This window comes from Acinetobacter sp. CFCC 10889, assembly GCF_003268395.1.
In the GTDB taxonomy this organism is placed as follows: domain Bacteria; phylum Pseudomonadota; class Gammaproteobacteria; order Pseudomonadales; family Moraxellaceae; genus Acinetobacter.
The window spans coordinates 1-45,786 of the sequence record NZ_LQXQ01000238.1 but is presented as its reverse complement, the minus strand read 5'-3'; the positions used below and the strand labels follow the sequence as shown (position 1 = coordinate 45,786).

Genomic DNA, 45,786 nt, shown 5'->3' with positions numbered 1-45,786 from the left:
ACAAGACAGGAGGCAATCCAAAGTATGAACGTGATCTGATTCGTCGCAGTGGTTTGCTTGGACTGTCTATTCCTAAGCAATATGGTGGGCAAGGGGCGGATTGGAAAACTATTTTCCAAACCATCCGAACTATTGCACAAGTCGATAGTTCATTGGCGCATGTCTATGGTTTTCACCACTTGTTGATTGCGACAGTGCAATTATTTTCCCAGCCTGAGCAATACGCAAAATGGTTTGAAGATACGGCTAAAAATAATCTGTTTTGGGGCAATACTTTAAATCCATTGGATCGACGGACTACAGCAACTCAAATCTCAGAGAATGAATATATTTTTCAGGGTGATAAAAGTTTTTGTTCAGGTTCGATCGATTCAAATATTTTGCTGTGTTCAGGTTTTAATGAAGCAGGGAAATTATTGATTGGGGTGATTCCCACTGCGCGTCAGGGCGTAAGTTTTTTAGGTGATTGGAACAATATGGGACAACGCCAAACTGATAGTGGTGCAAGCCATTTTGAACAGGTCAAAATTTCCAAAAATGAATTGTTACTCAATCCCGGTCCTTTAAGTACGCCATATTCGAGTGTACGTCCGTTGATTGCACAATTGATTTTTGTACATTTATTTTTAGGTGTGGCGGAGGGGGCTTTTGAAGTCGCTAAAGAAACGGTGCAAAGTCAGAAAGCATGGTCAAAGTCGTTGGCTGAAAATGCTGTGAATGACCCATTTACCCAAAAGCATTTTGCTGAATTTTATGTGCAGCTTGAAAGTGTACGTTTACTTGCCAATAAAGCCGTGGAAAGCTTACAGGAGGCATGGAATATAGGTGAAGATTTAACAGCAGAACAACGTGGGCAGGTATCTGTTGCGATTGCCACTGCAAAAATTGCAGCGACCAATACTTCGCTCTTTGTGACGCAGAATATTTTCCAAGTGATGGGTGCGAGAGCGACCACTGCAAAACTGAATTTAGATCGTTTTTGGCGGAATGTACGTACGCAGACTTTGCATGATCCAATTGATTATAAATATCAGGAAGTAGGCGAGTGGGTGCTGACAGGAAAAGTGCCTGATCCGAGTTTTTATTCTTAAATGCCCTATCTCAGTCGAAAAACCTCATTCAATGCAATGAGGTTTTTTTATTTAACATACTGAAAAATATAATTATATAGAGTAGATTGGGCAGTAAGTGTGAGAAGAACGAAAACTTGAGTGGAAACAGCATGGATTTGTACCAAGCAATTTTAGATTTTAGCCATCAGCATATTGATGATTTAAAGCAGAGTTATACGTGGGAAATTAATTTAGAACATCTTCCTGTTGATCTGAGTTTGAGTGGAAATAATGTCTACGAACAAAATATTTCGCTGCGTCATCAGCTTCATCACGCATTTTCAGTTGCGACTGATTTTGAAGAAAAATATAAAATAATCAGGTGGTACATTTATCATTGGGGTGGAGTGAAAGCCAACAGTGACAGCACATTGACTGAATATAGCCAAAGCTCACCTGAAACTTTGATTTTAAAAGGAGCGGATGGCATTGCGTCTTGGTCAAAAGCTTTGTCGGTGATCGACCCTATACGTTACGCAATTTATGATGCTCGTGTTGCAATGTCGTTGAATGCTTTGCAAGTGATATATGCTGTAGATTTACCACAATATTTTCCACCCTTGAAAGGGCGGAATACTTTAATTAATTTTTTCCAAGCTAAACTGCAAACGACTTTTTTACAGTGGAATAAAGCCAATACTCAAACCTTTTATCAAGAATATTTAGCTTTATTACAGCAAGTCGCTGATCAATTTGCAGAAAATGTGACTCGGCATGAAGTTGAAATGTTATTGTTTGCACATGCAGAGGAATTGAGCTTTCAGGCTGCGGCAAAGCTCACTCATTTTAAAACAATTTAAAAAAGCTTAAATTGAAAAAGGGTTAGAAAAAAATCCCTCAAGCCGAGCCCTGAGGGATAAAAACTGATGATGGAGTAAAATTATTTATTGTTATGGGTTAAGCACAACTTTTAAGCAGATTTCGCTGTGATTTGATTCTTTTGAGCCTCCTCTAATTCACGAACTAGAGGCAATACTTTTTTACCAAAATATTCGACTTCTTCAATAAAATGTAAGAAACCTGAAAGGACTAAATCCACACCAACACTTTTTAATTCAACAATACGTTCAGCAATCTGTTGTGGTGTACCGATCAAATTAGTTTTAAAACCATCGTTATATTGCACCAAATCTTCAAAAGTAGATTTTGCCCAGTTACCTTCACCTTCTTTGGAGGCTGCACCTGCTTCACGTGTGGCATCACCAAAGGCATTCACAGCTTCAACATTGGCTTTGGCAATGATTTCCTGCAGTACCGCTTGCGCTTCTTCCTCTGTATCACGTGCAATAACAAAGGCATTCACGCCGATTTTAACTTGATGATTATTGGCTTTGGCTTTTTCACGAATATCATCAATTTGCTTTTTCAACTCAGCAGGGGTGTTGCCATTGGTAAAGTACCAATCAGAAACACGGGAAGCCATGTCACGTGCAGCGCGTGAACTACCGCCTTGGAAAACTTCAATATGTGGTTTTTGCACAGGTTTTGGCTTTAAAGTGTAATCTTTAAATTGGTAATATTTACCCTCAAAACTATAGTTATCCGTTGTCCAGATGCCTTTTAAGGTACGGATAAATTCTTCAGAACGGACATAACGTTCATCATGTTCAGGCCAAGGCTCGCCAATGGCATCAAACTCGCCACGGAACCAACCACTGACCACATTAATTGCCACACGACCATTGGTTAGATAATCAATGGTTGCCAATTGCTTTGCTGCTAAAGCAGGTTTCCAAGGGCCGGGTAGAATTGCCGCAATGACTTTTAATTTTTCAGTCTTTGCCAACAGTGCATGACTGAAACTTACCGATTCATGTTGATTTTCAGCACCATAACCTGCGGTAAAACGAATCTGCGTCAGCGCATATTCAAAACCACTTTTTTCAGCAGCTTGCGCCAAACGCACATTGTAGTCATAGCTCCAGTCTGTGCGTTGTTCGATATGACTGACCACCAAGCCACCGCTGACATTGGGAACCCAATAAGCAAATTTAATATTTTTATTCTGTTGTGACATGAGCAAACCCTCGGAATAGCAAATGATTAAGCCACGTGTGTTTTCGGCTTTTTATGGTGAATACGAGCTTCTGCAGCATCCAGACTTGGTACGGCAGCAGATGGTAAAACTTCTTCTTGTTCAATTTGTTTGTTGATGCCTAAGCTTTGAGTTGCGTGTTGTGACTTCTCTTTGATGACATCAGCACGTTGACCTTTGGCAGGTGCCCATTCCAAAATTGGCAATGCACGAGCAACCGCAAGCGTGATTCGATCACGTAAAAATTCACTGTGAATGGTGTATTCAGGCGTGAAATCACGATCTGTCGCATAAACCCCGATTGGTAAAGTCTGCGCTTGGAAGAAACTGAACAATGGACGCAGTTGATGTTCAAGCACTAACGCATGGCGATCGGAACCACCCGATGCAGCAAGCAGTACAGGCACATCAACCAATGCAGTTTGTTCAACAAAGTCAAAGAAATGTTTGAATAGACCTGTAAATGAGGCACGATACACAGGGGTACCTACAATTAAAGCATCGGCTGCTTCTACGGCAGCTAAATCATCTTGTACACGTTGAGGCAATTGATTGCGATAAATTGCACCTCCGAGTAAATGTCCAATTTCACTGAATTTAATGAAATGTACATTGATTGGTGTTGCTTCACCCAGCTCATCCAAAATCGCCTGAACAAGTGCTTCGGTTTTTGAAGGATGATTTAAGCCCCCCGATACAGCAACGATGTTGAGTGGTTTTTGTTGAATAAATGTCATGTGAATAACCTAAAAGTCTTTAATCTCGGAATGACATTCATTAATCAACATTCGATATATTCTGTAAAATAAGCAAAAACAGATTGGTTATCAGATTTTTGAATATATGTGAAAAAATCATTTTTCCTGAGTTTTTACTTTTTTAACTGCTTGATATATCTGTTTAGTTTTAAAAATAATAAGTAATTCTTTTGTATCGCTAAAATTTATATTTAAAAACGATAAAGAAATATAAAAAAAGATAAATAACATAAAATGTGTAGGGATTTTATATTTAAAGCGACAAAATTATTAAAAATTCGTTATATTTAATTATCTTTAACAGCAATAGTACGGTTAGAATGAAAGACTGTGCTAAAGAGCTCTCACTTCGCTTATGAATATTTTAATCGTTGATGACCATCCACTGTTTCGCCATGCTTTAATTCAAGCGGTGCGTTATAGCTTACCCCAAGCTCAAATTCATGAAACTGCAGCAGTTAATGAATTTTATGAGCGTTTAGAGAATGGTCCTGAACCTGATTTAGTGCTGTTAGATTTAAATTTACCAGGCGCATCTGGGTTTTCTGCATTGGTGCATGTTCGTGCACAATATCCTGCATTGCCAATCATTGTGGTCTCGGCGCATGAGGAAGCTTCAATTATTCAACGTGCAATTGCGCATGGTGCAATGGGCTATATTCCTAAATCAGCGCATCCAAGTCATATTGGTGAGGCGATTCGTCAGGTGCTAGAAGGTGATATTTGGTTGCCACCAAACTTACCTGCAAATATGAGTTTCGACCCACGTGCTGCGGATGAAGCGGCATTGGCAGAGCGTATTCAGTCATTAACTCCGCAGCAGTTCCGTGTGTTAATGATGGTGGCAGAAGGTTTGCTCAACAAACAAATTGCTTATGAGCTTGAAGTATCTGAAGCAACGATTAAAGCGCATGTGACTGCGATTTTCCGTAAATTGGGCGTACAAAATCGTACCCAAGCTGTTTTAGCAATTAGTGCGCTTAATATTGAAGAGAAGAAAGTGTAATTGGTATTTTGTGATGTTAAAACCAGTCGCAATGACTGGTTTTTATTTGCGTAAATGCGATGGTGTATAACCAAAATATTGCTTAAATCGTGCACTGAAATGACTTGCTGAACTAAATCCACAACTGAGAGCAATGTCCGTGAGATCTTGTGGGCTATGCAAAACCAAGTCATGCGCACGTTTCAAACGTTGTTGCAAAACATATTGATGCGGTGAAATGTGCATAGACTGTTTGAACATGTGTGCAAAATGATATTCACTGAGCTCGACTTGTTTGGCAAGGTCAGCAATAGTTAAAGGCAAATGCAGTGATTGTTCAATCCAATCTTTCAAATGCTTTAATGCATATGGTGCGATTCCCCCTGTAATACGAGGCAAAGCCCATTGCACATTGCTATAATTTTGCAATAAATGATTGAGCAAAAGATTTGCAGTACTGCTTAGTTGTAGTTGATTACTACTTTCTTGCCAATCACAGCCCAATAAAAAATGTCGATAAGCAGCACTAATCATGGGATCAGTTGAAAAATTTTGTTCATTGAGCTGGATTTGTGCGGGTTCTTTGTCCCAAACTTTCAAGGCAATATCACGCAAATGTTGATCGGTATAATACAAATGCACGAAACTTAAATCACCTCGAATATCCCAGACAGATTCTTGTCCTTCAGGCATTAAACAAAAGCGATCAGGTGCGCCACCATTCTTCCAACCTGACGGTGTTTTCCGATAACTTTCATAACCTCCACGCACATACAAACTCAAAGTATGATGATTACTGCAGACGCTTACGGTGTCATGTTGATTACTCCAAGCCGCCATTTGCATACCTGAACCAAGCATGACTGTATCCAACAGTTGGGTTTTGTGTTGCTGTAGTTGCTCAATGGTTTTATATTTCATTTGACTGAACAATGGGAAAGGTTTGATTTGAGTGTAACCATGAATGTATTCTGCACAAAATTTTCCTGATAAAAAATCGCAAGAATATATAAGTCCCCCCAAGAATATGAATGTTCCGTAGTAGAAAAATTTGCATACTTACTACATGACTTTTGACAGAGCAATGGTTATGAATGGCTTACTTTATATGGCAGTGGTGCTGATTTGGGGAACGACATGGATCGCCATTACTGCACAGCATGGTCAGTTTAGCCCAGTCATTGGTGTATTTTGGCGTTTTGTAATTGCAGCAGGATTGCTGTTTTTATTTCTCATTGCCACTGGACGTTTAAAGAAGCTCAATCTGCAAGATCACCTGTTTTGTATTTTACAGGGATTCTGTATTTTTGGTTTTAACTTCATTTGTTTTTATACCGCAATCGAATATATCAACAGTGGTTTAGAATCGGTCATTTTTTCAATGGCAGTTTTATTTAATGCGATCAATAGCCGAATTTTCTTTTCCCAAAAAATTTCAGCCTATTTCATCCCTGCAGCAAGCCTTGGTTTTTTCGGCATTTTAGCGCTATTTTGGCACGATGTCGTCAGTACCCAAGTACAATGGCAAACCTTATTTGCCATCGGTTTATGTATGCTTGGAACCTATGGTTTTTCGTTGGGAAATATGATCAGCATTCGCCATCAAAAGAATAACTTGGATGTGTTTACCACCAATGCCTATGGCATGTTATATGGTGCGATCTTGATGGCTATCATTGGTTGGCTACGTGCAGATGTATTTTTGCCAAAGGTGATCACCACACAAGCATTCGTTGCATTGGGTTATCTGGCAGTCGTGGGATCAATCATTGGTTTTAGTGCATATTTTGTGTTGATTAAGCGCATCGGGGCAGGGCAAGCCGCTTATAGTACCTTGTTATTTCCATTGGTAGCATTAACCATTTCAACGATTTGGGAAAATTACCAATGGCATTTGGGTTCGTACTTGGGTGTGATTTTTATTTTACTGGGTAATTATATTTTATTTAAACAGCCCAAGTGGTTGCTGCAATTTTGCAATAAAAGCAAAGTTGCTTAACCATAAAAAAGCAGCCAATTCAGGCTGCTTTTATAGGTCATGAAATTCACAATTAACGTTTAACCACAATAGAATCAATACCACTGTGCTGTAAAGTTTGTTGGGCAATCACTGCTGCATTTTGTGAGTCATAAGGACCTGAGACTACACGATACCATGTTTGTCCACCTTCAGTTGCTTTAACTACATCTGCGGATAGACCATTTAAAATGATTTCAGCACGACGAGCATCTGCACTATCAGGGTCTGGATAGCTACGCACTTGCAAAATATATTCAGGTTGCATTGGAGGAGGTGCTTGCTCAGACGTATCTAAGCCAACATTAACTTCTTCACTGCTTGGCGCTTCAGGTGCTTCGACAATCACAGGTTGCGAGCGAGTTTGTGTTTCAGGTACAGCTTGATCAGGAATCGGTGTCACTTGTTGATTTGGTAAGAGGTCATAAAAACGGTAGTCTTTATTGGTATCTTCTTGATAATGATCAGAAGTGACTTCATTACTACGTGTTTTCACAGGTGCCCATGGTTTCCAGAGCATCAGTGCAACAGCAAAACTGAGGAGAATTAAAATAACGACAAGTATCCCTAACCACTTTGGAATCAATGGTTTTTTAGGTTTATTTGGTCGTTCAGACACGCCGCGTTGCGTTTTTCCAAACACGTGGAATTCCTCTTATTCTTTATTTTTAACATCAAGCTAAAGCATAATTTTGCTTTAGCTTGATGTAAAGTAATGATTTATTACTTTTGGACAGTTTTGCTTACATGCTCTCAGGTGCAGACACACCCAATAATTCAAGACCATTGCGCAATACTTGCTGTACGCTGACAGAAAGCAATAAACGTGCTTGAGAGAGTAAAACATTTTGCTCATCTAAAATACGACCATGAGTTTTATCATCGTACCAACCATGGAATAAAGCTGCTAGCTCTTTTAAGTAATTACCAATTTGATGTGGTTCATAAACATTAGCAGCACGAACAATAATTTCAGGATAAGCAGCAAGTTTTGCAAGTAATTCAGTTTCTGTCTCAGAGACTAAAAGCGTCTTATCGTAAGATGATAATTGTAAACGATTAAATGGGACACCTTTTTCAGATGCACGAGATAGCATTCGATTTACACGTGCATGAGCATATTGAATGTAATACACCGCATTATCCTTGCTTTGTGAAACTGCAAGGTCTAAGTCAAAGTCAATGTGCTGTTCTGACTTACGCATTACATAATAAAAACGTGCTGCATCATTGCCCACTTCTTTGCGAAGATCACGTAAAGTTACAAACTGACCTGAACGAGATGACATTTGTACCATCTCACCGCCACGCCATAAGCTCACAAACTGCACAAGTAATACAGTGAGTTTTTTAGAGTCATAACCCATCGCATCAATCGCAGCTTTTACACGAGCGATATAACCGTGGTGATCTGAACCCCAAATATCGATGATATCAGTATAGCCACGTTGCAATTTATTTAAGTGATATGCAATGTCAGATGCAAAATACGTAGTTTGACCATTACGGCGTTTTACAACACGATCTTTTTCATCGCCAAATTCAGTTGATTTAAACCAGATATTGCCATCTTTTTCGTATAAGAAACCACGTTGATCAAGCGTTTGTAATGCTTCATCAATTTTTTCAGTGAGTGATTCTTCACTAAACCATTGATTGAAAGTTACACCAAACTCGCCAAGGTCATCTTTGATGTCATCCAAAATAGCTTTTAAGGCAGCTTGTAGGAATACACGATAACCTGCACCAATTAAGGTTTGAGCATTAAAGATCAAACCATCAATATGCTTTTCTTTATCGCCTGACAGAACCACTTTGTTACCATCAGCATCAAGTTCCGCTGCATATTGCACATCTTCAGGTACGTCTTTATACACATCCGCAACAGGGCGTACATAAGCATCACCATCTTTGTCGATAATGCTTTGTGCGATTTCTTTAACATAATCGCCTTGATAGGCATTTTTAGGGAAAACTAAAGTTTGCCCAGTCAATTCTAAATAACGTAAATAAGTTGAAGTCGCGAGGATGTCCATTTGACGACCTGCGTCATTAACATAATACTCACGGTCAACCTTAGCACCTGTTGCTTCAAGTAAATTGGCAACAGTCATACCATACGCTGCACCACGACCATGACCCACATGCAGGCTTGAAGTCGGGTTTGCAGACACAAATTCAACTTGAATTTTCTTTGCAGCATTGGCTTGAGTTTTACCAAACTGATCTTTTTGTGCTTCGATGCGGTCAAGCACAGCGAAACGTTGGTCTGCATTTAAGAAGAAGTTAATAAAACCAGGACCTGCGATTTCAGCTTTGCTAATATCTGCAACTTCTGGCAAGTTTGCCAAGATTTTCTCAGCAAGATCACGTGGTTTCATCCCCGCAACTTTTGCACCCATCATGGCAATGTTAGATGCGAAATCGCCGTGGCTTCGGTCTTTAGTTCGCGTTAAAACACTGGTATTTTTCCAGTCAGATGGAAGAGTCCCTTCAGCTTGTAGGGATTGAACTGCATGATCAAGAGCTGCTTGGATGGCCGTATTCATAATCTATAGAGAAATAAATGTCGCAGAAAAACAGCAAATATAGCAAATTTTGAGCCTTTTAGGTGAATGCATTTGTATGCAAAGCACAAAAGAAGACAAATAGATTTGTTTAATTTTTGATAAATGCTGAAAAAGATTCAAAATCTCGATACTTTCAATTATTGTAGCAGGGTTGTAGAGGTTATAAAGTTCGCTATATGAGTCAGAAAAAAGCCATGATTATTGGTAATATTCCCAAGCTTCCTGCTAAATATGCGGCTTGGATTTTACCTTTATTATTGTCTGGATTGATGAGTGGTATCATTTCGTTTATAAATACTGTGAAGAACTTAGGCTGGATTGAAAATTTATTCTCCATTTTTCTTTCAGCGTGGATGATGTCATGGATGTTTGCTTATCCTATCGTCTTGATCGTATTGCCAATTGTGAGAAAATTAACAGCTTTATTTGTTGATATGACACCTAATTCACCGCATAAATAAGCTGATCTGTTGTTTTTAAAGCTGTATTACATGTCTAAATCTATCTAATATCATTATAAATTTAAGAAATACCCTAAACAGGTAAAAAAGGGCTAATCTATAGCCCGAGATAGATGAAACTCTACTATTTTTGTCTGGATTTACATCTAAATCTAAACATAATGAGATGGGACATGACCACAGAAAATTTGAAAGCGAAAAAACCGTTATACACCCCTTATGCAGGGAACACTTTACTTGAACTCCCACTTTTGAATAAAGGCTCAGCCTTTACCGAAGAAGAGCGTAGCCAATTTAATTTATATGGTTTGATCCCGCATGTGATCGAAACTATCGAAGAACAAAGCCAACGTTCATATAAACAATATTGCGATTTTAATGATGCAATCAATAAACATATTTACCTTAGAAATATTCAAGATACCAATGAAACCTTGTTCTATCACCTGATTGAAAACCATCTCAGTGAAATGATGCCGATTATCTACACACCAACAGTGGGTGAAGCATGTCAGCGTTTTTCAGATATTTATCGTCGTCACCGTGGGACATTTATTTCTTATCCTGATCGTGAACACATTGATGATATTTTGCATAATGTGAATAAGAAAAATGTCAAAGTCATCGTCATCACTGATGGTGAACGTATCTTAGGTTTGGGTGACCAAGGTATTGGCGGAATGGGTATTCCAATTGGGAAATTATCGCTATATACAGCATGTGGTGGTATCAGTCCTGCATATACCTTGCCAATTACGTTGGATGTGGGAACGAATAATCAACAATTATTAAATGATCCGATTTATCTCGGTTGGAATCAGCCACGAATTAGTGGTGAAGAATATTATCATTTTGTTGATGAAGTGATTGCTGCGATTAAGCGCCGTTGGCCAAAGGCATTAATTCAGTTTGAAGATTGCGCAAAAAATGCGATGCCAATATTGGAAAAATATCGCAATCAAATTTGTTGTTTCAATGATGATATTCAAGGTACAGCAGCCGTATCGGTGGGCAGTTTAATTGCCGCTAGTCGTGCCGCAGGCAAACAATTGAAAGATCAAAAAGTGGCATTTTTAGGTGCGGGTTCAGCAGGTTGTGGTATTGCAGAACAAATCGTGGCGCAAATGGTGGCTGAAGGTCTAAGTGATACCGAAGCCCGCGCACGTGTCTTTATGGTGGATCGTTTTGGTTTAATCACTGAAAATCAGCCGAACCTGTTGGACTTCCAGCGTAAATTGGCACAAAAAACTGAAGAAGTTGCACACTGGGGCAATGCTGAAGAAATCATTTCATTACTTGATGTGGTGAAAAATGCCAAGCCTACCGTTCTCATTGGTGTATCAGGACAACCGGGATTATTTACTGAAGAAATTATCCGAACTTTAGCAGCCAATTGTGAACATCCAATCGTCTTACCTTTGTCCAATCCAACTTCACGAGTAGAAGCTGTGCCAGCAGATATTATCGAATGGACAGAAGGTCGTGCATTGATTGCCACAGGTAGCCCATTTGCACCTGTGAATTATCATGGTCAAATTTTCAATATTTCACAGTGTAATAACTCGTACATTTTCCCAGGAATTGGTTTAGGGATTGTGGCTGTGCAGGCAACACGTGTGACTGATAACATGTTGATGGCATCAAGTAATGCCTTAGCAGATTGTTCACCAAAATTACAAGATATCAATGCAGACTTATTGCCTGATCTGAATGAGCTACAAAAAGTATCTAAAATTATTGCATTTAAAGTTGCAAAAGCAGCAATTGAAGATGGTGTTGCACCTGTGATCAGTGATGAGCAATTGCAAGAAAATATTGAAGCAAATTTCTGGAAACCTGAGTATCGTCGCTATAAACGCATACCATTTTAAGTTGAATTTACAATAAATTTACATAAGATGGAGTCTAAATAGGCTCCATTTTTTATGTTTAAAATTTATATTTTGAGTGATGTAGATATGAGAAAAATAGTTTTAGCACTCGTTGCATGTTTATCGATTTCAACAGCATATTCACAAGAAAATGCATGTGAAAAGCAGTGGCAAATCGAACAACAAAAAACCATTCAAATTAAAAAACTTAAGCAGCAACAATGTGCGTATCTTTGGGATGATGCTAAAGTCGTTGCACTATTGAAAAATATGAATTTAAAGTCAAAAAATGGGCAATGGATGAGCACTGATCAGTGTGATGTAATTCAAGTCGGACAACAAAAATATATGTTATATGCCGCTTATTATAAACATGATTTGAGCAATCTTTATGTGATTCGAGATTCAGCAAATAATCTGTATGGTTTTTTTAGAGATTTGGGCAAATATTCTTTTGTGGATGATAAATTTACGCCAACAGCGACAGCCAATCAACATGGTGTAGATTTGAAATGTGCTGCTTTGGGAAATAATCCGAAATTGCCAAATATTTTAATCCAAAATATTTTCCAACGAGGCATCGACTTGACCCGTTATTCTGTTGAGGATAGTAGTAAATAACACAGATAAAACAAGACGATGAAAAAACATGTAGTTCTGATTTTGCTGCTGAGTAGCGCACAGGTATTTGCAGAGAATATTTCGTGTGTACAGAGCAGCCGTGATCTGATTTCTGAGTTGTATCGAGATTATCCCGTGCAATCAGACAAAGATATCGCAGGCGAACCTCGACCTATTTTACGCAATTATTTTGATGCCAACATGGTGCAACTTTTGTTACGTGAGCAAAAGTGTGCAGCAAAAATACAAGGTCAATGCAACTTGGATTTTAATATTTTGAGTAATGCACAAGATGTAGAAGATGATGTGCAGATCCGTGTTTTAGATGCGACAGAGCATCGTGCAATGCTCAAAGTTGGTGGACAATTTATTGATTTTAAAATGCGTATGGAGCAAAACTGTATGCGAATTCAAGACATTGAATATGAAGAGACGGATAGTCTAAAGCAAAGGTTGAGTAAAAAATGAAAAAAACGCTATTCTTTTCACTATTCATCACATGTTGTCTGTCGATAACGCATGCTGAAAATACAGCTCAAGCTGAGTTTAAGCAAATTTTTGCTCATCAAAATATTTTACATGCGTATAGGGAGAAAAATGAGTATCAATTGATCTGTACTGAATATGTGGAGCAGGGGAAGAATAGACCAGCACCATTTTATTATGATGCAGATAAAAATAGTATTTCTTTTATTTATATGGAAAGAAATACATATCAGATTCAATCTATTAAAAAACAAAAGCATGATTTTATTGTGACTTTGGATAATGGTGCTTTGAAGTTTAAAGTACATCAAATAAGTGCCAATATTTATGCTTGGGATGCTTTTCCAAAAGCAGATGATGTCGATACTATGTATACTTTATTTTATAAAAATAGCTGGCAAGAATTAAAAACACAGCATGTGGTCAATGCCTGTCAAGATCATGGAACTTAAATGAAAAAATTCAATAAAATGCTCTACTTAAAAGTAGAGCATCGAGTTTGATACTTATTCAGTATCTAAAATTTCTTCAAGCAAATCTTCATTGGGCGCAAAGAAATAAGCACCATCTACTGCAGTGACAAAGTGCAATAAACGGTCATGAATGCCATCACCACTGGTACCAAACATACGTACAAGCATTTGATCAATACGGCTTAAGTCCTTGGTATAGGCAATAAAGAACAAGCCTTGTTCGCCTTGTCCATCACCATAAGGCAAAGAGTGACGTAAGATTTCCAGTTCTTCACCTTCATCATCCTCAATTACGGCACGGGCAATGTGAGCATTCTCAGGTTTTACATCATCATCCAATTCAATACTTTCAAGTTTGGTACGTCCAATCACATGTTCCTGTGCATCAACTTTTAAATGTTTCCATTTTGCAAGATCATGCACATAACGCTGAGCAAAGACAAAAGACCCATCCGCAAAAATACCTGCTTCATCACCCAGCAAAGCCACTTCGTCACGGTCATCAGGGAATTGTGGATTTTCAGTTCCATCAATAAAGCCTGTTAAATCACGACCATCCAAATAACGGAAGCATACTCGTTCATCCAAAACTTCGACTTGATCTTGAATACCATCAAAGAATGATTGACTCATGGCAAAACACAAATCTGCACGAGCAGATGCGATATGAATCAAGACATCCGCAGGCACTACAGGCATGTTAAAAGAACTTTGAATCGGTTCAAGTTGTTTAAATCCTGCTGGAGTTTGATCATGAAGTTTTGCCCACAGCTCAGGTCCAAAAGCCACTGAGGTTTTAATTTCTGCATCAGGATGCTGGGTGATTAAACGGTCACGGGTGCTGAACAAAGCATTGAGTTGTTCTTTTAAAGCATCAATCGAAAGATCTTTTAAATTTAAAACAATAAAACGTGCATGATTTGAGGGTAAAGGCAAAATTACAGATTGGGCTGTCATTGCGAGATGGCTCCATGATTTATTATTCATTCAATACAGCTATTGTGCATGATCAAGCACAGACTAGAAAGCTCAGCGTGATACTTTTTAACGATTAAATTAATCGAAAAGTGTTGTATCAAAATCGGTATAATCAGATTTTAAAAATTCTCCTGATATTCATTATGTCCTACCAAGTCTGGTTTGCTTATATGCTGGCGTGCTGGGTGATTAGTATTTCTCCTGGAGCAGGTGCAATAGCCTCGATGTCAAGTGGTCTGAGCTATGGTTTTCGCCGTGGTTACTGGAATGCTTTGGGTTTGCAACTGGCATTGATCGTGCAAATCGGTATTGTTGCGGCAGGTGTTGGGGTGTTGTTCGCCACCACGCCTTGGGCATTTTTAGTGGTGAAATGGTTTGGAGTATTGTATCTGCTGTATTTGGCTTATTTACAGTGGAATGCGCCAATTCAATCCATTGAAGTGAAAACCGAGAATAAACCGAAAACTATTCCCATGCTGATTTTGCATGGTTTTTTGGTCAATATGAGCAATCCGAAAGCGATTGTATTTTTATTGGCAGTATTGCCACAGTTTTTGGATTTATCAAAACCACAATGGATTCAATATGTGATGATGGCGGTTACCATGATTACGATTGATTTGATCGTGATGGCAGGCTATACAGGTTTGGCAGCCAAAGTTTTAAGATTGTTAAAATCACCAAAGCAGCAAAAATATATGAATCGTACTTTTGCCATATTATTCAGTTGTGCCGCTGCTTTGTTGAGTTTGGTGCATCAGTAAAAATCTATGGTTTTAAAAAATAGAATTTCATAAAATGCCTATAGCCAAATTTGGATTATAAAAATGAAACTAAAAAGTATGTTGCTCTTATCTTCGATATTCATGAGTGCAAGTGTAGTTGCTGCTGATTGGACACCTGTATTTAAAAATTTTGAAAATGGATGTGCAGATTCAAAATTATTACAGCATATTGTGAATAAAAGTATTTGGACAGAGCATGGAACTACACCTGATGCTTTTGTACGTAAATCTGCATTAAAAGGGAATTATGCGAATGTGATGCTACCTTATAAGAATGATATGCTTGCTGCAAAATCGAAGCTCTATAATGATGGTGAACAATATATCGAAGTTACGATTCCTTTAAAAAATGCCACACTCTATGGCTTACCACTGAAAGGATTTACTGTATATTCAGGTACAGCAAGTGGTTTAGCAGGACGAACTCTAGTTTTTGGTCAACTCAATGCTACACAACTACAAAAGCTTAAAAGCATAAAATTTAAAGCAGATGCAGAACAAGAATTTAAAGCTGTTATTTCTACCGATAAGCAAAAACAAACCATTCTCGCATGTGATGTGAGTATGTAAGATTTAGGTCATATTGTTTAATTTTCAATATGACCTTATTTAGATTGTTTAGAGGCATAAACAATAAAAGAGAAGAATAAAATCAAATAACTGCTGAAAAGTCTTGCAGATCTTGCCCAATAAGTCTGATATTCAAGTTGACTCACTTCAGCGACAAAGCGAGCTCTTTCAAATAAATGATAACTCTCGTCAACTTTTTCAACACGAAAATTACCAACCAACTGATAGAAAATCAAAAATTGAAGCAGTGCATAAATGAATAAAATAATAAAAATACTTTGGAAAGGAGTCGACCAACTTGAAAAAGACCAAGGCGGATTTTTATTATTTTTCTGTTTTAGAAATATCCAAAAGGCATTTAAAAATAAAGACAAAACTAAGCTGATGAGAATCCCAAAGGAAAATGGCAAATAAGAAAAAAAGCTATATATATGGATAAATACACAAATCATTAAACACAACAGATTGAACATTGCCAATGGATTTAATGATTTGAGATCATACATTTTTAACTCATTTTTTTAATTTTCTGAAAAATGAAGACAACCGCAAACAAAATTGACATGGTTAAAACGATGCTTAAACCTGTCGAGATATTTAACCCTGCACTTGACCATAAACCAACAGTCACACCGATTTGTGCAATGATAAAAGCAGCGATGACCATTTGCTTTGGAGAGTGCGACACTAAACGTGCAGTTAATGCGGGAATCACCAACAATGCGCCCATAAGTAAAGAACCTACCGCACGTAATGCTAAAACAGTAAATAAAGCCAACAGCAACATGAAAATCAGACGTTGCCATTTTGCATTGATGCCTTCACTGACTGCAATATCAGGGTCAATGGCGATCTGAATCTGTGCCTGCCAGTAGCGAAATAAAACTGCTAAGGCTGCAATGATAATAGCAATAAATACAGGTAGATCAGACCATTCAATCGTCAATAAGTCACCAAACAAATAACTCAGCAACTCGGGTCTTAAAGCAGGTAAATGTTGAATGAGCAATAAGCCAGAACAGAGTAAGGTTGCAGAACATAAAGCAAGCAAGGCATCATTAGGTAAACGAGGGTCATGCAATGCCCATAAAATCGCCACCAATAAAATCGCCGTAAAACTCACCCCAACCCAAAGTGGCAAAGTTAACACTGCTGCCAATGCTACGCCCAATAATGTGCCATGCGCCATGGTATCAGCAAAAAAAGACATTCTACGCCAAAGCATCAAACAGCCTAAAGGTGCTGTTAAAAAAACCAAAAGCGTGCCCATGATCCATGCAGGTAACAACAGTTGTAACCATTCCATCATGATTTAGGCTTCCGGTTCAGGGTGAATGTGGGGGCGAGTATCATGTTCACAGGTTTTTGCAGAGTCACCATGCGCACAATGATCGTGATGGTGCTGATAAGGAACACGATTTGTCCCAAAAATGGCTTGATATTCAGGATGCTGTTGAATATTTTCAGGTAAACCGCTACAGCAAATATGTTTGTTTAAACAAACAACCCGTTGCGTACCTTGCATGACCCATTGCAAGTCATGAGACACGATCAAAATTGAACAACTATAGCGTTCAGGCAGGCTACGCACATAGTCATAAAGTTCCGCTTCGGACTGAATGTCCAAACCTTGCATGGGTTCATCTAAAACTAAAACATCAGGTTGACGTAATAAAGCACGTGCAAGCAGTACTCGTTGACGTTCACCCCCTGAGAGTTGTTGCACTTTTGATTCTTGTAACTTGGCAATACCCGTATCACGAATGATTTCAGCTTTAATCGCTTTATCGCATTTTTCTAAATTTAATAAATCTTTTACACGTAGTGGCAAACTATGTGATGGATTAAATTTTTGTGGCACATAAGCCAGTTTGAGCTTTTTGGGGCTAATAATTTTACCTGAATTTGGTTTGACTATACCCAGTAAGACTTTAATCAGGGTGGACTTACCTGCACCATTTGGACCAATCAGCGTGACAATTTCTTTTTCGTATAAAGAAAAATCGACATTTTTTAAAATATCACGCTCATCAATCCGAACATTAATCTGTTGTAATTGAACAAGAGAAGATGTTAAGGGAATTAAGCCTTGTTCGAGCACTGCTGACATAGTCCTGAAATCTCGATAATACTGTGGTGTGCTTTAAATCCATCCGAGTCTGAAAGTTGGTCAAGTTGCTCAATCAAACCTTTAGCAGAAGCTTCTTTCACTGTATGACACTTAGAACAAATTAAAAAAGCTGCTTGGTGTCCCGCACGAGGATGACAACAAGGGATATAAGCATTGATCGAAGTCAAACGATGAATAAAACCTTTTTCCAATAAAAAGTCTAAGGTTCTATAAACAGTTGGTGGGGCAGCTGGACGTTCAGAAGCACCTTTTAGTTTTGCCAATAAATCATATGCGCCTACAGGACCAGCTGCATTTAAGATCAGTTCTAAGACTTCTTTTCGTAAAGGTGTGAGGCGAGCACCTGCAGCAGCGCAAATATTTTCTGCTTCTATAAGGCGATTTTTGACATTTTGATGGTCATGGACGCCATGTAAAGTATCATGATGCTCGTGTGAACATAGGTTCATTGCACACCTCAAAAGACGTTTCTAGTAAAAGGACAATCGCAAATAGTAACATGAAGCCCGATCATCTTACGAATGGCATAGGTTTTTTTTCATATTTGTTATATTATAACATTTAAGTAATTTTGGTAAATCTCTCCGCATGAAACGCTTCTTTGCTTTGTGTATCAGTGCATTATTTGCAGGTATGACTTGGGCACAAGCACCTTTAGTGGTGTCAACACATCCTATTTATTTGATTTCAAAAAAAGTAACACAAGGCATTGAAGAACCTGTACTGCTTTTAGATCATCAAAGTGGACATGATGTACAACTTACCCCACTGAATCGAAAAACGATCAAAGAAGCATCTTTGGTGATTTGGTTGGGCAAAGCACATGAAGCACCATTAGAAAAGGTATTGAAAGACAATCCAAATGCGATTTCTATTTTAGATTCAGGCATTATCCAAGCTTTACCATTAAGAAGTCCACGTGGTGTAGCATTAAAAGATACTGTTGATACACATGTGTGGTTAGACCCCAATAATGCTGTACGTATAGGCTTTTTCATTGCAGCACTGCGTTCACAGCAACATCCTGAAAATAAAACTGCTTATTGGAATAATGCCAAAAAATTTGCCAGTGAAATGTTATTCGCATCGCAACGATACAGTGGTGATAGTGCGGATCGAGGTTATTGGGCATATCATGATGCCTATCAATATTTAGAACGTTCACTAAACTTAAAATTTGCAGGTGCAATGACTGATGATCCGCATGTTGCACCCACCATTGCTCAGATTAAATATTTAAATGATCATCGTCCAAGTAAAAAAGTATGTTTACTTGCAGAATCGAGTGCAAGCCCAAGTCAATACAAAAAGTTGGGTGCAATTACATTCCAATCTGTGGATGAATCTTTGGCAAAACAACAAGATTTTGTGGTTGCGTGGCAAACTTTAGCTGCACAAACACAAGCTTGTGTAGTTAATGCACGAAAATGATGCAAATAATAAGCAACAATTGTACAGATCAAAAGCAATTTAATATGTGAAAAAAACTCGACTAAGGTCGGGAAAAGATTGCATGTTTAGGGGGGTAACTCTATAATGCCTGCGATTAAAAACGATCATCAGCTAAACTTGTCAAGCATTTATGCTGTAAGTGGATAAAAAATGAGCCGAACTAGTCGCATGATTGACCGACGATTAGCGAAAGCTTTGGTCTATTTACAAGCATGTATGATTCCTGTTTCAGCCTTGATAGGGTGGGTCTTGAAAGACTCGACTGCGGCTTTGAGTGCAGCATTAGGTGCACTGATTTGTTGGCTTGCCAGTTGTTATTTTTCTTGGCAGTCATTTCGAGCAGCAGGCGCGCGAGCATCCAAACAGGTTCTTTCGAACATGTATCGAGGCATGATGGGCAAATTTGCAATTGTGATCGTTGGATTCATTTTAATTTTAAGCAATGTTAAACCGTTATCCCCGGTAGCATTGTTTTGTGGTTTTATACTTGTACAAGCCATGACGTGGATTGCTCCTTTTTGGGCAACTCGTTTACAAAAATGAGTATAAACACAGCAAAAATTGAAAAGTTTTTCAGGAATAAGCGAGATATCAGGCAGCACGCGATATTCGTTTTATTCTATTAGTTTTTTTACATTGACCAGGTGTGATTTATGGCTGCTGAAGAACATGCCCTTACTTCGACCGAGTATATCAAGCATCACTTGACCAATATGACCTATGGCAAAATGCCAGACGGTACATGGAAATTGGCAGAAAGTGGTGCTGAAGCTCAACAGATGGGGTTCACTGCTATTCACTTGGATTCAATGGGTTGGTCTATCGGACTTGGTTTGATTTTCTGTTTGTTGTTCTGGTGTGTAGCGAAAGCTGCAAACTCTGGTGTTCCAACCAAGTTCCAGTCTGCAATCGAAATGATTATTGAGTTTGTAGATTCAAGTGTTCGTGATACTTTCCACGGGAAGTCTCGTTTGATTGCACCGTTGGCACTAACCATTTTTGTGTGGATTTTCCTCATGAACTTAATGGATTTAGTACCAGTAGATTTCATTCCGCATTTAGCTACGCTTATTGGTAGTAACGTGTTTGGTATGGATCCACATAGCGTGTATTTCAAAATTGTACCTACTACAGATCCTAACATTACTCTTGGTATGTCTTTATCTGTATTTGCTCTTATCATTTTCTACAGTATTCGTGAAAAAGGTGTGAGCGGTTTCGTAGGTGAATTGGCGCTGAATCCGTTCAATCCTAAGAATCCAATCGCTAAAGCGCTTTTAATTCCATTTAACTTGCTTTTGGAATTGGTAACTTTCCTTGCGCGTCCAATCTCTTTGGCTCTTCGACTTTTCGGTAACATGTATGCAGGTGAGTTAATCTTCATCTTAATCGCGTTACTACCGTTCTGGATCCAGTGGGCATTGTCTGTGCCATGGGCGATTTTCCATATTTTGATTATCACCCTGCAAGCATTTATTTTTATGATGCTAACCATCGTTTATCTAAGCATGGCAAGCGAAAAGCATTAATGGTATTACCTAACTATCAACCGGTGGTTAGGTACAGTTTTTTTAACTTAATTTGGTATAAAACCTAACCTCTGAGGAATTATCATGGAACTCACTTTAGGTCTAGTTGCAATTGCATCTGCTATCTTGATCGCTTTTGGTGCTTTAGGTACTGCGATTGGTTTCGGTCTTTTAGGCGGTCGCTTCCTTGAAGCTGTTGCTCGTCAACCAGAATTGGCTCCACAACTTCAAACTCGTATGTTCTTAATCGCGGGTCTTCTTGATGCTGTGCCTATGATCGGCGTTGGTATTGGTTTGTTCTTCATCTTCGCAAATCCATTTGTAGGTTAATCAGCTTAATTCCTAAATTAAACCATTGAGGAATTTGCAATGAATATCAACCTCACATTGATTGGCCAAGCGATTGCATTTGCGATTTTCGTCGCATTCTGCATGAAGTTTGTATGGCCACCACTAATCAATGCGATTAGTGAGCGTCAGCGTAAAATCGCTGATGGCTTAAATGCTGCTGAAAAAGCAAAAGCTGATCTTGCTGATGCGCAAGCACAAGTGAAGACAGAAATTGATGCAGCAAAAGCACAAGCGGCTCAATTGATCGAACAAGCGAACCGCCGTGCGGCACAATTGGTCGAAGAAGCGCGTACTCAAGCATCTGCTGAAGGTGAGCGTATTCGTCAACAAGCGAAAGATGCTGTTGATCAAGACATCAATTCTGCTCGCGAAGAATTACGTCAACAAGTTGCTGCTCTTGCAGTTGCTGGTGCAGAAAAAATTCTGAACCAACAAGTTGACGCAGAAGCTCATAATGCCATGCTGAATCAGCTGGCTGCTAAACTTTAAGAGAGGCGAATATGGCTGAACTCTTGACGTTGGCACGCCCATACGCTAAAGCAGCATTTGCTTATGCATCTGAGCAAAATGCAACTGACTCTTGGTCACAAGCATTACAAGTGCTCAGTGCTGCGGTGCAAGATGAAGCATTCTCCGCTTATTTAAATCGCCCTGAGTTGACACCTGTTGAGCAGGTAGCACTTTTTGCGAAAGTTTTAGGTGAACAGCAAACTGAAGCAGTGTCAAACTTTTTGACACTTCTTGCTGACAATGGTCGTTTGACTTTGTTACCTGAAATCGAAACAGAATTTGAACAACTCAAATCGCAAAATAACAAGACTGTTGACGTTGTAATTGAATCAGCTTTTCCGCTTGATTCAGTACAAGAACAGAAGTTGGCTCATGCGTTGGAAAAACGTTTGAACAGCGCTGTGAAAGTTACAGTTGAAGTAAACCCAGCATTGATTGCTGGTGTTGTTATTCGTGCAGGCGACCAAGTGATAGATGATTCTGCGCTTAGCAAGCTTGAAAAAATGCGTACTCGTCTTTTAGCGTAATTGTTAACAATCACTGCAAAGACGAAGACTGAACTAATAAAAGATTGAGGTATAGCGCAATGCAACAACTGAATCCATCCGAGATCAGTGCGCTCATTAAACAGCGTATCGGCGATCTGGACACCAGCGCGACCGCTAAGAACGAAGGGACCATTGTTATGGTTTCCGACGGTATTGTGCGTATTCACGGCCTTGCTGATGCAATGTACGGTGAAATGATCGAATTCGACGGCGGCTTATACGGTATGGCACTGAACCTAGAACAGGATTCAGTGGGCGTCGTTGTTTTAGGTAACTACTTAAGCCTTCAAGAAGGTCAAAAAGCGCGTTGCACAGGTCGTGTATTAGAAGTTCCGGTTGGTCCAGAACTTTTAGGCCGTGTAGTAGATGCTTTAGGTAATCCAATTGACGGTAAAGGTCCAATTGATGCGAAATTGACTGATAAAGTCGAAAAAGTTGCACCTGGTGTAATTTGGCGTCAATCAGTGGATGAGCCTGTACAAACTGGTTATAAATCAGTAGATACAATGATTCCTGTAGGCCGTGGTCAGCGTGAGTTGATCATTGGTGACCGTCAAACTGGTAAAACAGCGATGGCGATCGATGCGATTATCGCTCAGAAGAATTCTGGTATTAAATGTGTTTACGTTGCAGTTGGTCAAAAGCAATCAACGATTGCAAACGTAGTACGTAAGCTAGAAGAAACTGGTGCTATGGCGTATACAACTGTTGTAGCAGCAGCGGCAGCGGATCCAGCAGCAATGCTTTTCCTTGCTCCGTATTCTGGCTGTACAATGGGTGAATACTTCCGTGACCGCGGCGAAGATGCGTTAATTATTTATGATGATTTGTCTAAGCAAGCAGTTGCTTACCGTCAAATTTCATTGTTATTACGTCGTCCACCAGGTCGTGAAGCATATCCAGGTGACGTATTCTATCTTCACTCTCGTCTTCTTGAACGTGCTTCGCGCGTTTCTGCTGACTACGTTGAGCAATTCACGAAAGGTGAAGTTAAAGGTCAAACTGGTTCTTTAACTGCATTACCGATCATTGAAACTCAAGCAGGTGACGTATCTGCATTCGTACCAACAAACGTAATTTCGATTACTGATGGTCAGATCTTCCTTGAAACTTCATTGTTCAACGCAGGTATCCGTCCAGCAGTAAACGCAGGTATTTCGGTATCACGTGTTGGTGGTTCTGCTCAGACTAAGATCATTAAGAAATTGTCTGGTGGTATCCGTACTGCTTTAGCACAATACCGTGAATTAGCAGCGTTTGCTCAGTTCGCTTCTGACCTTGATGAAGCAACTCGTAAGCAACTTGAACATGGTCAACGTGTAACTGAATTAATGAAGCAAAAACAATATGCTCCATATTCAATTGCTGACCAAGCTGTTTCAGTTTATGCATCTAACGAAGGTTATATGACTGACGTTGACGTGAAGAAAATCGTAGACTTTGATGCTGCATTGATTTCTTACTTCCGTTCAGAGCATGCTGCATTAATGCAAAAAATCGATGAAACTGGTGATTGGAACAAAGACATCGAAGCTGCATTTAAAGCGGGTATTGAAAGCTTTAAAGCGACTCAAACTTACTAAGATTCAACGATGTTGAATCTAGTTATGGTTTGGTTCACGGATCAACCTTCGAAGGCTCGAAAGGGCTTTCGAATACTAGGTTAAGCGTATGGCAAATTTAAAAGAAATTCGCGCCAAAGTAGCTAGTATCAAAAGCACGCAGAAAATTACTCGCGCGATGCAGATGGTAGCAGCTTCTAAGATGCGTCGTGCGCAAGAGCGCATGGCTCAGGGCCGTCCGTATGCCGAAAATATGCACCGTGTAATTGCTCATTTGGTACAAGCGAATCCTGAATATAAACATCGTTATATGGTTGAACGCCCTGTAAAACGCGTTGGCTATATTATTGTTTCTTCAGATCGTGGTCTTGCTGGTGGTTTGAATATTAACTTGTTCAAAAAAGTGGTTAAACACGTACAGCAGCAACAAGAGCAGTCAATTGAAGTTCAATTTGCTTTAATTGGTCAAAAAGCGGTTTCGTTTTTTAAAAACTACGGCGGTAAAGTACTGGGTGCAACAACTAATTTAGGTGATGCTCCAAGTCTTGAACAGTTAACTGGTTCTGTACAGGTGATGTTAGATGCATTTGATAAAGGCGAATTAGATCGTATTTATCTTGTGTCAAACGGCTTTGTCAATGCCATGACTCAAAACCAAAAGGTTGAGCAACTTGTTCCTTTAGCTGCGGCTGAGACACAAGAAGGTCTAAACCGTCAATACGGTTGGGATTACCTCTATGAACCAGAAGCTGAAGAGCTGTTAAATGGTTTATTGGTTCGTTATATCGAGTCTATGGTGTATCAAGGTGTGATTGAAAACATCGCATGTGAACAATCTGCGCGTATGGTAGCAATGAAAGCTGCAACTGATAACGCAGGTGAGATCATCAAGAGCCTACAACTTATTTATAACAAGCTGCGTCAAGCCGCGATTACTCAGGAAATTTCTGAAATCGTTGGTGGTGCCGCTGCCGTTTAACATTATTTTGAATTGAGGAGACAGCAATGAGTAGCGGTCGTATCATTCAGATCATCGGCGCGGTTATCGACGTCGAGTTTGAACGCAACAGCGTTCCTAAGATCTATGACGCTCTACAGGTTGATGGCACTGAAACTACTTTAGAAGTTCAGCAACAACTTGGTGATGGCGTAGTTCGTACTATTGCAATGGGTTCTACTGAAGGACTTAAGCGTGGTTTGAACGCAACGAATACTGGCGCTCCAATCTCTGTACCTGTAGGTACTGCATGTTTGGGTCGTATCATGGACGTTCTTGGTCGCCCAATCGATGAAGCTGGTCCAGTTGCGACTGAAGAGCGTTTGCCGATTCACCGTCAAGCGCCTTCTTATGCTGAACAAGCAGCTTCTACTGACCTTTTAGAAACTGGTATTAAAGTCATCGACTTACTTTGCCCGTTCGCGAAAGGTGGTAAAGTTGGTCTGTTCGGTGGTGCCGGTGTTGGTAAAACCGTAAACATGATGGAATTGATCAACAACATCGCGAAAGCTCACTCAGGTTTATCTGTGTTTGCTGGTGTTGGTGAGCGTACTCGTGAAGGTAACGACTTCTATCACGAGATGAAAGATTCTAACGTTCTTGACAAAGTAGCAATGGTCTACGGTCAGATGAATGAGCCACCAGGTAACCGTTTACGCGTAGCGTTGACTGGTTTGACGATGGCTGAATATTTCCGTGACGAGAAAGACGAAAACGGCAAAGGTCGTGACGTTTTATTGTTCGTAGATAACATCTACCGTTATACACTTGCGGGTACTGAAGTATCAGCATTGTTAGGTCGTATGCCATCTGCTGTAGGTTATCAGCCAACTCTTGCAGAAGAGATGGGTGTTCTACAAGAACGTATTACATCGACTAAGTCTGGTTCTATTACGTCAATCCAAGCGGTATATGTACCTGCCGATGACTTAACAGATCCATCGCCTGCAACTACGTTCGCTCACTTGGACGCAACTGTTGTATTGAGCCGTGACATCGCATCTTCTGGTATTTACCCAGCGATCGATCCACTTGACTCAACTTCACGTCAGTTAGATCCACTTGTAGTCGGTGCTGAGCATTACGAAATCGCTCGTTCAGTTCAAAACGTTCTTCAACGTTATAAAGAATTGAAAGACATTATTGCAATTCTTGGTATGGACGAATTGGCTGAGGAAGACAAACTTACTGTATACCGTGCACGTAAGATCCAACGTTTCTTCTCTCAACCGTTCCACGTAGCTGAAGTGTTTACTGGTGCGCCTGGTAAACTTGTACCGCTTAAAGAAACAATTCGTGGCTTTAAAGGTCTTCTAGCTGGTGAATACGATCACATCCCAGAACAAGCGTTCTATATGGTTGGTGGTATTGACGAAGTGATTGCTAAAGCTGAGAAACTTTAATTAGTTCCCTAATTTAGGAGATTCTCATGTCTACAATGCAATGTGATGTTGTCAGTGTTAAAGAGTCTTTGTACTCAGGCACTGTAACAATGCTAATCGCTAAAGGTGCTGGCGGTGAATTGGGTATTATGCCTGGTCATGCTCCGTTGGTCACTTTACTTAAGCCGGGCGCGATTCGCGTTCTGCTTGAGAATGGTACAGAAGAGTTAATCTATGTATCTGGTGGTGTACTTGAAGTCCAACCGCATGTTGTGACCGTTCTTGCAGATACTGCAGTTCGTGCTGACAATTTAGATGAAGCTGCAATTATTGAAGCACGTAAAAATGCTGAAAACTTGCTTGCAAATCAAAAGAGCGATTTGGACGCTGCTGCTGCTTTGGCTGCTCTTGCAGAAACTGCTGCTCAGTTGGAAACTATCCGCAAAATCAAAAACCGCGCTCAATAAGACGCAGTTTGAGATTGAAGAACCGTCCGAAAGGGCGGTTTTTTTTATAAATATTCAAATGATAAAAAATGATTGTTGATATATTTTTATGTTAGTATTTAATTTACTCAGATAAAAATTAAAAAATTATGAAATTTAGAGTCACACTACAAAGTAATGATTATTATCAATTTTATATGAAAAATTATCAAAAAATAGAACCTCGTATATATCAAAAGAATCAGATGCGGGTATATGGTTTATTGATGATCGTTTGTTCAACTATAGCAATTTTTTTTCTGTACAAGATGTTTCGTGAATATCATATTGAACTATTGAATTACGCATTAATTGCATTGATTTGCCTTATTATTACACTTATATTTTATGTTGTTTCGTATTCAAAATATTATATTGATTGTATGGCAGAAGACTCAAAGATCATTGTAGGTGAAAAAGAAATTGAATTAAACGCACAATATATTATAGAAAGTACAGAACTTTATAGCTTAAAGACCGATTGGGAACTTGTATCTATAATTGAAAAAACTGAGAAGCATCTCTTTATTTTTTTTGGTTTAGGTGTTGGTATTATTCTCCCATTGGATCAAATCACAAGTGAAATTGAACAAAAAATCAAAGATTATTGTCCCCATATACCATTCACCTTATGCAAGAAAAAATTCAATCAGTAAGATCAAAATCAAAAATGAGCTTTAAGTTAAAGCTCATTCACTGCTTTGCTGGAGTTTGGAATATACAAAGTTTCTTCAGGCAATAAAGCCTTTGCTTCGTCCAATTTTTCTTCTAAAACCAACTGATGAATATGTTGTGCTTCTTGTGTAATATCGGTGATATTGACAATCCAATCTTGGATATAATGTTGAACAGCTTCACCTGTTAAACCAATTTGAATTGCACGATAGTCCAAAGGTTTTAAGTAAAGGTTTCTTTCGGGATCCCATTGAATGCGTACGGGATGTTGATCTTTAAATTTTTGCCAAGTCTCATTGTCCATATGTTCAGCTTTATGGCTTGTACAACTATGTTCCAAAGCCCAATCAAAGCCTTGCTTGGATATATCAATCGCAAGTATGCTCTTTTGCCCATCATCTTTATAGCCCCATCCACAGCGGTACATCATCCATAAATAGGATGGTTTAATCCATGTCATTCGACTTTCTTTGAAATATGGATTATCGATAAAACTATTATTTTGTACCGCATGTTGAGCAAGTGCTTGGTTATAAGCTTGATATACTCGGATAGTATTTGATGTTTGAGATGCTCTAATTTCTTTGAATTTATTCACTTTTTTCCTATAAAATTATTATTTTAAAATGATAGGTATTATCATTTTTAGATTTTATTTTAAATGAATTTAAAATAATTGGCAATATGACACTTTAAATTTTTTATTCAGAACAATGCTATGTAGTAATTTCATAAAGTATTTTAAATGATTTTATGATGATTCATTTTTCTCCAATAAAAATTGCTTTTGGATAAATTGACTATAATCATCCCCCAAAGCCAATTCATAATTTTTAAAAATTTCTCTACGAATAGACGTTGTTGCTTGATTACTTTTAGGATTAAAACCTATTTTTTCTACATCTTGCCAATACAGACCAGTCCCTCTTTTTTGCCATGCAGGTAATTCATTAAAATTAATATCACGACTCAAAAGCAGATCATGCTTTGCTTGGCGGTTCAGACCTTTAACTTGTGCGGTTGCAGTATTGACGGATTCACCTTCTTTACGCAGCATCCAATAACAATGCGCATTTAAAGCATTACGATGAGCATCTTCATGTCGCCAACGGAAATAATCTTCTACCGTTTTTGCATTGGGTAGAATACAAATACGGGTATCAAAAATTGCTAAATCGCCCTGCATTAAACTAAATTTGGCGCTGGCTTCTGCCGCCAAAATTGAAATAATTTTGCGTGTCTTACGATTAAAACTATTTTCTAAAGGATGAAATAGCAAAGAAATTTCATCACTTTGCGTATAGCCATAGATGATATTAAAACCACATTGCATCAAATGAGCAGTCGTTTCAACCATCAAATCTCTAAAGCAGATGTCAAAAGGTGCATCAAATTGCCAAACTTCTTTGGTCAGTCGTGTAAAGCCTTTACCATCAAGTCGTACCACGATATATTGCTCAGGCGGTACACAAAAATCATAAGCAGTTTCAAAAACACGCAAACGTTGGTCTAAATCATCAAATCTCATGCTGTTGTTCTTTTATGTCGAGGAGTTGTATGGAGAATTGTCCTTGTCCTATGATTTTAACTTGATAAATTTCATCAAAACCTTCTTGAAGCAGAGGACTTTCAAATCTTTTTGCAGTTGCGAGCACACCTTGATCAGGAATGCGTTCTTTACCTTCACGTTGTCGATTGCGCTGTAAAGCATCATCCAAATCTGTGGCAAAATAATAACAAATCACTTCAAACTCAGCATCTTTAGCATGTTGCATGTAGCGGGCACGATCAGCACGAGTCATGTTGGTATTATCAATCACCATTTTAGTTTTTGAGACTAAGCCCGCTTCAAATAAAATATTTTCACGATGCCGAGTTTTTAACATATCCAAGTTGATACGAAGATGAGTTTTATAAAAATACTCTTTATAAAATGTAGATTTACCTGAGGCTTGGACACCTATAAAAATGATCAATTGCATATTTAAATTCTGTCATTTTTGTATGTTCAACATTAAAGCATGCTTCAAATCATAAAGACAATCTCACTTGAAAATGTCAAAGTTGTACCGCTAAAGTTGCATTGGGTTATATTATATTTCCACGTATGTTAGAAGAAATTGTCAAAGTTGAATAATTCATGATGAAACTGATCGAGCAACAAGCACATTTTTGGGAACTGTATCAGGATGCTGTACAGTATTATTTTAGTATTGCCATCGACATGAGTTCAGTTGTGTCATGTTGGTATATTCATTTAGATGCGGAAGATGAATTGTTGTATCGAGAAAATGGTCGACAATTTTTAGAAGATTTTGCACAAGAAATTATTCAACAAACCTATCGTGGTGACTTTTCATTCGTAGAACAACGTCAGGTATCTGATCAGATTCAACAAGCAATGCAGCAAGCATTTAAAGTACATTGCTAACTTTGACAATAGTATGGCAATAAAAGGACATTTCACTTTGAGAAATATCCCTTTTATTTTTGAAAATGGATGAATTTGAAATTTTGCTCAATAGGCTATGTTAACTATTTGACGATTCATTTTTAGGAATCATCATCCCTGCGAGTTTGAGCATTTCAGATTGGATTGTTCCCATTTGTTTTTCGATTTTATCAAAATCAATTTTACTAAAATCTACTTCACCATTTAACAATGGGGCATTAAGCACCTGCTTGTTTGTAGATAAGACCTGTTGGCGCATACTGTCGATTTCTTGGCTTTTCAAATCTAAAGAAATCAATGCAGTATTAAAGCCTTGTAATTCACGACTTAGATTTTTAGCAGTTTCTTGTAGCTGTTGTGGGTCTTTACTGTCAATCGCCGCTTGTAAGTCACTTTGCGCTTGTTGCAATTTTTCAATGTAGTCACCAGTTTTAAGCTGAACATCTGCTACATCTCGTGCGATATAAAACATATTGCCGCTTTTTAAGTTTTCATTATTTTGTACTTGTGCTGCTTCAGTTTCGACTTCTGTGGCTAAAGAGTTATTTGTATGGGATTCACTTTGTGGAGTTTCAGTTTGCTCAAATTGTTCAGTGCGTTCTTGTGGTTCAGCCGCTTGGTTACAACCGAGTAAAAGCATACCTGAAGTAAAAATAACAAAAGGAAGAAGTGCGCCTTGAAGTAGCTTTTTCATAACATCCAAATTCAAAAATAATCTTATGATTTTCAATATAAAACTGAACTATGGATAAAGATAGGATTGTTGCAAAGAGATAACAGTTTATTACTTTATTTATATTCTCTATATGTTTAATGGATAAAAAAGATGACTATAGCCATCTTTTTTTATATTGAGTTGGAAATTATGCTTTAGCAAGTTCCGCTTCGATCGCTTGTACAATACGTGGATCATCTGCTGTGATATCTGGTGCAAAACGAGCTACGATTTCGCCATTTTTATTGACTAAAAATTTTTCAAAGTTCCAAAGTACTTCTGGTTTTGGATTTGGTGTTAAACCATAATCTACCAAGTCTTTCCACCACGGACCTTCACCGATACGTTCAGGAATAGCATGAATTAAGGTGTCATATAGAGGATGTTTATCATCACCTGCGACTGAAATTTTAGCAAAAAGTGGAAAATGTACATCATAGGTTAATGAACAAAATTGTTGAATTTCTTCATTAGAACCAGGTTCTTGTGCTAAGAAGTTATTTGCAGGAAAAGCTAAAATTTCTAAACCTTGCTGTTTTTTAGTTTGATAGAGTTTTTCTAAGCCTTCATATTGTGGGGTAAGTCCACATTTCGATGCACGTTAACTAAGAGTAAAACTTTGCCTTGATATTGATTGAGAGTGACGTTTTCACCTTGAATGGTTTGAACTGGAATGTCGTAAACGGATGCGCTCATGTTGTTGTCCTAAAGTCATTTTCAAAAATATTATGCTTTAATGTTGTAGCGATTATTCACATTTTCAGCAAGATATAATTGTCAGAATCATACAATTTAAGACAAAAAAATCATGGGTTTTGCTTTTTTGTATGTGCTGTTATTGATTTACAGTGTCTATTTTATTTTGCACATTAAGAATTTCTGTTGATAATATTTCTTTTAATTCAATTGCTTCAACTTGTAGTTCTTCGATTTTTTCCCAATCAGGTGAATGCCTTAAACCTTCTTCAGAAAGCTGAATACTTAAATTATTTATTTGCTTGGTTTTAGTTCGGATGCTATTTACCTCTGGACTTTTTAAAGTGAGCGTATCTAATTCTTGATTAAAATCTTCGACAAATTTTTTCATTCTATTCACAATCATTTGTAATGCTGCTTTATCACTTTTTTGTGCAGCCTGTATCACTTCATTTTGTAAAGTTAACGCTTCTTTGGCTTTATGTGCGGAAAGTTTTTCGATCGTAGAAAATTCATCTTTGATCACTGTATTTGCTTGGGGAATCAGTGGCTGAGTTCTTTTGGGTTGTAGGGGAATAGTCGTTGCAGAAACGACTGATACTTGTATAAAAAGGAATACAAATAAGAAAAAGATTTTTTTCATTGTCATTTTTTCAAATCTTAAAAAGAATTATATTTTAGCGGAATTTATCATTTTTATTGTGATCATGACGCATCTTAAATAAAGTTTTTATTTTTCAAGCAACTGTGTCGGTGTTTGCCCTGTATAACGCTTAAAAAATTCAATAAAACTCGAACTTTGCTTATAACCTAGGGCTAAACTAATTTTTTTAATGGAATGACCACGATGTAATTGGGTAATGGCATAAATAATTTTACTGCGATTACGCCATTCGGAGACTGACATCGAAAGTTCACGTTGACTTAGCCTTAAAATATGCCGTTCACTCAGTTCAAATGCTGCTAAAATTTGCTGTAGCGTTTCAGAAAATCGAGTAGAGTCAGCCAATTGTTGTAAAATAGGAGCTAAAACAGGATGGTGACTTTGTGGTAAATACTGATCATAGCAAGGTGCAAAAGTGAGTTGGTCTAAGAGTATTTGTAACAAATGCTGTTGATATTGCTGTGAAGAATTTTGACTTTTTTGCTGTACTAAAATTTCATGTACAGTTTGTCTGAGAAAAGGTTGTACAGTCAATGTTTGGCAACGACTAGAAAATTGCTGACATAATTGGGGATGAATACGAATACAAATAAAGTGCGTATTGTGTAGATCCAAAGCAATCGAGCAATGCTCAGTTTGTGGTGGAATCCAAATGCCATAACTGGGTGGGGACAAATAGCATTGTTGATCAATGGAAAACTCAAGTAAGCCATTTAAACTAAAATTAAAATCCCCCCATAAGCAGCTATGGGGAGTAACAACATCATCTTTTTTATAATGGAATTCTTCAATTTCAATCCATTGACTGAGTTGGCTTACATTGTCCATTAAGCACATATTTCCTAAATTTGAATTCCAAAAGTTATGTATTTTCACAACTGATTTTAGGATTATTCAGCCCACGTGACCATGTGAAAATTGAAAGCAAAGCCAACACGATAAAGCTTAAAACACTATACAGTAAAATATTGGCATTAAAATGATCAACAATATAACCACCAAACAATGAACCTACAGCGATCATGACTTGGAAAAATCCAACAAATAAAGGCATGCCTTTTTCAACAGCATGAGGTGCATGTACAAACATCCAGATATTGGCAGTGGTTGGAAATGCGCCAAATGAGAAGCCCCAAAGTGCAGTGAAAATAATTGCACCTATTTTATAAATTGCAAATATTGGGAAACAGAAATAGACCACAGCAAAGCATAGGCTGACAAAAGCAAAGGTATAGCGCACATTGAGATTACCTGCATAACCTGCAAAGGCATTACCAAAAACACCTGCTACACCATAGAGCAAGAGCAAATAACTAATGGTTGCACCGTCAAAACCTGCGACATTTTTAAAAAATGGTGCGAGATAACTATAAGAAGAAAAATGCGCCAAACCGACTAAAAGAATAATAATCAAACCTTTACGTGCTTTAGCCTCTTTAAGTAAAGCAGGGAGGTCACGAAAATGAATCGCTGAACTGGGTTTGAGTGCAGGCAAAAACAAAAGCTCTAAAAGTAAAACGATAGCACCCACTATAGAAGTTAATAAAAATGCGGTTCGCCAACCAAAAAACTCACTGAGCCATGTCCCGATTGGCACACCCAATACTGTTGCTAATGTGACGCCTGCCATAACAATCGCTGTGGCTTTGGCAATAGGTAAATGTGAGGGAGCTAATTTTCCACTTAAAGCAATCGCAGTCGCCCAAAATCCTCCTATTGCAATGCCGAGAATGAACCGACTGATGAGGAGTAGTTCAAAACTATGAGACATTGCGGTGATGACATTCGCAATAACCATGATCGCTGTGAGTCCAATCAGTAAATAACGCCGATCTAAAGTTTTGACTGAAACTGGGACAAGCGGTGCAGCGAGTGCTGCCATGATCCCGGGTAAGGTGATGACCAAGCCTGCTGTGCCAACAGAAACATTGAGATCAGTAGCAATCGCATTCAAAACGCCAATGGGTAAAAACTCACTGGTGACCAATGCAAAAGCAGTGACTGCAACTGTGATTAGAGCAAGCCAACTGCCATTTTCACTGGGGGGAGAGTCTTGTGTATTGTTTAAAGAAGAAGAATTTATCGCTGACATGGGGGTGTAACTCCTATAGGGAATTTTTTCTTTAAATAATGATCGTTACAAAAATAAAATATTTGATTGAAAAGCCAATGTCAATTAATTTAATAATGATTGTTATAAAAAAATATGTGAAGTTTATGACAGAGCAGAAAATTGCAGCATCTGAAGATTTAGAACAAACGGTGACTAAACGTAAACGTGGTCGTCCAAAATGCTTTGATGAACAACAAGCATTACAACAAGCCATGTTGCTATTTTGGGAATATGGCTATGAAGCCACGTCTATGAGTGATTTAACACAGGCATTGAATTTATCTGCGCCCAGTTTGTACAGCAGTTTTGGCGATAAATCGCAATTATTTCAACGCTGTTTAGAATATTACTTGCAGCATGAAGCTTGTCCAATTGAACCAATTTTCCAAAGTGCCAAAACAGCAAAAATCGCTATAGAATTATATTTGTATGAAAATATCAAACGTTTAGTGCAAGATCATAAACCAACAGGTTGCATGTTGGTGGTTGCGGCGATGAATTGTTCAGAAGAAAATCAGCCTTTACAACAAGATCTATTGTCAAAACGACAGCAAGTGAAACAGCGTTTGTACCAACGCTTAGCACAAGGTGTGCAAGAGGGTGATTTGTCTACGCAGGTGAATGTACAAGAAATGACAGATTTTTATAGTACTGTGATCCAAGGTTTAACTTTGCAAGCTCGAGATGGCGTGGAAAAAGAGCAGTTGAATCAAGTGGTGAAGCATGCGATGCAAGCATGGAGTCTCTTTGAAAAATAAACGATTTGCGAAGTTTCTTGTTCAAGAAAAAATCCAATCTGTCGTGTCCAAACTCAGATATAAATGTCTGAAATACGATATTTAAAAGTTTTTAGACTTGCTTAAAATAGAACAGGTCTTCTTTGAATGTGACTTGAACGATGAATGCAAAAACGAGCACAGTGTGGTGGGCATTTAGCTTACCGATCATTGCCGTATTAATCTGGTCAATGAATATTGCAGTGACACGTTATGTTGCTGATTTTATTACACCTGTAAGTATCAGTTTCTATCGTTGGTTGGTGGCATTTATTATTTTGACGCCATTTATGGCAAAGAAAATGTGGCAAAATCGTCATTTGATTCGTCAACATTTTTGGCAGTTTGCCATTCTTAGTGCTTTTGGCATGGTGCTATATCAAGGTTTAGCCTATTCAGCAGCACATCATACTTCTGCAACCAATATGGGCATCATTAATGCCTTTATTCCTGTTTTTACCATCTTTGTCTCTATGCTGATTTTGCATGAAATTCCCAATCGTTTTGCAGTGATTGGCAGCATTTTGTCATTTTTTGGCTTAGTTTATGTGATGGCACAAGGAAATTTTGCCAGTTTGCTCGGTTTAGGTGGACATTCGGGCGATTTCGTGATGATTTTGGCGGTGTTCTTCTATGCTTTTTATGGGGTTTTCCTGAAAAAATGGCAGTTACAAGTACCACTTCTCATCAGTCTATATATTCAAATTGGTTTTGCTTTGATTTATCACTTGCCATTTATTGCATGGTTTGGGCTACAAAGTATTGATGTAAATAATGTTGGTAGCGTGTTGTATGCGGGGATTTTTCCATCCTTGATTGCACCCTTTGTTTGGATGTTAGCCGTACAGCATTTAGGACCCAATCGAACCAGTATTTTTATAAATCTTATGCCCGTTTTTACTGCCATTATCGCCTTTTTTTGGCTTAATGAAGCATGGACGATTTATCACAGCATTGGTGGTTTAATTATTTTACTGGGCATTGTACTTGCACAGAAAAAAGTCAAAGCGTTGAATTAATAACCAAACGGTATAAAATATTAAAAATTTTTTATATTTTATTTTGATCGATTGAGAGCTAAAAGCTATTAATCAGGACTTGGTTAAAAGTTGATATGCTGCTTTTTAAAAAATATAAAGTAAATAGAGCAATTTAATTTTATTGAATTCCAAATGATTTACTTGGATTGGAGTGTCGTTTAGATTTTGTAAAATATAGATGAAATTTGTATTAAGACTGAATCTATAGCATAATACACACATAGACAACATGGCACGAAATGTCATTGAAAAGTTGTTTAAGCCAATTTTTTATACCCTCTGGATGTGATCCACATCCTTTTTTATGCTCAGCCGACCCTATATGGCTGAGCTTTTTTTTGCCCGAAATTTAGTGAAAGTTTATTGGCTTTTTCAAATAAAAAAAAGCTTTAGTTATATGCTTATCTAAAGCTTTAAAAGATCGATTTCGAGTCTAAAATAAGCATTAAGCCCGAATCACTTCACCTGTAATTGCATCTAAAATGCGGCTTGGTTGCTGACTTAGTCCCAAATCACCATTTAAATAGTTGAGTTGGGCAGCAAAATAACGATTAGCATCTTGTAATGAACGTGCAGGTTCTAAACCCGCTGGGTTAGCACTGGTTGAAACAATAAAACCATTAAAGGCATTACATAATGCTGTACAGAGGGGATGTGTGGTGACACGCACTGCAACTTGGGGATGATCACCTTTAATCCATTGTGGAATACTTTCATCAGCAGGGAGAAGCCAAGTAGTTGCACGTTCAGTTTGTGTGCGATGTGTCCAAGTTTCAATGACTTGTTGGCGGATTTGCGGCGCTAAGTTTTTCAATAAATGTTCAACTTGAGAAATTTGTCCCGCAAGTAAAATGACACCCTTTTCAATTGGACGCTGCTTTAGCCGTAAAATTTCTAAAAATGCCTGTTCATTCATTGGGTCGCAACCTAAGCCCCATACTGCCTCTGTCGGATAAGCAAGTACTTTGCCTTGACGCAGAATTTGAGCAGCTTCAGCAACTGAGGTTGTCATCATGGATCTTCACCTTGTCAGTTTTTAAAGGACTATTGTGAACCTTAATGACTCGCTCGGCAACGTAAGTACAAGCCAGATTGTTGAATGCATAAGCCCAAAAGCTCTAATTCCATTAGATAGCCTGTTAAAACTGCAATATCTAAATTAAGCTTTTGATGAAGAATATCAATCTCTTGCCCGACCCAATCAAGCTGCTGATAGAGTTGAAATAAATGCTCAGGTAATTCGGGTAACTTTTCTTTTTCTTCGCTTTTTTCAGTATTTTTACAATGCCAATGCGTGGGTAAAGCCAAATCTTCAATGATTTGCTCAGGATGATCCACCAAAATTGCACCTTCACGAATCAATTGATGGCAACCTTGATGATATTCACTATAAATATGACCGGGGATTGCAAAGATGATTTTACCTTGTTCTGCTGCGGCTTGTGCAGTGATGAGTGAACCACTTTCTAGGGCAGCTTCAGCCACTAAAACCCCTAAACTTAAACCACTGACGATGCGATTACGGCGTGGGAAATTTGATTTTAACGGTGGCGTGTTTGGCAAATACAGAGAAATAATAGTACCTGCATTATCTAAAATCTGTGCATGTAATTGTCGATTTTGAGAGGGATAGACCTGTTCCAATCCTGTGCCTACTACAGCAATGGTGCGTAAATTTTTCAGTGCGCCTGTGTGTGCCGCAGCATCAATACCTTCAGCCAAACCACTGGTAATAAAAAAGCCTTTTTCACTGAGATAATAAGCAAAATCATAAGCGACTTGTTTACCGTGTGGGCTCGGTTTGCGACTGCCCACAATTGCAACTTGTGGTTGAGCTAAATTTTGCCAAGCACCTTGTCCAAATAAAATAGGTGGATGATCCGAATAGGGTAGCAGTTGCTGTGGATAATGGGGATCATGATCCAAAAGAATAAAATCACTATGTTGCTTTAATTTTTCAAGACAAGCATAAAATGCGGTTTGTCCTTGATCAGTTAAAAAATCTTGAGCACGTTGGACATGGTTTTTATGAACATTTACCTCAGACCAACGTGCTAAATTTTCACTCGAAACAGCTTGAGCCACTGAACCAAAGTAAGTTTCGAGACTACGAAATGCAAGCTTAGAATGTTGAACCAAATACCATAACTTGATGGTGTCTAATTGCACATCAGATATAAAGTTCAACATGCGCGCATCACATTTTTAAGTTGCTTTTAGGGTTTAGTTGTCCGCGATAGCAGGTGTTTGAATCGCAGCACCAACTTTGATTGGTAGGGCACTATCAAGCACATAGCCATAGCTAAAACGGTCAAAGGTTTTAAATACCATCAAAGTACCAACATTCTGGTTAGGGAGTTTGATTGCTTCTTTGGTTTTTGGATCACGTACTACTTCACCTTGCTGGTAAATGCTAAATACTTGTCCAGCTTTTGCACCATCAATACGACCACGATCAATAGTGACGACACCATTTACTGCACCTGTGCCGATTGAGCCTTGTACACGGACAATTTTACCACCTGAAAGTACTTCATTTTGTGCTGTTGGGTAGAAAATTGAAGGTAAATCATAATCATAAACAGGGAGAACAAAATCACCATTACGTACTTCAGCGTTATAGCTATTTGTTAGTTCTAATGTGGTAATGTCATTTTCACCAGCAACTGCAACGGCTGAAGCAACTTCACTTAGTTCTTGACCAGCATTGTATTTTTTGCCTTTTTCATCAAGGAACATATATGGTTCTGCTTGACGATAAACGCCATAACGTTGCCCAACAACTAAACCATTACCACGAGCATAGACGGTTTGACCTGCGCCTGTGATCACACGATTGTCGGCTGCACCTAAGATATAAGGTACACCTGTGAGTGACTCTGGTGACACGATAATGCTATGTTCTAACCATGGTTTAATGTCTGCACTGGAAACGATTGGAATGGTATTACCAATAGCTTCGACACGAACTTGTGGATGTAGAGATGCACCGCCTTGATGGCGACGAATGATACCATCACAGCCATCACCTTCATCTACACCGATGAGTGGACGACCATTTAAGCTACAAAGCAATAACTTATCACCAGGATAAATCCAATGTGGATTTTTAACATGACGGTTACTTGCCCAAATTTCTTTCCAGCGCCATGGTTTACTGAGGAATCTGCCTGAAATATCCCACAAGGTATCGCCACGTTTTACAACATAAACATGTGGCGCATTAGCTTTTAGAGAAGGAGGATTTTGATTTGGACTAGGTGCCGCATGTGCAATGTCCACTACAGCTACACCTGCACTCACGCACAATGCCATAGCCAAAACCTGCTTTCTAAACCCCGTGGCATTAATGTTTATGCCATTGAAAAACTTTATCATTATCATAATTCCTGAAATTATGCGTATAAATACGTTATAATTGCATCTTACACACTTTTATTTAATGAAGCATATTCTTCATTTAGTTTTTTAGATCAATGGCATAGCAAGTGAGGATAAGTATGGCCTTATTACCTATTTTAAGTTTTCCTGATCCCCGTTTGCGCACCATTGCAAAACCAGTCAATGAAGTGACGGATCAGATCCGTCAGCTTGCGGCAGATATGTTTGAAACCATGTATGCTGCACCTGGTATAGGTTTGGCTGCAACACAAGTAGATCATCATATTCAGCTCATCGTGATGGATTTATCTGAACATCAAGATCACCCTATGGTCTTCATTAACCCCAAAGTCGCCCCGCTTACAGAGGAAACCCTCCCTTATGAGGAAGGCTGCCTATCTGTGCCTCAAATATACGATAAAGTTGAACGCCCGTCACGTGTCAAAATCCAAGCACTCAATTTAGAAGGTGAAACTTTTGAAATTGAAGCGGATGGTTTACTCGCAGTGTGTATTCAACATGAAATCGACCATTTAAATGGTAAATTATTTGTCGATTATTTGTCACCATTAAAACGTCAACGTGCACGTGAAAAAGTGGAAAAAGTGGTGCGTCAGCGTGAAAAACAGAAAGTTCCAGCAAAACGTTAATGCTTTGTAGGAGATTTTGTTGAATAAAAGCCCAATTTTAATTGGGCTTTGTTATACTGTAACAACTAAAATGTTGGGTTAAACCTATTGAAATGTTGTTAAGGAATGGCTTACTGCTCAGTACATTGGCAGTATTTTTACAGATTGCTGTTTTTTTACAGCCTTTGTTGCCGAAGCAATATCAAATTGCACCGGTCTGTGAAACCATTTCCCAAGCGTTGATACAAACCAATTTTTATCAAAAACATCAACATTCAACCCACCATCAACATACTTCTCATGAATCCTCTATTCATGACATGCAGGTGAAATCTGCCAGTCTTGGGCATGATCACCATGATCCCAACCATCAATGTCAGTACTGTACTGTATATGGCAATTTGGTTTTGCCTCCTGAACTTGAGGTGAAACAGGTTTTGGATCGAATCCAAGTCCGTTTAATCGCTTTTCAACAGACATTTAGCCATGTTTGGTTTGTTTTACAGCGTTTATTTCTCATTCCTCAAGGGCGAGCCCCACCACTTTTCGTTTAAATCCAATTCTTTTTTCTGGGTCTGTATAGGCTCCAGTCGAGTTTTATTTAAAATTTAAGTGAGAAATGAAAATGGCTCAGCCAAAATTCTTTTTACAGCCACTGACGGCTGCGATTTGTGTTGCGTGTTATTCAGGTAGTGTTCAAGCAGAACAAGAGGTACAACAGTTAGCACCTGTGGTATTAACTGCACAAAAAGCCAATGATGCCAATGGCTTGATCGTTCGAGCTGATCCAAAACAGCCGATTCAGCCAGTACCTGCAACCGATGGTGCAGATTATTTACAAAGCATTGCAGGTTTTAGTTCAATTAAAAATGGTGGTACTAACGGTGATGTGACCTTTCGGGGAATGTTTGGTTCACGAATTAAAATATTAACCGATGGCACAGAAAATTTAGGTGCATGTCCTGCACGTATGGATGCTCCAACTTCTTATATTCAACCTGAAAGTTTTGACCGAATTACAGTCACCAAAGGACCACAAACGGTGCAATATGCCAATACAGGCTCGGCAGCAACGGTGATTTTTGAACGTCAAAAACCAAAACTGTCTGATGAGAAAAAATATCAAGGACAAGCCAGTGCATTGATGGGTTCTTATGGACGTATTGACCAAAATATTGAAGCCATTGTGGGTGATGAGCAAAAATATATGCGTTTAAACACAGGACGTTCAGAATCAAACAGTTATCAAGATGGTGATGGCAATACTGTTCCATCTGCTTGGGAGCGTTGGAATGCTGATCTTGCATTGGGTTGGACACCTGATACCGATACATGGGTAGAACTGACTGGCGGCAAATCAGATGGTGAAGCGTTGTATGCAGGGCGTGACATGGATGGATCGAAGTTTGCCCGTGAAAGTTTGGGGCTGCGTTTTGAAAAGAAAAATGTCACTGATGTGATTCAAAAAGTCGAAGGACAGATCAACTATAGTTATAACGACCATGTGATGGATAACTTCAGATTACGTACACCGCCAATGATGGAAATGGATCATGGTGGGCATAAAATGAAAATGCCGAATCCATCTGAAATGCAAGTGACACGCCGTACTTTAAATTCACGACTTGCTGTAACGTCTGAATGGGATAAATTGAGTTTGATCACAGGGATAGATTCACAACAAAATCATCATGCAGGCAGTATGACCTCAATGATGATGAATATGCCATTAAGTACCAATATGAAATTTAATTCCTATGGTGCATTTGGTGAATTAGCATATCAATTCAATGATCATTATAAGTTGGTATCAGGTGCTCGAATTGACCACGTGAAAATTGATGCCATTAAACTTAATGATGACCGTAAAGAAACTCTGCCAAGTGCTTTTATTCGTTTGGAAAATCAACATCCTGAACATGATGCTAAAACCTATATTGGCTTGGGTTATGTAGAGCGTGTACCTGATTATTGGGAATTGTTTAGCACTGCTCATGGTAATAGCGGAATGTCAAAACCGACATTCAACGATTTGGATACTGAAAAAACTTTGCAGTTAGATCTCGGTTATCAACATCAGCATGGCGCATTTAAATCATGGGCATCTGCATACGCAGGTCTGATCAATGACTATATTTTGCTGAGCTATCATAATCATGCAACAGGGCATGGGCACGGCTCTAGCTTTAGTGCAGGTGCTAAAAATGTTGATGCAACTATTGCAGGTGCAGAAGCTGGGATTGGTTATGATTTTACAGATGCATTACAGTCTGATGTGAGCCTTGCTTATGCATGGGGTGAGAACAGTGACAGTAATGATCCATTACCACAAATTGCACCTTTAGAAGGGCGTTTTAACTTACGCTATGTGCAAGATAAATATACACTTGGGTTGTTGTGGCGTGTTGTGGCAAAACAAGATCGCATTAGCCTTAATCAAGGTAATATCGTGGGCTATGATATGGCGGAAAGCAAAAGTTTCAATACACTGGCTTTGAACGCTTCTTATAACCTTGTGGATGATGTTAATCTCGCAATTGGTGTGGATAATGTCCTAGATAAGACTTATACAGAGCATTTGAATAAAGCAGGTAGTTCAGGATTTGGTTTTGCGAGCACAGAACAGTTCAATAATATTGGACGTAACTACTGGGCGCGGATCAGTATGAAGTTCTAAGCAACACACTCTCAAATAATTCAGCACAAAAGCCATTGTTTTTATACAGTGGCTTCTGTCAAAATCTATAAAAATAAAGCGTTTAATCTTAGAAATGACAATCGATATTGATGAAATTGCTCGTACATTAGCTGCATGTCAAGAATATGAAATCTCAGCTCTGCACTGGGATGAACATCATAAAGCAGCATTAGCTGTGGCACTAAAAAAATATACAGATGAGCCATTTAAAGTTTATCGTTTACTGCGCAAAGAGCAGGGTGAAACGCTTTATTTACTGTGTCTTGCTTCGCATCAAACAAATAAAGCCTGTGAAGCAGAATATCGCAAAACAAGTTTTTTTAGACGCAGTATGCCTTTTTTGCTTTTATTTAGCATATTTTTACTCACTGCATTTTTTGCTAAATCTAAAGATTCATTTTTATCAGCGACATTTCTCATCAGTATGCCTTTTGTGATGGGCGCTTTATTTGAATATGTGCGTAGCGTCAGTAGTCAACGTGTTGCAAGTATCAAAAATGTTTTAAAAACCCAATTATGGGTCATGCTTATTCTGTTAATAGTGAGTGTTTTTGTACTCAAAGAAGGCACAATTTGCGTGATCATGGCATCGCCATTGCTTTTAGCAGCACTCATCATAGGTGCTTTGCTCATGCGTAGTGTCTGTCAATATTTATGGAAACCAACAAAGAAAATTTATTCTTTGGCATTGTTACCACTTTTGTTAATTGCTTTTTTACCAAAACAAAGCAGTGACTATTTTGGACAAACCCAACGAGAAATGATTATTCATGCACCTCAAACTGAAGTTTTTCGTGCAATTAATCAGATTGGTCAAATTAAAGTAGAAGAAGTTCCTGATAGTTTTATTTTTACCATGGGTTTTCCAAAGCCGATTTTTGGTATGACTGAACAAAAAGCCGAAGGAATGGTGCGTACGATCCAATGGGAACGTGGGGTGAAATTTGAAGAAAAAGTATTGGCAAATCATTCACCTTATTTACTGAGTTGGGATTATCAATTCAACAAAAACTCATTTCCTAAAGGTTCTTTGGATGACCATGTTGAAGTCGGTGGACAATATTTTGATTTGCTCAAAACTGATTATCAGCTTGAAAAAATTGATGATCAAACAACTAAGCTTATTTTAACTATTGATTACCGTGTTTCGACTGAATTTAATTGGTATAGCAAAGTTTGGATCAATTATGTTTTAGCTGAGTTTAGTGATGTAGTGATGACAATTCATAAAAACCGATTGGAAAAGAGTTAAAAAAGGCGATACGACTGTGGGAGAGCATGTACAGTCGTATCACAGCTGAAAAATTATTGATGCATACTTGCCAATTGCTGACCTGCATTTTGATATAAAGTATTGGAATATTCCTGTTGCGTTCGACCATGACGCTGTAAAAACTGCTCTAAACGTGAGTTATGGCGAGCACTACGATAAATAACGGTATTCTTGGCAAATAAATATAACGGATACCATGCCACAGGGCGTGGTTTTAAACCGAGCGCTTTCATTTTCTTTTTACCAATAAACAATTGGGTAATGTCCAAATGATTCCGATAGGCTTTCTTCTGTAAAAAGGTTTTAAAATGCGGATATTGTCGTTCAAAAGGCTCTTTGGACAAGCTGACTGCTAACTGACGACTACTGTCATCGGTCGCAGGATGCGCATAGTTCATCCAGTGTAATAATTTCCATCCTTCAGACTCTTTATTCACTAACCATTTTTCATCAATCCCCATTAACCATCCAGCATATTTCCAAAAGTGTAATATAGCTTCCGATTCCGTTTTGCTGGGGAAAATGCCCAAAGCACGAGAACCGATTAACAACAAACCACTGAATGCAATATTGGTCATGGCTTGATCATACTGATTAATGGGTGTACCCCAAAATTCATGATCCCAATCTTTAGATTTATTCAATTGAAAACGTACTAAAGAATGAATAAAACGCACATAAATGGTTGAGGTAAAGCCTGTATTAAAACGCTCAAAGCTATGATGTTGATTGACATCCAACCACCATTTTTGTGTTTCAGCCAAACGCTTTCCTGCATATTGACTCAATGCACCCGTCATAATCAAAGGTTGATTAAAGCCCGGGAACTGATAACCGACCATCAACGCCGCATCGCGTAAAATAAACGTAGTGTTATGCCCAAGTCGATGAGTAAAATTAACTGCTGTGGTTAATTTTTCTGGTTCAAGCCATGCAGGTGGTGTAGTCACTAAATTGAAAAACGCCGTTAGAATCGGCTCATCAACATCAAGCTTTTCAACGCCTTGATACAGCGCAGTTTCAAATAATTTGCGATTACGCCGTGGATTCTCCATCACCCATTGCATGACTTGATCCATCGCAACATCGCCTGTGAATAGACTTTGATTCAGTGCAAGGTAGTCATCATAAGTAGGAATAAAATTCTGATCGGTGAATTGATGAAAAACTTTTGAAATCAAATCACTGTGGCGCATTTTTTCAAATGATGCCAAACGTTTTGCAATTATTTGTTCTGACATGACATTCTCATATTGATTGTTATTTAGTCAAACTTTAATATGAATAATTATTCGCATTCAATTCGCATTTAAAAAATACGCTAAACCTCTAATAAAAGAGACAATAAATGAGAAAACAACCACAACAGCAAAGAGCCATTCAGATTGTGAATGATATTTTGGAAGCTACACAGCGATGTATTGCAGAACAGGGCATACAACAACTGACCACACCCAAGATTTCAGAAAAATCAGGTGTCAGTGTCGGCTCTATCTATCAATATTTTGAAAATAAAGAACAAATCATCCAAGAATTATTACGTAGAAAGAGTGAAAACTTAGGAATGGCACTCAAACAACTTGCGACCCAACAAGAACAAATGCCATTAGAACAACTGATTCCGATCAGTATCCAATTTGGTTTTGACATGATGAAAGCGGATGGAGGGTTTTTTATAGAGGTGCTGAAACATTGGCATGGTTATATTAATTCCGATGCAGCACAGATTGTTGAGCAACATTTTTTTGAAGTTGGGATCTATGTGTTTAATCAGTTTTTTCAGCATTGGAGTTTTGAAATGTTGAAAAATAAATCCTTTGTAATCATTAACAGTACTTTATTCACCATGATGCGCTATGTGAGTAATAATAGTTTTCTTATTTCAGAACAACAGCTTAAGAAAGAATTAACGATGATGATTTTGGCTTATTTAGAAGTAGAAAATATAAGTGAAATAAAATAATAAATAAAAATTACAATAAAAACAAAGATTTGATATTTTGTT

The 45,786-nt window shown here is 38.4% G+C and carries 51 protein-coding genes and 1 pseudogene; 30 read left to right on the top strand and 22 right to left on the bottom strand.

What is annotated here, in order from left to right:
* Together AVJ19_RS21735 and AVJ19_RS21730 are read left to right on the top strand one after the other, a co-directional pair.
* The coding region (locus AVJ19_RS21735; protein ID WP_111861492.1) for an acyl-CoA dehydrogenase family protein at positions 1-1,091 on the top strand (1,091 nt) is incomplete at its 5' end.
* A gap of 131 nt (positions 1,092-1,222) precedes the next feature.
* A complete protein-coding gene (locus tag AVJ19_RS21730; protein ID WP_111861491.1) occupies positions 1,223-1,912 on the top strand; it encodes a hypothetical protein in 690 nt (229 codons plus the stop codon).
* A gap of 110 nt (positions 1,913-2,022) precedes the next feature.
* Here AVJ19_RS21730 and sfnG read toward each other — a convergent pair whose 3' ends face one another.
* Together sfnG and msuE are read right to left on the bottom strand one after the other, a co-directional pair.
* Positions 2,023-3,129 carry a dimethylsulfone monooxygenase SfnG gene (gene sfnG / locus AVJ19_RS21725; protein ID WP_111861490.1) on the bottom strand — a complete coding sequence of 369 codons (1,107 nt, stop codon included), beginning with the start codon at positions 3,127-3,129 and terminating at the stop codon, positions 2,023-2,025.
* A 26-nt stretch (positions 3,130-3,155) separates the two neighbouring features.
* Entirely contained in the window at positions 3,156-3,884 is a 729-nt protein-coding gene (gene msuE, locus AVJ19_RS21720) for an FMN reductase (RefSeq protein ID WP_111861489.1), read from the bottom strand.
* Positions 3,885-4,260: 376 nt separating this feature from the next.
* On the opposite strand from msuE, the gene AVJ19_RS21715 reads away from it, so the two are divergent.
* Complete coding sequence (locus tag AVJ19_RS21715; protein ID WP_111861488.1) at positions 4,261-4,911, top strand: response regulator; 651 nt, start codon at positions 4,261-4,263, stop codon at positions 4,909-4,911.
* Between the two features lie 42 nt (positions 4,912-4,953).
* Here the strand turns inward: AVJ19_RS21715 and AVJ19_RS21710 are convergent, their stop codons facing one another.
* On the bottom strand, positions 4,954-5,811 hold the full coding sequence (locus tag AVJ19_RS21710; protein ID WP_111861487.1) for a helix-turn-helix transcriptional regulator: 858 nt from the start codon (positions 5,809-5,811) through the stop codon (positions 4,954-4,956).
* Positions 5,812-5,980: 169 nt separating this feature from the next.
* Between AVJ19_RS21710 and AVJ19_RS21705 the strand changes: the two genes are divergently transcribed.
* Positions 5,981-6,889: a DMT family transporter gene (locus AVJ19_RS21705; protein WP_111861486.1), complete on the top strand. Its 909-nt coding sequence runs from the start codon at positions 5,981-5,983 to the stop codon at positions 6,887-6,889.
* Positions 6,890-6,941: 52 nt separating this feature from the next.
* Here the strand turns inward: AVJ19_RS21705 and AVJ19_RS21700 are convergent, their stop codons facing one another.
* Both AVJ19_RS21700 and argS read right to left on the bottom strand, forming a co-directional pair.
* Positions 6,942-7,550 carry an SPOR domain-containing protein gene (locus AVJ19_RS21700; protein WP_111861485.1) on the bottom strand — a complete coding sequence of 203 codons (609 nt, stop codon included), beginning with the start codon at positions 7,548-7,550 and terminating at the stop codon, positions 6,942-6,944.
* 100 nt (positions 7,551-7,650) lie between these two features.
* Positions 7,651-9,456 carry an arginine--tRNA ligase gene (gene argS / locus AVJ19_RS21695; protein ID WP_111861484.1) on the bottom strand — a complete coding sequence of 602 codons (1,806 nt, stop codon included), beginning with the start codon at positions 9,454-9,456 and terminating at the stop codon, positions 7,651-7,653.
* A gap of 197 nt (positions 9,457-9,653) precedes the next feature.
* Here argS and AVJ19_RS21690 point away from each other — a divergent pair, with 197 nt between their 5' ends.
* From AVJ19_RS21690 to AVJ19_RS21670, 5 genes are all read left to right on the top strand, one after another.
* The gene (locus tag AVJ19_RS21690; protein WP_111861483.1) at positions 9,654-9,938 is read left to right on the top strand and encodes a DUF2798 domain-containing protein; all 285 of its coding nucleotides are present in this window, start codon (positions 9,654-9,656) and stop codon (positions 9,936-9,938) included.
* A gap of 173 nt (positions 9,939-10,111) precedes the next feature.
* Positions 10,112-11,809, top strand: coding sequence for an NAD-dependent malic enzyme (locus AVJ19_RS21685; protein WP_111861482.1), 1,698 nt, complete (start codon positions 10,112-10,114; stop codon positions 11,807-11,809).
* 87 nt (positions 11,810-11,896) lie between these two features.
* Positions 11,897-12,430 carry a hypothetical protein gene (locus AVJ19_RS21680; RefSeq protein ID WP_162626714.1) on the top strand — a complete coding sequence of 178 codons (534 nt, stop codon included), beginning with the start codon at positions 11,897-11,899 and terminating at the stop codon, positions 12,428-12,430.
* An 18-nt stretch (positions 12,431-12,448) separates the two neighbouring features.
* Positions 12,449-12,898: a hypothetical protein gene (locus AVJ19_RS21675; protein WP_111861480.1), complete on the top strand. Its 450-nt coding sequence runs from the start codon at positions 12,449-12,451 to the stop codon at positions 12,896-12,898.
* On the top strand, positions 12,895-13,368 hold the full coding sequence (locus AVJ19_RS21670) for a hypothetical protein (protein WP_111861479.1): 474 nt from the start codon (positions 12,895-12,897) through the stop codon (positions 13,366-13,368). Before AVJ19_RS21675 ends, AVJ19_RS21670 begins: the two co-directional genes overlap by 4 nt.
* A 54-nt stretch (positions 13,369-13,422) precedes the next feature.
* On the opposite strand, the gene AVJ19_RS21665 is transcribed toward AVJ19_RS21670, so the two are convergent.
* Positions 13,423-14,346 (bottom strand): Dyp-type peroxidase, encoded by a 924-nt coding sequence (locus tag AVJ19_RS21665; RefSeq protein ID WP_111861495.1) that lies wholly within the window; start codon positions 14,344-14,346, stop codon positions 13,423-13,425.
* A gap of 164 nt (positions 14,347-14,510) precedes the next feature.
* Here AVJ19_RS21665 and AVJ19_RS21660 point away from each other — a divergent pair, with 164 nt between their 5' ends.
* Both AVJ19_RS21660 and AVJ19_RS21655 read left to right on the top strand, forming a co-directional pair.
* Positions 14,511-15,131 (top strand): LysE family transporter, encoded by a 621-nt coding sequence (locus tag AVJ19_RS21660; RefSeq protein WP_111861478.1) that lies wholly within the window; start codon positions 14,511-14,513, stop codon positions 15,129-15,131.
* Positions 15,132-15,194: 63 nt separating this feature from the next.
* Positions 15,195-15,722, top strand: coding sequence for a hypothetical protein (locus AVJ19_RS21655; RefSeq protein WP_111861477.1), 528 nt, complete (start codon positions 15,195-15,197; stop codon positions 15,720-15,722).
* 35 nt (positions 15,723-15,757) lie between these two features.
* Here the strand turns inward: AVJ19_RS21655 and AVJ19_RS21650 are convergent, their stop codons facing one another.
* From AVJ19_RS21650 to AVJ19_RS21635, 4 genes are all read right to left on the bottom strand, one after another.
* Entirely contained in the window at positions 15,758-16,096 is a 339-nt protein-coding gene (locus tag AVJ19_RS21650; protein WP_162626713.1) for a hypothetical protein, read from the bottom strand.
* Positions 16,097-16,230: 134 nt separating this feature from the next.
* Positions 16,231-17,031 carry a zinc ABC transporter permease subunit ZnuB gene (znuB, locus tag AVJ19_RS21645; protein ID WP_111861475.1) on the bottom strand — a complete coding sequence of 267 codons (801 nt, stop codon included), beginning with the start codon at positions 17,029-17,031 and terminating at the stop codon, positions 16,231-16,233.
* Positions 17,032-17,034: 3 nt separating this feature from the next.
* Positions 17,035-17,832, bottom strand: coding sequence for a zinc ABC transporter ATP-binding protein ZnuC (gene znuC, locus AVJ19_RS21640; RefSeq protein WP_111861474.1), 798 nt, complete (start codon positions 17,830-17,832; stop codon positions 17,035-17,037).
* Positions 17,805-18,302 carry a transcriptional repressor gene (locus AVJ19_RS21635; protein WP_111861473.1) on the bottom strand — a complete coding sequence of 166 codons (498 nt, stop codon included), beginning with the start codon at positions 18,300-18,302 and terminating at the stop codon, positions 17,805-17,807. The genes znuC and AVJ19_RS21635 overlap by 28 nt, the downstream gene beginning before the upstream one ends.
* Before the next feature lie 139 nt (positions 18,303-18,441).
* Here AVJ19_RS21635 and AVJ19_RS21630 point away from each other — a divergent pair, with 139 nt between their 5' ends.
* From AVJ19_RS21630 to AVJ19_RS22170, 11 genes are all read left to right on the top strand, one after another.
* Entirely contained in the window at positions 18,442-19,284 is an 843-nt protein-coding gene (locus AVJ19_RS21630) for a metal ABC transporter solute-binding protein, Zn/Mn family (protein ID WP_111861472.1), read from the top strand.
* A 171-nt stretch (positions 19,285-19,455) separates the two neighbouring features.
* Complete coding sequence (locus AVJ19_RS21625) at positions 19,456-19,848, top strand: ATP synthase subunit I (protein WP_111861471.1); 393 nt, start codon at positions 19,456-19,458, stop codon at positions 19,846-19,848.
* Positions 19,849-19,958: 110 nt separating this feature from the next.
* Positions 19,959-20,834, top strand: a complete 876-nt coding sequence (gene atpB / locus AVJ19_RS21620; protein ID WP_068975643.1) for a F0F1 ATP synthase subunit A — start codon at positions 19,959-19,961, stop codon at positions 20,832-20,834.
* An 84-nt stretch (positions 20,835-20,918) separates the two neighbouring features.
* A complete protein-coding gene (gene atpE, locus AVJ19_RS21615) occupies positions 20,919-21,164 on the top strand; it encodes a F0F1 ATP synthase subunit C (RefSeq protein ID WP_000424060.1) in 246 nt (81 codons plus the stop codon).
* A gap of 39 nt (positions 21,165-21,203) precedes the next feature.
* The gene (locus tag AVJ19_RS21610) at positions 21,204-21,674 is read left to right on the top strand and encodes a F0F1 ATP synthase subunit B (RefSeq protein ID WP_111861470.1); all 471 of its coding nucleotides are present in this window, start codon (positions 21,204-21,206) and stop codon (positions 21,672-21,674) included.
* 11 nt (positions 21,675-21,685) lie between these two features.
* On the top strand, positions 21,686-22,222 hold the full coding sequence (locus tag AVJ19_RS21605) for a F0F1 ATP synthase subunit delta (protein WP_111861469.1): 537 nt from the start codon (positions 21,686-21,688) through the stop codon (positions 22,220-22,222).
* A 59-nt stretch (positions 22,223-22,281) separates the two neighbouring features.
* A complete protein-coding gene (atpA, locus tag AVJ19_RS21600) occupies positions 22,282-23,826 on the top strand; it encodes a F0F1 ATP synthase subunit alpha (RefSeq protein ID WP_107008915.1) in 1,545 nt (514 codons plus the stop codon).
* Between the two features lie 88 nt (positions 23,827-23,914).
* Complete coding sequence (gene atpG / locus AVJ19_RS21595) at positions 23,915-24,784, top strand: F0F1 ATP synthase subunit gamma (RefSeq protein WP_107008914.1); 870 nt, start codon at positions 23,915-23,917, stop codon at positions 24,782-24,784.
* Positions 24,785-24,810: 26 nt separating this feature from the next.
* Positions 24,811-26,205, top strand: a complete 1,395-nt coding sequence (gene atpD, locus AVJ19_RS21590) for a F0F1 ATP synthase subunit beta (RefSeq protein WP_111861468.1) — start codon at positions 24,811-24,813, stop codon at positions 26,203-26,205.
* A 26-nt stretch (positions 26,206-26,231) separates the two neighbouring features.
* Complete coding sequence (locus AVJ19_RS21585; protein ID WP_111861467.1) at positions 26,232-26,651, top strand: F0F1 ATP synthase subunit epsilon; 420 nt, start codon at positions 26,232-26,234, stop codon at positions 26,649-26,651.
* Between the two features lie 401 nt (positions 26,652-27,052).
* Positions 27,053-27,325 carry a hypothetical protein gene (locus tag AVJ19_RS22170; RefSeq protein ID WP_162626712.1) on the top strand — a complete coding sequence of 91 codons (273 nt, stop codon included), beginning with the start codon at positions 27,053-27,055 and terminating at the stop codon, positions 27,323-27,325.
* Between the two features lie 26 nt (positions 27,326-27,351).
* Here the strand turns inward: AVJ19_RS22170 and AVJ19_RS21575 are convergent, their stop codons facing one another.
* The 3 genes from AVJ19_RS21575 to AVJ19_RS21565 all read right to left on the bottom strand — a co-directional run bounded on the left by AVJ19_RS21575 (position 27,352) and on the right by AVJ19_RS21565 (position 29,326).
* Positions 27,352-27,942, bottom strand: a complete 591-nt coding sequence (locus AVJ19_RS21575) for a DUF4291 domain-containing protein (RefSeq protein WP_111861465.1) — start codon at positions 27,940-27,942, stop codon at positions 27,352-27,354.
* Between the two features lie 153 nt (positions 27,943-28,095).
* A complete protein-coding gene (locus tag AVJ19_RS21570; protein WP_111861464.1) occupies positions 28,096-28,872 on the bottom strand; it encodes a tRNA(His) guanylyltransferase Thg1 family protein in 777 nt (258 codons plus the stop codon).
* A complete protein-coding gene (locus AVJ19_RS21565; RefSeq protein ID WP_111861463.1) occupies positions 28,862-29,326 on the bottom strand; it encodes an ATP-binding protein in 465 nt (154 codons plus the stop codon). The genes AVJ19_RS21570 and AVJ19_RS21565 overlap by 11 nt, the downstream gene beginning before the upstream one ends.
* 161 nt (positions 29,327-29,487) lie before the next feature.
* Here AVJ19_RS21565 and AVJ19_RS21560 point away from each other — a divergent pair, with 161 nt between their 5' ends.
* Positions 29,488-29,775 carry a hypothetical protein gene (locus AVJ19_RS21560; protein WP_111861494.1) on the top strand — a complete coding sequence of 96 codons (288 nt, stop codon included), beginning with the start codon at positions 29,488-29,490 and terminating at the stop codon, positions 29,773-29,775.
* Between the two features lie 100 nt (positions 29,776-29,875).
* Here the strand turns inward: AVJ19_RS21560 and AVJ19_RS21555 are convergent, their stop codons facing one another.
* The 5 genes and pseudogenes from AVJ19_RS21555 to AVJ19_RS21535 all read right to left on the bottom strand — a co-directional run bounded on the left by AVJ19_RS21555 (position 29,876) and on the right by AVJ19_RS21535 (position 33,963).
* Positions 29,876-30,490, bottom strand: coding sequence for a hypothetical protein (locus tag AVJ19_RS21555; RefSeq protein WP_111861462.1), 615 nt, complete (start codon positions 30,488-30,490; stop codon positions 29,876-29,878).
* A gap of 169 nt (positions 30,491-30,659) precedes the next feature.
* Positions 30,660-31,207 (bottom strand): annotated as a pseudogene (locus AVJ19_RS21550) (glutathione peroxidase).
* Positions 31,208-31,346: 139 nt separating this feature from the next.
* Positions 31,347-31,850, bottom strand: a complete 504-nt coding sequence (locus tag AVJ19_RS21545) for a hypothetical protein (protein WP_162626711.1) — start codon at positions 31,848-31,850, stop codon at positions 31,347-31,349.
* An 87-nt stretch (positions 31,851-31,937) separates the two neighbouring features.
* Complete coding sequence (locus AVJ19_RS21540) at positions 31,938-32,699, bottom strand: AraC family transcriptional regulator (RefSeq protein ID WP_111861460.1); 762 nt, start codon at positions 32,697-32,699, stop codon at positions 31,938-31,940.
* Positions 32,700-32,733: 34 nt separating this feature from the next.
* On the bottom strand, positions 32,734-33,963 hold the full coding sequence (locus AVJ19_RS21535) for an MFS transporter (protein ID WP_111861459.1): 1,230 nt from the start codon (positions 33,961-33,963) through the stop codon (positions 32,734-32,736).
* 125 nt (positions 33,964-34,088) lie between these two features.
* Here AVJ19_RS21535 and AVJ19_RS21530 point away from each other — a divergent pair, with 125 nt between their 5' ends.
* Both AVJ19_RS21530 and AVJ19_RS21525 read left to right on the top strand, forming a co-directional pair.
* Positions 34,089-34,742, top strand: coding sequence for a TetR/AcrR family transcriptional regulator (locus AVJ19_RS21530; protein ID WP_228203431.1), 654 nt, complete (start codon positions 34,089-34,091; stop codon positions 34,740-34,742).
* 140 nt (positions 34,743-34,882) lie between these two features.
* Complete coding sequence (locus AVJ19_RS21525; RefSeq protein ID WP_111861458.1) at positions 34,883-35,779, top strand: DMT family transporter; 897 nt, start codon at positions 34,883-34,885, stop codon at positions 35,777-35,779.
* Between the two features lie 466 nt (positions 35,780-36,245).
* On the opposite strand, the gene AVJ19_RS21520 is transcribed toward AVJ19_RS21525, so the two are convergent.
* Genes AVJ19_RS21520 through AVJ19_RS21510 form a run of 3 tightly spaced genes read right to left on the bottom strand, consistent with a single transcriptional unit; the run spans position 36,246 to position 39,178 of the window.
* Entirely contained in the window at positions 36,246-36,815 is a 570-nt protein-coding gene (locus tag AVJ19_RS21520) for an L-threonylcarbamoyladenylate synthase (RefSeq protein WP_111861457.1), read from the bottom strand.
* Between the two features lie 41 nt (positions 36,816-36,856).
* On the bottom strand, positions 36,857-37,990 hold the full coding sequence (gene dprA / locus AVJ19_RS21515) for a DNA-processing protein DprA (RefSeq protein ID WP_111861456.1): 1,134 nt from the start codon (positions 37,988-37,990) through the stop codon (positions 36,857-36,859).
* A gap of 33 nt (positions 37,991-38,023) precedes the next feature.
* A complete protein-coding gene (locus tag AVJ19_RS21510; RefSeq protein WP_111861455.1) occupies positions 38,024-39,178 on the bottom strand; it encodes a LysM peptidoglycan-binding domain-containing protein in 1,155 nt (384 codons plus the stop codon).
* Positions 39,179-39,300: 122 nt separating this feature from the next.
* Here AVJ19_RS21510 and def point away from each other — a divergent pair, with 122 nt between their 5' ends.
* The 4 genes from def (at position 39,301) to AVJ19_RS21490 (ending at position 43,760) form a co-directional block, all read left to right on the top strand.
* A complete protein-coding gene (gene def, locus AVJ19_RS21505; RefSeq protein ID WP_111861454.1) occupies positions 39,301-39,831 on the top strand; it encodes a peptide deformylase in 531 nt (176 codons plus the stop codon).
* A gap of 92 nt (positions 39,832-39,923) precedes the next feature.
* Positions 39,924-40,364 carry a DUF2946 family protein gene (locus AVJ19_RS21500; RefSeq protein ID WP_111861453.1) on the top strand — a complete coding sequence of 147 codons (441 nt, stop codon included), beginning with the start codon at positions 39,924-39,926 and terminating at the stop codon, positions 40,362-40,364.
* Between the two features lie 71 nt (positions 40,365-40,435).
* Positions 40,436-42,487 (top strand): TonB-dependent copper receptor, encoded by a 2,052-nt coding sequence (locus AVJ19_RS21495; protein ID WP_111861452.1) that lies wholly within the window; start codon positions 40,436-40,438, stop codon positions 42,485-42,487.
* Positions 42,488-42,581: 94 nt separating this feature from the next.
* Positions 42,582-43,760: a hypothetical protein gene (locus AVJ19_RS21490; protein WP_111861451.1), complete on the top strand. Its 1,179-nt coding sequence runs from the start codon at positions 42,582-42,584 to the stop codon at positions 43,758-43,760.
* 53 nt (positions 43,761-43,813) lie between these two features.
* On the opposite strand, the gene AVJ19_RS21485 is transcribed toward AVJ19_RS21490, so the two are convergent.
* Complete coding sequence (locus AVJ19_RS21485) at positions 43,814-45,022, bottom strand: oxygenase MpaB family protein (RefSeq protein WP_111861450.1); 1,209 nt, start codon at positions 45,020-45,022, stop codon at positions 43,814-43,816.
* A gap of 107 nt (positions 45,023-45,129) precedes the next feature.
* Between AVJ19_RS21485 and AVJ19_RS21480 the strand changes: the two genes are divergently transcribed.
* On the top strand, positions 45,130-45,744 hold the full coding sequence (locus tag AVJ19_RS21480) for a TetR/AcrR family transcriptional regulator (protein ID WP_111861449.1): 615 nt from the start codon (positions 45,130-45,132) through the stop codon (positions 45,742-45,744).
* Positions 45,745-45,786: the final 42 nt, after the last annotated feature.

Bases quoted from the DNA above. Each gene is read 5' to 3' on its own strand.
- AVJ19_RS21730 (WP_111861491.1), top strand. From the start codon at position 1,223: ATGGATTTGTACCAAGCAATTTTAGATTTTAGCCATCAGCATATTGAT.
- sfnG (WP_111861490.1), bottom strand. From the start codon at position 3,129: ATGTCACAACAGAATAAAAATATTAAATTTGCTTATTGGGTTCCCAAT.
- msuE (WP_111861489.1), bottom strand. From the start codon at position 3,884: ATGACATTTATTCAACAAAAACCACTCAACATCGTTGCTGTATCGGGG.
- AVJ19_RS21715 (WP_111861488.1), top strand. From the start codon at position 4,261: ATGAATATTTTAATCGTTGATGACCATCCACTGTTTCGCCATGCTTTA.
- AVJ19_RS21710 (WP_111861487.1), bottom strand. From the start codon at position 5,811: ATGAAATATAAAACCATTGAGCAACTACAGCAACACAAAACCCAACTG.
- AVJ19_RS21705 (WP_111861486.1), top strand. From the start codon at position 5,981: ATGAATGGCTTACTTTATATGGCAGTGGTGCTGATTTGGGGAACGACA.
- argS (WP_111861484.1), bottom strand. From the start codon at position 9,456: ATGAATACGGCCATCCAAGCAGCTCTTGATCATGCAGTTCAATCCCTA.
- AVJ19_RS21690 (WP_111861483.1), top strand. From the start codon at position 9,654: ATGAGTCAGAAAAAAGCCATGATTATTGGTAATATTCCCAAGCTTCCT.
- AVJ19_RS21685 (WP_111861482.1), top strand. From the start codon at position 10,112: ATGACCACAGAAAATTTGAAAGCGAAAAAACCGTTATACACCCCTTAT.
- AVJ19_RS21680 (WP_162626714.1), top strand. From the start codon at position 11,897: ATGAGAAAAATAGTTTTAGCACTCGTTGCATGTTTATCGATTTCAACA.
- AVJ19_RS21675 (WP_111861480.1), top strand. From the start codon at position 12,449: ATGAAAAAACATGTAGTTCTGATTTTGCTGCTGAGTAGCGCACAGGTA.
- AVJ19_RS21670 (WP_111861479.1), top strand. From the start codon at position 12,895: ATGAAAAAAACGCTATTCTTTTCACTATTCATCACATGTTGTCTGTCG.
- AVJ19_RS21665 (WP_111861495.1), bottom strand. From the start codon at position 14,346: ATGACAGCCCAATCTGTAATTTTGCCTTTACCCTCAAATCATGCACGT.
- AVJ19_RS21660 (WP_111861478.1), top strand. From the start codon at position 14,511: ATGTCCTACCAAGTCTGGTTTGCTTATATGCTGGCGTGCTGGGTGATT.
- AVJ19_RS21655 (WP_111861477.1), top strand. From the start codon at position 15,195: ATGAAACTAAAAAGTATGTTGCTCTTATCTTCGATATTCATGAGTGCA.
- znuB (WP_111861475.1), bottom strand. From the start codon at position 17,031: ATGATGGAATGGTTACAACTGTTGTTACCTGCATGGATCATGGGCACG.
- znuC (WP_111861474.1), bottom strand. From the start codon at position 17,832: ATGTCAGCAGTGCTCGAACAAGGCTTAATTCCCTTAACATCTTCTCTT.
- AVJ19_RS21635 (WP_111861473.1), bottom strand. From the start codon at position 18,302: ATGAACCTATGTTCACACGAGCATCATGATACTTTACATGGCGTCCAT.
- AVJ19_RS21630 (WP_111861472.1), top strand. From the start codon at position 18,442: ATGAAACGCTTCTTTGCTTTGTGTATCAGTGCATTATTTGCAGGTATG.
- AVJ19_RS21625 (WP_111861471.1), top strand. From the start codon at position 19,456: ATGAGCCGAACTAGTCGCATGATTGACCGACGATTAGCGAAAGCTTTG.
- atpB (WP_068975643.1), top strand. From the start codon at position 19,959: ATGGCTGCTGAAGAACATGCCCTTACTTCGACCGAGTATATCAAGCAT.
- atpE (WP_000424060.1), top strand. From the start codon at position 20,919: ATGGAACTCACTTTAGGTCTAGTTGCAATTGCATCTGCTATCTTGATC.
- AVJ19_RS21610 (WP_111861470.1), top strand. From the start codon at position 21,204: ATGAATATCAACCTCACATTGATTGGCCAAGCGATTGCATTTGCGATT.
- AVJ19_RS21605 (WP_111861469.1), top strand. From the start codon at position 21,686: ATGGCTGAACTCTTGACGTTGGCACGCCCATACGCTAAAGCAGCATTT.
- atpA (WP_107008915.1), top strand. From the start codon at position 22,282: ATGCAACAACTGAATCCATCCGAGATCAGTGCGCTCATTAAACAGCGT.
- atpG (WP_107008914.1), top strand. From the start codon at position 23,915: ATGGCAAATTTAAAAGAAATTCGCGCCAAAGTAGCTAGTATCAAAAGC.
- atpD (WP_111861468.1), top strand. From the start codon at position 24,811: ATGAGTAGCGGTCGTATCATTCAGATCATCGGCGCGGTTATCGACGTC.
- AVJ19_RS21585 (WP_111861467.1), top strand. From the start codon at position 26,232: ATGTCTACAATGCAATGTGATGTTGTCAGTGTTAAAGAGTCTTTGTAC.
- AVJ19_RS22170 (WP_162626712.1), top strand. From the start codon at position 27,053: ATGGCAGAAGACTCAAAGATCATTGTAGGTGAAAAAGAAATTGAATTA.
- AVJ19_RS21570 (WP_111861464.1), bottom strand. From the start codon at position 28,872: ATGAGATTTGATGATTTAGACCAACGTTTGCGTGTTTTTGAAACTGCT.
- AVJ19_RS21565 (WP_111861463.1), bottom strand. From the start codon at position 29,326: ATGCAATTGATCATTTTTATAGGTGTCCAAGCCTCAGGTAAATCTACA.
- AVJ19_RS21560 (WP_111861494.1), top strand. From the start codon at position 29,488: ATGAAACTGATCGAGCAACAAGCACATTTTTGGGAACTGTATCAGGAT.
- AVJ19_RS21555 (WP_111861462.1), bottom strand. From the start codon at position 30,490: ATGAAAAAGCTACTTCAAGGCGCACTTCTTCCTTTTGTTATTTTTACT.
- AVJ19_RS21545 (WP_162626711.1), bottom strand. From the start codon at position 31,850: ATGAAAAAAATCTTTTTCTTATTTGTATTCCTTTTTATACAAGTATCA.
- AVJ19_RS21540 (WP_111861460.1), bottom strand. From the start codon at position 32,699: ATGGACAATGTAAGCCAACTCAGTCAATGGATTGAAATTGAAGAATTC.
- AVJ19_RS21535 (WP_111861459.1), bottom strand. From the start codon at position 33,963: ATGTCAGCGATAAATTCTTCTTCTTTAAACAATACACAAGACTCTCCC.
- AVJ19_RS21530 (WP_228203431.1), top strand. From the start codon at position 34,089: ATGACAGAGCAGAAAATTGCAGCATCTGAAGATTTAGAACAAACGGTG.
- AVJ19_RS21525 (WP_111861458.1), top strand. From the start codon at position 34,883: ATGAATGCAAAAACGAGCACAGTGTGGTGGGCATTTAGCTTACCGATC.
- AVJ19_RS21520 (WP_111861457.1), bottom strand. From the start codon at position 36,815: ATGATGACAACCTCAGTTGCTGAAGCTGCTCAAATTCTGCGTCAAGGC.
- dprA (WP_111861456.1), bottom strand. From the start codon at position 37,990: ATGTTGAACTTTATATCTGATGTGCAATTAGACACCATCAAGTTATGG.
- AVJ19_RS21510 (WP_111861455.1), bottom strand. From the start codon at position 39,178: ATGATAAAGTTTTTCAATGGCATAAACATTAATGCCACGGGGTTTAGA.
- def (WP_111861454.1), top strand. From the start codon at position 39,301: ATGGCCTTATTACCTATTTTAAGTTTTCCTGATCCCCGTTTGCGCACC.
- AVJ19_RS21500 (WP_111861453.1), top strand. From the start codon at position 39,924: ATGTTGTTAAGGAATGGCTTACTGCTCAGTACATTGGCAGTATTTTTA.
- AVJ19_RS21495 (WP_111861452.1), top strand. From the start codon at position 40,436: ATGGCTCAGCCAAAATTCTTTTTACAGCCACTGACGGCTGCGATTTGT.
- AVJ19_RS21490 (WP_111861451.1), top strand. From the start codon at position 42,582: ATGACAATCGATATTGATGAAATTGCTCGTACATTAGCTGCATGTCAA.
- AVJ19_RS21485 (WP_111861450.1), bottom strand. From the start codon at position 45,022: ATGTCAGAACAAATAATTGCAAAACGTTTGGCATCATTTGAAAAAATG.
- AVJ19_RS21480 (WP_111861449.1), top strand. From the start codon at position 45,130: ATGAGAAAACAACCACAACAGCAAAGAGCCATTCAGATTGTGAATGAT.